This window comes from Providencia sp. AGC89 (assembly GCF_053543535.1).
In genome coordinates this window covers 461,373-519,043 of sequence record NZ_JBIXLP010000060.1, presented here as the reverse complement: position 1 = coordinate 519,043, position 57,671 = coordinate 461,373, and the positions used below count along the sequence as shown (strand labels likewise).

The 57,671-nt window shown below is 40.1% G+C and carries 50 protein-coding genes (2 of these 50 cut by a window edge); 37 read left to right on the top strand and 13 right to left on the bottom strand.

Annotated features, from left to right (window positions below; translation table 11 throughout):
* From ACIPUA_RS10775 to ACIPUA_RS10745, 7 genes are all read left to right on the top strand, one after another.
* Positions 1 to 558: the end of an amino acid permease gene (locus tag ACIPUA_RS10775; RefSeq protein ID WP_449059656.1), read on the top strand. The gene continues 834 nt to the left of window position 1, outside the view; the window shows 558 of its 1,392 coding nt (coding positions 835–1,392); its start codon lies beyond the left edge, outside the window; it ends in the stop codon at positions 556 to 558.
* A gap of 211 nt (positions 559 to 769) precedes the next feature.
* Positions 770 to 1,702, top strand: a complete 933-nt coding sequence (gene prmB / locus ACIPUA_RS10770) for a 50S ribosomal protein L3 N(5)-glutamine methyltransferase (RefSeq protein WP_042844532.1) — start codon at positions 770 to 772, stop codon at positions 1,700 to 1,702.
* A 113-nt stretch (positions 1,703 to 1,815) separates the two neighbouring features.
* Positions 1,816 to 2,904: a chorismate synthase gene (gene aroC / locus ACIPUA_RS10765; protein ID WP_042844529.1), complete on the top strand. Its 1,089-nt coding sequence runs from the start codon at positions 1,816 to 1,818 to the stop codon at positions 2,902 to 2,904.
* Positions 2,905 to 3,055: 151 nt separating this feature from the next.
* On the top strand, positions 3,056 to 3,859 hold the full coding sequence (locus ACIPUA_RS10760; protein WP_042844527.1) for a TSUP family transporter: 804 nt from the start codon (positions 3,056 to 3,058) through the stop codon (positions 3,857 to 3,859).
* 17 nt (positions 3,860 to 3,876) lie between these two features.
* A complete protein-coding gene (locus ACIPUA_RS10755) occupies positions 3,877 to 4,425 on the top strand; it encodes an elongation factor P hydroxylase (protein ID WP_042844526.1) in 549 nt (182 codons plus the stop codon).
* Positions 4,426 to 4,453: 28 nt separating this feature from the next.
* Positions 4,454 to 4,726: a YfcL family protein gene (locus ACIPUA_RS10750; RefSeq protein ID WP_042844523.1), complete on the top strand. Its 273-nt coding sequence runs from the start codon at positions 4,454 to 4,456 to the stop codon at positions 4,724 to 4,726.
* Between the two features lie 84 nt (positions 4,727 to 4,810).
* Positions 4,811 to 5,335 carry a GNAT family N-acetyltransferase gene (locus ACIPUA_RS10745; RefSeq protein ID WP_225832957.1) on the top strand — a complete coding sequence of 175 codons (525 nt, stop codon included), beginning with the start codon at positions 4,811 to 4,813 and terminating at the stop codon, positions 5,333 to 5,335.
* A 27-nt stretch (positions 5,336 to 5,362) separates the two neighbouring features.
* Here the strand turns inward: ACIPUA_RS10745 and mnmC are convergent, their stop codons facing one another.
* Positions 5,363 to 7,399 carry a bifunctional tRNA (5-methylaminomethyl-2-thiouridine)(34)-methyltransferase MnmD/FAD-dependent 5-carboxymethylaminomethyl-2-thiouridine(34) oxidoreductase MnmC gene (mnmC, locus tag ACIPUA_RS10740; RefSeq protein ID WP_449059655.1) on the bottom strand — a complete coding sequence of 679 codons (2,037 nt, stop codon included), beginning with the start codon at positions 7,397 to 7,399 and terminating at the stop codon, positions 5,363 to 5,365.
* A 203-nt stretch (positions 7,400 to 7,602) separates the two neighbouring features.
* On the opposite strand from mnmC, the gene fabB reads away from it, so the two are divergent.
* Both fabB and ACIPUA_RS10730 read left to right on the top strand, forming a co-directional pair.
* Entirely contained in the window at positions 7,603 to 8,817 is a 1,215-nt protein-coding gene (fabB, locus tag ACIPUA_RS10735) for a beta-ketoacyl-ACP synthase I (RefSeq protein WP_042844516.1), read from the top strand.
* 165 nt (positions 8,818 to 8,982) lie between these two features.
* On the top strand, positions 8,983 to 9,783 hold the full coding sequence (locus ACIPUA_RS10730; RefSeq protein ID WP_042844513.1) for a hypothetical protein: 801 nt from the start codon (positions 8,983 to 8,985) through the stop codon (positions 9,781 to 9,783).
* Between the two features lie 13 nt (positions 9,784 to 9,796).
* Here the strand turns inward: ACIPUA_RS10730 and ACIPUA_RS10725 are convergent, their stop codons facing one another.
* From ACIPUA_RS10725 to ACIPUA_RS10710, 4 genes are all read right to left on the bottom strand, one after another.
* On the bottom strand, positions 9,797 to 10,258 hold the full coding sequence (locus ACIPUA_RS10725; RefSeq protein WP_449059654.1) for a hypothetical protein: 462 nt from the start codon (positions 10,256 to 10,258) through the stop codon (positions 9,797 to 9,799).
* A gap of 509 nt (positions 10,259 to 10,767) precedes the next feature.
* Positions 10,768 to 12,273, bottom strand: a complete 1,506-nt coding sequence (locus ACIPUA_RS10720) for a tripartite tricarboxylate transporter permease (RefSeq protein ID WP_449059653.1) — start codon at positions 12,271 to 12,273, stop codon at positions 10,768 to 10,770.
* 11 nt (positions 12,274 to 12,284) lie between these two features.
* Positions 12,285 to 12,716, bottom strand: coding sequence for a tripartite tricarboxylate transporter TctB family protein (locus ACIPUA_RS10715; protein WP_042844505.1), 432 nt, complete (start codon positions 12,714 to 12,716; stop codon positions 12,285 to 12,287).
* Between the two features lie 11 nt (positions 12,717 to 12,727).
* Complete coding sequence (locus ACIPUA_RS10710) at positions 12,728 to 13,702, bottom strand: Bug family tripartite tricarboxylate transporter substrate binding protein (RefSeq protein ID WP_048607533.1); 975 nt, start codon at positions 13,700 to 13,702, stop codon at positions 12,728 to 12,730.
* A 311-nt stretch (positions 13,703 to 14,013) separates the two neighbouring features.
* Between ACIPUA_RS10710 and tctD the strand changes: the two genes are divergently transcribed.
* Complete coding sequence (gene tctD / locus ACIPUA_RS10705; protein ID WP_449059652.1) at positions 14,014 to 14,682, top strand: transcriptional regulator TctD; 669 nt, start codon at positions 14,014 to 14,016, stop codon at positions 14,680 to 14,682.
* On the top strand, positions 14,679 to 16,106 hold the full coding sequence (locus ACIPUA_RS10700; RefSeq protein ID WP_048607532.1) for a sensor histidine kinase: 1,428 nt from the start codon (positions 14,679 to 14,681) through the stop codon (positions 16,104 to 16,106). Before tctD ends, ACIPUA_RS10700 begins: the two co-directional genes overlap by 4 nt.
* Before the next feature lie 63 nt (positions 16,107 to 16,169).
* Here the strand turns inward: ACIPUA_RS10700 and ACIPUA_RS10695 are convergent, their stop codons facing one another.
* From ACIPUA_RS10695 to ACIPUA_RS10685, 3 genes are all read right to left on the bottom strand, one after another.
* The gene (locus ACIPUA_RS10695; protein ID WP_048607531.1) at positions 16,170 to 16,874 is read right to left on the bottom strand and encodes a hypothetical protein; all 705 of its coding nucleotides are present in this window, start codon (positions 16,872 to 16,874) and stop codon (positions 16,170 to 16,172) included.
* Between the two features lie 387 nt (positions 16,875 to 17,261).
* Positions 17,262 to 21,929, bottom strand: a complete 4,668-nt coding sequence (locus ACIPUA_RS10690) for a tetratricopeptide repeat protein (protein WP_449059651.1) — start codon at positions 21,927 to 21,929, stop codon at positions 17,262 to 17,264.
* 378 nt (positions 21,930 to 22,307) lie between these two features.
* Complete coding sequence (locus tag ACIPUA_RS10685; RefSeq protein WP_042844494.1) at positions 22,308 to 23,231, bottom strand: DMT family transporter; 924 nt, start codon at positions 23,229 to 23,231, stop codon at positions 22,308 to 22,310.
* Positions 23,232 to 23,332: 101 nt separating this feature from the next.
* On the opposite strand from ACIPUA_RS10685, the gene ACIPUA_RS10680 reads away from it, so the two are divergent.
* The 12 genes from ACIPUA_RS10680 (at position 23,333) to ACIPUA_RS10625 (ending at position 35,444) form a co-directional block, all read left to right on the top strand.
* Positions 23,333 to 24,136 (top strand): AraC family transcriptional regulator, encoded by an 804-nt coding sequence (locus ACIPUA_RS10680; protein WP_181468600.1) that lies wholly within the window; start codon positions 23,333 to 23,335, stop codon positions 24,134 to 24,136.
* Positions 24,137 to 24,232: 96 nt separating this feature from the next.
* Complete coding sequence (pdxB, locus tag ACIPUA_RS10675; protein ID WP_042844489.1) at positions 24,233 to 25,363, top strand: 4-phosphoerythronate dehydrogenase PdxB; 1,131 nt, start codon at positions 24,233 to 24,235, stop codon at positions 25,361 to 25,363.
* Between the two features lie 72 nt (positions 25,364 to 25,435).
* On the top strand, positions 25,436 to 26,446 hold the full coding sequence (locus ACIPUA_RS10670; protein WP_042844487.1) for an aspartate-semialdehyde dehydrogenase: 1,011 nt from the start codon (positions 25,436 to 25,438) through the stop codon (positions 26,444 to 26,446).
* On the top strand, positions 26,446 to 27,261 hold the full coding sequence (gene truA / locus ACIPUA_RS10665; protein ID WP_042844485.1) for a tRNA pseudouridine(38-40) synthase TruA: 816 nt from the start codon (positions 26,446 to 26,448) through the stop codon (positions 27,259 to 27,261). The genes ACIPUA_RS10670 and truA overlap by 1 nt, the downstream gene beginning before the upstream one ends.
* Before the next feature lie 66 nt (positions 27,262 to 27,327).
* The gene (locus tag ACIPUA_RS10660; RefSeq protein ID WP_042845356.1) at positions 27,328 to 28,014 is read left to right on the top strand and encodes a DedA family protein; all 687 of its coding nucleotides are present in this window, start codon (positions 27,328 to 27,330) and stop codon (positions 28,012 to 28,014) included.
* A 103-nt stretch (positions 28,015 to 28,117) separates the two neighbouring features.
* Positions 28,118 to 29,098 carry an acetyl-CoA carboxylase, carboxyltransferase subunit beta gene (gene accD / locus ACIPUA_RS10655; RefSeq protein WP_042844483.1) on the top strand — a complete coding sequence of 327 codons (981 nt, stop codon included), beginning with the start codon at positions 28,118 to 28,120 and terminating at the stop codon, positions 29,096 to 29,098.
* Positions 29,088 to 30,377: a bifunctional tetrahydrofolate synthase/dihydrofolate synthase gene (gene folC / locus ACIPUA_RS10650; protein ID WP_449059650.1), complete on the top strand. Its 1,290-nt coding sequence runs from the start codon at positions 29,088 to 29,090 to the stop codon at positions 30,375 to 30,377. Before accD ends, folC begins: the two co-directional genes overlap by 11 nt.
* A 5-nt stretch (positions 30,378 to 30,382) precedes the next feature.
* Positions 30,383 to 31,033, top strand: a complete 651-nt coding sequence (gene dedD / locus ACIPUA_RS10645) for a cell division protein DedD (protein ID WP_042844480.1) — start codon at positions 30,383 to 30,385, stop codon at positions 31,031 to 31,033.
* 180 nt (positions 31,034 to 31,213) lie between these two features.
* Positions 31,214 to 31,717, top strand: coding sequence for a colicin V production protein (cvpA, locus tag ACIPUA_RS10640; protein WP_449059649.1), 504 nt, complete (start codon positions 31,214 to 31,216; stop codon positions 31,715 to 31,717).
* Positions 31,718 to 31,731: 14 nt separating this feature from the next.
* Positions 31,732 to 33,249 carry an amidophosphoribosyltransferase gene (purF, locus tag ACIPUA_RS10635; protein ID WP_042844478.1) on the top strand — a complete coding sequence of 506 codons (1,518 nt, stop codon included), beginning with the start codon at positions 31,732 to 31,734 and terminating at the stop codon, positions 33,247 to 33,249.
* A gap of 643 nt (positions 33,250 to 33,892) precedes the next feature.
* Positions 33,893 to 34,717, top strand: a complete 825-nt coding sequence (locus tag ACIPUA_RS10630; RefSeq protein ID WP_048607526.1) for a YwqG family protein — start codon at positions 33,893 to 33,895, stop codon at positions 34,715 to 34,717.
* A 154-nt stretch (positions 34,718 to 34,871) separates the two neighbouring features.
* Entirely contained in the window at positions 34,872 to 35,444 is a 573-nt protein-coding gene (locus tag ACIPUA_RS10625; protein ID WP_042844474.1) for a UbiX family flavin prenyltransferase, read from the top strand.
* A 137-nt stretch (positions 35,445 to 35,581) separates the two neighbouring features.
* Here the strand turns inward: ACIPUA_RS10625 and ACIPUA_RS10620 are convergent, their stop codons facing one another.
* Positions 35,582 to 36,490 (bottom strand): TIGR01777 family oxidoreductase, encoded by a 909-nt coding sequence (locus ACIPUA_RS10620; protein WP_048607523.1) that lies wholly within the window; start codon positions 36,488 to 36,490, stop codon positions 35,582 to 35,584.
* Between the two features lie 322 nt (positions 36,491 to 36,812).
* Here ACIPUA_RS10620 and yfcD point away from each other — a divergent pair, with 322 nt between their 5' ends.
* The 5 genes from yfcD (at position 36,813) to ACIPUA_RS10595 (ending at position 42,090) form a co-directional block, all read left to right on the top strand.
* Positions 36,813 to 37,358 (top strand): NUDIX hydrolase YfcD, encoded by a 546-nt coding sequence (gene yfcD / locus ACIPUA_RS10615; protein WP_042844471.1) that lies wholly within the window; start codon positions 36,813 to 36,815, stop codon positions 37,356 to 37,358.
* Positions 37,359 to 37,595: 237 nt separating this feature from the next.
* The gene (locus tag ACIPUA_RS10610; RefSeq protein ID WP_042844467.1) at positions 37,596 to 38,831 is read left to right on the top strand and encodes a M24 family metallopeptidase; all 1,236 of its coding nucleotides are present in this window, start codon (positions 37,596 to 37,598) and stop codon (positions 38,829 to 38,831) included.
* Positions 38,832 to 38,850: 19 nt separating this feature from the next.
* Positions 38,851 to 39,048: a DUF3311 domain-containing protein gene (locus ACIPUA_RS10605; protein WP_048607520.1), complete on the top strand. Its 198-nt coding sequence runs from the start codon at positions 38,851 to 38,853 to the stop codon at positions 39,046 to 39,048.
* Complete coding sequence (locus ACIPUA_RS10600; RefSeq protein WP_449059648.1) at positions 39,045 to 40,490, top strand: sodium:solute symporter family protein; 1,446 nt, start codon at positions 39,045 to 39,047, stop codon at positions 40,488 to 40,490. The genes ACIPUA_RS10605 and ACIPUA_RS10600 overlap by 4 nt, the downstream gene beginning before the upstream one ends.
* Positions 40,491 to 40,731: 241 nt before the next feature.
* Entirely contained in the window at positions 40,732 to 42,090 is a 1,359-nt protein-coding gene (locus ACIPUA_RS10595; RefSeq protein WP_071548190.1) for a hypothetical protein, read from the top strand.
* A gap of 221 nt (positions 42,091 to 42,311) precedes the next feature.
* On the opposite strand, the gene pta is transcribed toward ACIPUA_RS10595, so the two are convergent.
* On the bottom strand, positions 42,312 to 44,456 hold the full coding sequence (pta, locus tag ACIPUA_RS10590; RefSeq protein WP_048607517.1) for a phosphate acetyltransferase: 2,145 nt from the start codon (positions 44,454 to 44,456) through the stop codon (positions 42,312 to 42,314).
* A gap of 72 nt (positions 44,457 to 44,528) precedes the next feature.
* On the bottom strand, positions 44,529 to 45,731 hold the full coding sequence (ackA, locus tag ACIPUA_RS10585; protein WP_042844458.1) for an acetate kinase: 1,203 nt from the start codon (positions 45,729 to 45,731) through the stop codon (positions 44,529 to 44,531).
* A gap of 595 nt (positions 45,732 to 46,326) precedes the next feature.
* Here ackA and yfbV point away from each other — a divergent pair.
* The 5 genes from yfbV (at position 46,327) to ACIPUA_RS10560 (ending at position 50,942) form a co-directional block, all read left to right on the top strand.
* A complete protein-coding gene (gene yfbV / locus ACIPUA_RS10580; protein ID WP_042844455.1) occupies positions 46,327 to 46,782 on the top strand; it encodes a terminus macrodomain insulation protein YfbV in 456 nt (151 codons plus the stop codon).
* A 139-nt stretch (positions 46,783 to 46,921) separates the two neighbouring features.
* Positions 46,922 to 47,416, top strand: a complete 495-nt coding sequence (locus ACIPUA_RS10575; protein WP_042845353.1) for a YfbU family protein — start codon at positions 46,922 to 46,924, stop codon at positions 47,414 to 47,416.
* Between the two features lie 358 nt (positions 47,417 to 47,774).
* Positions 47,775 to 48,449, top strand: a complete 675-nt coding sequence (locus tag ACIPUA_RS10570) for a sugar phosphatase (RefSeq protein WP_449059647.1) — start codon at positions 47,775 to 47,777, stop codon at positions 48,447 to 48,449.
* 88 nt (positions 48,450 to 48,537) lie between these two features.
* The gene (locus ACIPUA_RS10565; RefSeq protein ID WP_048607515.1) at positions 48,538 to 50,367 is read left to right on the top strand and encodes an SLC13 family permease; all 1,830 of its coding nucleotides are present in this window, start codon (positions 48,538 to 48,540) and stop codon (positions 50,365 to 50,367) included.
* A 155-nt stretch (positions 50,368 to 50,522) separates the two neighbouring features.
* Complete coding sequence (locus ACIPUA_RS10560; protein ID WP_048607514.1) at positions 50,523 to 50,942, top strand: hypothetical protein; 420 nt, start codon at positions 50,523 to 50,525, stop codon at positions 50,940 to 50,942.
* 95 nt (positions 50,943 to 51,037) lie between these two features.
* Here ACIPUA_RS10560 and yfbR read toward each other — a convergent pair whose 3' ends face one another.
* The gene (gene yfbR, locus ACIPUA_RS10555; RefSeq protein ID WP_042844450.1) at positions 51,038 to 51,619 is read right to left on the bottom strand and encodes a 5'-deoxynucleotidase; all 582 of its coding nucleotides are present in this window, start codon (positions 51,617 to 51,619) and stop codon (positions 51,038 to 51,040) included.
* Between the two features lie 401 nt (positions 51,620 to 52,020).
* A complete protein-coding gene (locus ACIPUA_RS10550) occupies positions 52,021 to 53,235 on the bottom strand; it encodes a pyridoxal phosphate-dependent aminotransferase (protein WP_042844448.1) in 1,215 nt (404 codons plus the stop codon).
* Positions 53,236 to 54,043: 808 nt separating this feature from the next.
* Here ACIPUA_RS10550 and ACIPUA_RS10545 point away from each other — a divergent pair.
* The 4 genes from ACIPUA_RS10545 to nuoC form a co-directional block, all read left to right on the top strand.
* Positions 54,044 to 54,967: a LysR family transcriptional regulator gene (locus ACIPUA_RS10545; RefSeq protein ID WP_042844447.1), complete on the top strand. Its 924-nt coding sequence runs from the start codon at positions 54,044 to 54,046 to the stop codon at positions 54,965 to 54,967.
* Between the two features lie 1,110 nt (positions 54,968 to 56,077).
* The gene (locus ACIPUA_RS10540; protein ID WP_004259806.1) at positions 56,078 to 56,521 is read left to right on the top strand and encodes an NADH-quinone oxidoreductase subunit A; all 444 of its coding nucleotides are present in this window, start codon (positions 56,078 to 56,080) and stop codon (positions 56,519 to 56,521) included.
* 18 nt (positions 56,522 to 56,539) lie between these two features.
* Positions 56,540 to 57,214 (top strand): NuoB/complex I 20 kDa subunit family protein, encoded by a 675-nt coding sequence (locus ACIPUA_RS10535; RefSeq protein WP_004912254.1) that lies wholly within the window; start codon positions 56,540 to 56,542, stop codon positions 57,212 to 57,214.
* A 74-nt stretch (positions 57,215 to 57,288) separates the two neighbouring features.
* Positions 57,289 to 57,671: the 5' end (the start) of an NADH-quinone oxidoreductase subunit C/D gene (gene nuoC / locus ACIPUA_RS10530; RefSeq protein WP_370661202.1), read on the top strand. 1,420 nt of this gene lie beyond the right edge of the window; only the first 383 of its 1,803 coding nucleotides appear in the window; the start codon lies at positions 57,289 to 57,291; the stop codon falls past the right edge of the window.

Below are 57,671 nucleotides of genomic sequence, written 5' to 3'. Positions count from 1 at the left end.
GGTATCCAATCTGCTGCCAATATCTTAAATATTGTGGTGATCACCGCAGCGATTTCTGCGATCAACAGTGATATTTTCGGCGCAGGGCGCATGATGTATGGTATGGCACATGAGGGACAAGCACCGAAAGCCTTTACCAAAGTGACAAAAAACGGTGTGCCTTGGATGACGGTATTAGTCATGGTGCTGGTGTTATTGGTCGGAGTTGTATTGAATTATGTTATTCCTGAGGATGTTTTTGTTATCATTGCATCAATAGCAACGTTTGCAACCATCTGGGTGTGGCTAATGATTTTACTAGCTCAGTTTGCGATGCGTAAAAAAATGACGCCAGAAGAAGTGAGTAAATTAAAATTCCCTGTTCCTATGTGGCCTGTGGCGCCTATTTTGGCGATAGCTTTCATGGTCTTTATTTTTGGTGTGCTCGGGTATTTTGAATCCACGCGTATTGCCTTATATGTAGGGGTTGTGTGGTTGGCACTTTTGGCTATTGCTTATGCGGTTTGGGTAAAGAAACCGGCTAAAGACGTTGAGAAGCTTGTGCAAAATGAAGGCTAGAGATATCACTTTTCTCATCTAAAAGACTAGGTTACTTAACGCCCTTTAATTAAAAAGGGCGTTTTTATTTTTAATTTATAGCGAAAATGGTGTGCTAGCTAAAGGTTGTTGGTGATTTTATTGCATTAATCTGCTGATTTGTCTTTCACTTCGTGGCAAACTTTAGTTATTCAAATATTCCCTTTCAAAAAACAGGCTGGAGAAACCCTTCTTGGAAAAGATCTTCGTTGATGAAGCTGTTGCAGAACTTCATACCATTCAGGATATTTTACGTTGGACGATGAGTCGTTTTAATGCTGCCAATGTGTATTATGGTCACGGTACAGATAATCCGTGGGATGAGGCGTTGCAATTAGTGTTACCGACACTTTATTTGCCTCTAGACCTACCAGATGAACTCCTGACATCTCGCCTGACACCAACAGAACGCCATCGGATTATTGAGCGTGTTCTGCGCCGTATTAATGAACGCATTCCTGTTGCCTATTTAACTAACCGTTCGTGGTTCTGTGGGCACGAATTTTATGTTGATGAGCGGGTATTGATCCCTCGTTCACCTATTGGGGAGCTTATCAATAACCATTTTGTTGGCCTATTAACTGATGAACCTCAAGCGATATTAGACTTATGTACGGGTAGTGGCTGTATTGCAATTGCTTGTGCATATGAATTCCCCGAAGCAGAAATTGATGCCGTTGATATTTCGGCGGATGTGCTCGCGGTCACTGAGCAAAATATCGCTAGCCATGGTTTGGAGCATCAGGTTGTGCCTATTCGCTCCGATTTATTCCGCGATATGCCTGAAGTTAAGTATGATTTGATTGTTACTAATCCACCTTATGTGGATGCAGAAGATATGGATGACCTTCCTGAAGAGTTTCGTGTAGAGCCGGAACTTGCCTTAGCAGCTGGCAGTGATGGGCTAAAGTTAGTGCGCCGTATTTTAGCTAATGCCCCACGGTTCTTAACGAAAGAAGGGGTATTAGTGTGTGAGGTTGGCAACAGTATGGTGCATTTAATTGAACAGTACCCTGATATTCCATTTATTTGGCTGGACTTTGAATACGGTGGTGACGGGGTGTTTATGTTAACGCGTGAACAGCTTGTTGAGCATCATGAGCATTTTGCGCTTTATATTGATTAATCAAGGGTTGCGTGATTTCTCATAATCATGTAATCAATAACAATTACATAACGATTAACAACAAACAACACACGTCTTGGTAATACAAGAGCGGCTTAGAATAGGAAACTTCGATGGCAGGAAATTCAATTGGGCAACTGTTTCGCGTAACGACCTTTGGTGAGTCACACGGGGTGGCATTAGGTTGTATTATCGATGGTGTTCCCCCTGGTTTAGCTCTAACAGAAGCTGATTTACAAAAAGATTTAGACCGGCGTCGTCCTGGGACATCTCGTTATACAACGGCACGTCGTGAACCTGACCAAGTGAAAATTTTATCAGGTGTATTTAATGGGGTAACGACGGGGACAAGTATTGGTTTATTGATTGAAAATACGGATCAACGTTCCCAAGATTATGGGGCAATTAAAGATGTTTTTCGACCCGGCCATGCGGATTACACCTATGAGCAAAAATATGGCCAACGCGATTACCGCGGTGGTGGTCGCTCGTCTGCAAGGGAAACGGCAATGCGCGTTGCTGCGGGGGCTATTGCTAAAAAGTATCTACAAGAAAAGCTAGGGGTTCAAATTCGTGGTTGTTTAACACAAATGGGCCCGATTGCATGTGAAATTAAAGATTGGTCCATCGTTGAGGAAAACCCGTTCTTTTGCCCTGATCCAAACCAGTTAGATTCACTTGATGAATTATTGCGTGGTTTAAAGAAAGAGGGGGATTCAATCGGCGCTAAAGTGACTGTGGTTGCTGAACATGTTCCTGCGGGGTTGGGGGAACCGGTATTCGACCGTTTAGATGCAGATTTAGCCCATGCTCTCATGAGTATTAATGCGGTTAAAGGCGTAGAAATTGGTGACGGTTTTGGTGTTATTGCGTTAAAAGGCAGTGAAAATCGCGATGAAATTACCCGTAATGGTTTTACCTCTAATCATGCTGGCGGTATTTTAGGCGGCATCAGCAGTAGCCAACCGATTGTTGCCCATATTGCGATGAAACCAACATCGAGCATCACGGTATCAGGTAAGACGTTGAACCGTTCTGGTGAAGAAGTTGAAATGATCACCAAAGGGCGTCATGACCCTTGTGTCGGTATCCGTGCTGTACCTATTGCAGAAGCGATGATGGCCATTGTTTTAATGGATCACTACTTACGCCATCGTGGGCAATGTGCTGATGTTACTCCTACGATGCAAGCATTTGATTAATTAGTAAAGGTTGATGCTATAACCCGTGAGCGGGGCGGTCTAGTCGCTTACGGGTGAGAAAGGTTTGGATGAAGCCTACTTAAAATACCTCATCTGGGTTGTGATATACTACATATCAACATCATGATATTTCTCATCTTTGGATTGTAAAATGGATTGGCTAACCGCCGTTGCGCCTGAAGTTTATGCGTTACTCTTCTTTGTTGCACTTTTCGCTGGTTTTATTGATTCAATAGCAGGGGGCGGGGGCTTGTTAACCATTCCAGCCCTGTTATCTGTCGGGATCACTCCTGTTGAAGCATTAGCAACCAACAAATTACAAGCCGTTGGTGGGTCATTCTCTTCAACCCTTTATTTTGTTAGACGTAAAGCGATAGATTTACGAGAGCAAATATTTCCGTTCATTATGACGATGATTGGTGCGATGTTAGGCGCCATCGTTATTCAAATGATTGATACTGCGTTTTTAAAGCAACTGCTACCGGTTCTTGTCATTTGTGTCGGTTTATACTTCTTATTAACGCCATCGATTGGGGTACAAGACCGTCAACAGCGTATTAGTATGCCTTTTTTTGGTGTTGCCATCGGTATGACGCTAGGTTTTTATGATGGTGCATTTGGGCCCGGTACGGGGTCATTTTTAGCATTGGGTTACGTGTTATTACTTGGTTATAACCTCGCTAAAGCAACGGCTCATGCTAAGTTACTGAACTTTGCTTCCAACTTTGGGTCTTTAGTCTTCTTTATTATCGGAGGTCATGTTCTTTGGGTACTCGGCTTTGTTATGCTTATTGGCCAAATGGTGGGTGCACGCTTAGGTGCACGGTTAGTATTGACCAAAGGACAAAAACTGATCAGGCCAATGATTGTGGTTATTTCGTTATTAATGAGTATTAAGTTACTCCATGATAGCCATGGCGATGTGATAAAAGCTTGGTTTCTCTCATTATTTTAAGATGATTTAAATTATTCATGAGTAAATATAACTATCAAGATCTAATTGATATTTTTGATAAATGTTTTGGTGAAAGTTATAACACCAAATTGGTAAAAGGGGATGATGAACCCATTTACTTACCTGCGGATGAGTCTGTTCCTTATCATCGTATTGTTTTTGCGCATGGTTTCTTTACTAGTGGGTTACATGAAATTTCACACTGGTGCATCGCAGGGGAAGCCAGACGCCAGCAAGTCGATTATGGCTACTGGTATTGCCCAGATGGACGAGATGAAAAAACGCAGAGTGAGTTTGAAGTGGTTGAAATTAAACCCCAAGCTTTAGATTGGTTATTCTGTGTTGCGGTTGGTATTCCATTTAATGTCAGTTGCGATAACTTGGAAGGGGATTTTGAGCCCGATCGTATTGCCTTTATGCGTAAAGTGCATGCACAAGTGATGGTTTATTTAGAAAATGGTATCCCTGAACGACCATTATGCTTTATTAATGCGTTACAATCGTTTTACAATACGCCACCTATTTGTGCAGAAGACTTCCCTTATCCGGAAGATATTTTTGCCTAATGAAAATACATTACAGTAAGGATTAAGCATGCTTGCGGATTTAGAAACACGCATACTGACAAAAATTGATGATATGGTTGAACACGCTAACGATGATGAATTGTTCGCTGGTGGTTATTTGCGTGGTCACTTAACCCTTGCTGTGGCAGAGCTGGAGGAAGAAAACCAAACTGGCTCTGACGCTTTATTCCAACGCGTTGAAGAAAGTATTCACACTGCAATCAAAGCGGGTGAATTGACACCACCGGACCAAGTGCTGGTCTTGGACATGTGGAAAAAATTACTGAATAACGCAATATAACCCATCGATTTATGATCACAAGCGGGGGAACCCGCTTTTGGTTCACACTTTAATACTATCACTTTCCTCATTTATAATATGTATATGACCCGCTTAGCTGTACCAGACGATGCCAAATATCTCCCCGCAGTGGAATTATCCGCAGGGCAAACATTCGCTAACCATGAAAAATACCGTTGGGTTGCTGAGGGGGAAGGGCAAACGGAACAAGAACACCTTGCTTTTATTCATCAGCAGCTTGAATGGGTTGCTGTCAATAACGATGGTGAAGTAGTGGGGTTTATCAATGCAGAAAAGCACAGAAATAGTTTACATATTTGTGAGTTATCTGTTTGCCAAAACTGGCAAGGTCAGGGAATTGGTCGGCAATTAATCAAACGGGTATTTGAAGCCACATTGTCTTTACAGCTACAGTTTGTGACATTGACAACCTTTCGTGACGTACCTTGGAATGCCCCTTATTATCAACGCTTAGGTTTTGATATCATTGATAATGACAAGCTAACCATTGAGTTGAAAGCGATTTTACAGAGTGAAGTTGATATGGGGTTTGCACGGGAAGATCGCTGTGCAATGGTTATCTCATTAAATGAACTTGCAGCTAGCTAATGAATGGCAGGCTGCAAGGTATTGGTTTCAATAAGGGGTTTTTACTTTACGCCCTAATAATAACTTTCTAACCCAAAAACGGTTCGGATGAAGCTCTGCGAGGGTTTCGTCATCCAAAGGTAGAGGTTCAGCAAAAATTTGTGCGGCGAGAAGTTCAGCACAAAGTGGGGCAGTTGATAAGCCTCGGGAGCCTAGGGCACCGAAAATAAATAAATTTGGGTGCATAGGTGCAGGGCAAATTGTCTGATTTTTGGCTATCTGAGAGGGTAAATCTTGGTAGACTTCCATATGTTTTTCAAAATCAGGCACATTCCCTAATAGCGGGAAGTGGTCACGGATAACACAACGCACCCCTTGGCGTGAATGTTTGTGTGAAATATCAATATCGGTAGGCCAAGTAACATCCGGCAGGTTATCAATCAGTTTTTGGCGGTTCCCCTGTTGTTCTTCTTCGCTATAGTTTAAATCCAGATGCTCCCTTTGGTAACTTGCACCTAAACAATGTTGCTGCCCAGAAGCATCTGCAGGGGTTAAATAACCTTCAAAACACAACACATTTTTTAATTGTTGTAGTGTTTCATTGGTTGGGATGTGGCTAACTTGCCCTCTAACAGGGGAAATAGGTAAATTAACAGTTTGCGAAAATTGGCGCAGTTTGTGCCCATTGGCAATAATAACGGTGGAATGAGTAGATATTAACGTCTGTTGGGGGGTGTTTATCAGCAACCGCCAGTTATCACCATCAGGCTTAAGTTCGTTAACATCGTGTTCAAAATGGAATGTGACACCCTGTTGGTGTAAATATTGTTGTAAGCTTTCACAGAGTTGAGCAGGGCACAACCAACCACCGGTAGCATAGTGAATTCCACCATGGTTGACATCAATACCACAAAGGTCACTCAGTTGCTGGCGGTTTCTACCAATAGCAAAATCGGTGGGCCAGTCGGTTTCTAGCATGCCCGCTATTTTATTAGCAACTTTATCGTTATAAGCTAATTGGCTGACTCCACACCATTGCCCGTCAAACTTAACCCCCTGTTTTGCCAATTGGTGATAAAAGCGTGAAGCAAAAGGAAAGGCACTAATAAAAAAACGCTCAAGTGGGTCATTATTACCTGTTAGTAATGGGTAAATTGCGCCTTGGCGGTTGCCTGAAGCATTTTGTGCGACTTGCGAGTCTTTACAGTATAAGGTGACTTTTGCGCCACGTTTTAGCAAGGTGTAAGCTGCGGTGAGGCTTGCAAGGCCACCACCAATGATTGCAATGTCTGTTGGGTTATTGGCTTTTTCTCTTGCAAACCAAGGTGTTAAGTTTTCAGTTTCTTTTTCTATCATTATGCCAGTTAGCATTTCACGTTTTTTACCAAAGCCTTTGACTTTTTGAAGAGTAAAACCTGCTTGCTGTAACCCTCTTTTGACAAAACCTGCGACGGTAAAGGTCGCAAATGTACCATTAATACGGGCTAGTTTAGCCATTGTAGCGAACAAGTGTTCGCTCCACATTTGTGGGTTTTTTGAGGGGGCAAAACCATCTAAAAACCATGCATCTATCTTATTGTTTAGATTGTTTTTTAGCTTAGATATTTGCTCATTAACATCACCAAACCATAAGTCCAGTACAACATCGCCATTTTGTAAGGTCAGACGGTGGTTTCCGGGTAATGCTTGAGGCCAGTTGTCACACAGTGATTGTGATAGGTCGTTAAGTTCAGGCCAGCATTGGTGAGCTGTGATTAAATCGGGCTTTGATAAGGGGTACTTTTCAAAGCTAATAAAGTGTAAACGCTGCAGTTTTGCGTGTGGATGCTCGGCTTTAAATTGGTTAAAGGATTGCCATAATGCTAAAAAATTCAACCCTGTACCAAAGCCTGTTTCGGCAATAACACAGGTTTTGAATGGGTGAGTATTGAAACGTTCAGGAAAAAGATTTCCTTGCAAAAAGACATGACGAGACTCTTCTAAGCCATCTTGGTTAGAAAAATAGATGTCTTCAAATTGTTCGGACATCGGTGTGCCTTCTTCATTCCAGCTAAGGCGAGCAGTTTGTACAGCACGTTTGTTCACGATAAAGCCTACTATGACCTAATAATCAGTAAATTTTAACGCTGTTATGAGTGTAAGGCTACCTTCATAAAAAAGTCTTATTACAGTCACAAAGAAAAAAAATACAAATATTTACCCTGATCGGACTTGTTCAGCGTACAAGTGTAAGCTAAAGTGACAACCTGTAATCCCGCAATCATATAATTATAGACATGAGGTAACGAATGAAGCGTGCAGTCATCACTGGTCTAGGTATTGTTTCCAGCCTTGGTAATAACCAGGAAGAAGTACTGGCTTCTCTGAAGGAAGGTCGTTCCGGGATCACTTTCTCAGAAGAATTCAAAGAGGCAGGGCTACGTAGCCATGTCTGGGGTAATGTCAAAAACTTAGAGCTGAAAGACCTGATTGACCGTAAAATCTTTCGTTTTATGAGTGATTGCTCTGCGTATGCTTATTTATCTATGGAACAAGCAATTGCTGATTCGGGTTTAGCAGAAGAACAAGTTTCAAATTTACGTACGGGTATTGTGGTCGGTTCTGGCGGCGGTTCTCCGCGTAACCAAGTTGCTGGCTCTGATGGTATGCGTGCGAAAGGTTTACGTGGTGTTGGTCCTTATATGGTGACCCGTGCAATGGCATCAGGTATTTCAGCTTGCTTAGCCACACCATTTAAAATTAAAGGTGTTAACTATTCAATTAGTTCAGCGTGCTCAACATCTGCACATTGTATTGGTCATGCAGTTGAATTGATCCAACTAGGCAAACAAGATGTAGTTTTTGCTGGTGGTGGTGAAGAGCTGAGCTGGGAAATGACCTGTGAATTCGATGCAATGGGCGCATTGTCAACTAAGTTCAATGAAACGCCAGACAAAGCATCAAGAACTTACGACCAAGACCGCGATGGTTTTGTTATTGCCGGCGGCGGCGGTATTGTAGTAGTTGAAGAACTCGAGCACGCTTTAGCGCGTGGTGCACATATCTATGCTGAAATTGTCGGTTATGGTGCAACATCTGATGGTGCAGACATGGTAGCACCTTCAGGTGAAGGCGCGGTACGTTGTATGCAAATGGCGATGCAGGGTGTCGATAAAATTGATTACATCAATACACACGGTACATCGACACCAGTCGGCGATACCAAAGAGCTGGAAGCTATCCAAGAAGTTTTTGGTAGTAATTCCCCTGCGATTTCTGCGACAAAAGCGATGAGTGGCCACTCATTAGGGGCGGCAGGTGTTCACGAAGCAATTTACAGTTTATTAATGCTAGAGCATGGCTTTATTGCACCAAGCATCAATGTCGAAAATTTAGATGAAAAAGCCCATGGTCTGAATATCGTCACGAAACCAACAGAACAAGTGTTGGATACAGTGATGTCAAACAGTTTCGGCTTTGGTGGTACTAATGCCACATTGGTGATGAGCAAATACAAAGCGTAATTTGTTTTAGGCTAAACAATTAGAAAAAAGCGAGAACTCTGGTTCTCGCTTTTTTTATAAATATAAAAAGGAGAATAGCTGTGTCATTTTATTAAATTATAGAAATGATTAACATGAGATACTCTAGCCAATTTCTGAAAACAAATAGCCTAGAGGTGTGTAAATATGAATGTTAAATCTTTTTTCTTAACGTTAAGTAATAGCTCGACTAAAATAAGTAAGGAGTATGAAAAAAACAACAGTGATGCAAATAAGAAACTTTTATTAAAGACAGTAATTTCAAAAGTGAAAAATGTTTATAAGAAATGTGCTTTGGATGTCGAGATAAAAGATAAGTTAAAAATCAATAAACAGATTAATATATTGAATGATGTGCTTAATATAGGGCCTGTTAAATCTAAAATAAGCGGTAATAATATTATTAACTCTATGGAAGTTAAGTCTCATAGTATGTCGGATAGTATAGCATTACATTATGACTCTTCAGATTGTCAATTGGAGAAAACAGATATAAATAATATTATTTTTAATTGGGAGGACAAAAAAACCTTCAAACCTAGCAGTATTAACGCAGACTTTTCTAACTCTACATTATCAGACATGAGAATTGCATCAAGTGAACAAACTCCACTAATTAGAGCGGATTTTTCTAATGCAACGCTTAATAATGTAGATATTAAGCTACCTATTAAATCAGATGTTAATTATAATTTCGATAAAGCAAAACTGAATAATACAAGGATTGAATTAGATATCCCTAGTGGGGAGTTAAGTCAACTTAATTTATTGGCGTTATTTGGTGATGATAATCACTATTCTAATAATGTATTCCAGTCAGTATTAACAATTAATGATAAAAAAATTAAAAATGATTTATTGAGTAAATTAAAAAAATCCTTTGATTCAAATATTAGATATTTTGACAATAAGCATGATATAAAAGATAAGTTTTTAAGCAGTATCTAAAAGGTATTGTTACTTAATCGCCACTAGCGCCATCACTTCCCCCTGAATCGGATGATGAGCAATCAGTACTGGAATTATCATTTGAACAAAAATGATTGCTAGCACGATAGGAATTGTCGCTAGTGGTACTTTCATACACTGGGGGGACATAACGGGTATTTGATGAGGATGACGTTCTGTGGGAAGCAATGTCTTGGTAGTTTTTTTTCACTTCAAATATTTGGCTTTTCCCTTTCGACCAACCAATAGTCACAAGCGTCGTATTTTTCTTGACGCTGATATGCAGCATTTTTCCACAAAAAATATGCATTTTACCCAGTGCTTTTATTTGGATATAACCGCTGTCTTTTTCTGTGATAGTCACGGGTTTCTGGCTATGGATGGTGTAACAGTCACCATGAATATCGATGGTGACTGTATACGCTAATGGTTTCGGCTGGATATTAAAAAGGACAAAAAGTAATCTATCGAACATTGTGTTTTATATCTTAATAAGTCAGGTGAGTACCATAATTGATTGGCATTATTTAATATATCATCATTGTCTGATTCAGTGGTTTATTAACAACTGAATAAATATACATCATTGTATTGAATGTTTTGTCCAAAATAGTGACATGATATTGACTTGATTTTTAGTCGAATAGAGGTAGTCATATGTGTGTAACCAGATTTCATGAGGCTATTTGGAAACAGGATTTTAAAATTTTAGGTAAGGCGTTATCTCGCTCTATCCACGATAAACTTTGTGGGAGGATGAGTAAAATACATAATATTGAAAAACCATTTCCACTGTATAAGTATGACCAAAAGAGAACAAATATAGTCCCTAATTTACAATCAAAATATGTCTATTATGGCGAAGGAGTCCATGATAACTCTGTGGTTTTGTTAAGTTACATAAAGCTCCCTATTTTTTAATAAAAAAATGCCCCAAAATCACATTGGGGCAAATTCTACAGAGATGGCTTAACAATTTGGAAATTATAACGTTGTAGCCTGTTTGCGTTTACGGAGTAATTTCACAATAGGCGGCAGGATTAAAACAACAACGGCGAGGATCAATAAGCTTTGTGAAATAGTACTGCTCCAAAGAATATCGAAATTACCATTGCTGATAGATAATGAACGGCGTAAGTTTTGTTCTAACATCTCACCTAATACAAAACCTAATATAAGTGGGGAAAGCGGGAAATTCATTTTCCGTAGAATAAACCCAAAAACACCTAACCCCATCATCAACAGCAAGTCAAAAGTAGTGCTATGAACTGCATATACACCAACAGCGGAAACACTGGCAATTGCGGGAACTAAAAACCACAAAGGGACAGTCAACATACGTGTGAATAGGCCAATTAATGGAATATTCATGATTAACAACACGACGTTAGCAATAAGTAATGCAGCAATTAGCCCCCAGACAATTTCCGGTTGTTCGGTAAACATTCCCGGTCCAGGGGTGATATTATAGAGCGTTAGCGCCCCCATCATCACCGCAGTTGTCCCTGAGCCTGGAACGCCAAGTGTTAACATAGGGATAAATGAGCCACATGCTGAGGCATTATTTGCGGCTTCAGGTGCAGCGACACCACGTACATCACCATTACCAAAATCGCCTTTTTCACCACTGATTTTCTTTTCAGTCATATAAGTGATAGCGCTGGCGATAGTGGCACCTGCACCGGGTAAAACTCCAACAAAGAAACCGACGAAAGACGAACGCAGTGCGGGCCCTGCGCAAGCTTTGGCTTCTTTGCGGTTAAATAGCATTCTACCCGTTTTGCGGATCAAACCTTGGCCTGTAGCGGTACCTTCAAGCATCAATAAAATTTCACTGACTGAAAATAAACCAATCACAACGACAATAAATTGCACTCCATCAGAAAGATGGACACTATCAAATGTAAAACGATATTCCCCTGAGTTGGCATCGACACCGACGGTGGCGAGTGACAAACCAATTAATGCGGCAAGTAATGATTTAATAGGGTTTTGGCTCATCATACTGCCCAAACAGGCAATAGCAAAAACCATTAAAGCGAAATATTCAGCAGACCCGAAAGCTAACGACCATTGAGCAAGCAAAGGTGCGAATAAAATAATACCCACAATGGCGATTGTTGAGCCAATGAATGAACTGACCGCTGAAATAGAAAGAGCAACACCGCCTTTTCCTTGTTTTGCCATCGGATAACCATCTAATGTGGTCATTATAGCCGCAGCATCACCCGGAACATTAAGTAGTATCGATGAGATCCGTCCTCCATATTCACAACCTAAATAAACAGTAGCGAGTAAAATTAAGGCAGATTCTGCTGGTAATTTGAGCGCAAATGCGAGTGGTAATAATATAGCGACCCCATTGATAGGACCAAGGCCGGGCAACATGCCAACTACGGTTCCGATAAAACAGCCAATTAAGGCAATCAAGATATTTTGAGGGACGAGCGCAACCTCAAAACCTTGCGATAGATACATCCAAGTTTCCATGAGCTTGCTCCTTAATTAAACAGGCTGCCAATAGGCAAAGTGACATCCAGCAATTTATCAAAGGCATAAAATAAGAAGATGCCAAGGATAGGGCCTGAAATAATGGCTGCCGTTGGTGTCGCACCAAATAGTAGGGCCATGCTGATAGTCAATAAACTGGTAGCAATAGGAAACCCTAACCACTCAAATGCCCATGCATAGATAACTAGTGCGATGACTAAGAGTATTAAGCGGCGCAATACATAAGGTTTCGGCCATTCAACAGCTTCTTGTTTGCCAAATAATAAGGCAAGGGCACAAATAGCCATTAAAGATAGTATGGCGACCGGAAAAGGGCGGGGGCCCAGTGGTTCGTATGAAAATTCACTTTGGATCCCCCAGCCGATATAGATCCCGATAGCACACAGTATTAGCCAGACTATGGCGAATATGCGTTGACTCATCGTTTTCTCCGTTATTTGGCTAAACCAAATGCACGGGCTTGCTCACGATACTGTTCGATTTCTTTTTTTACGTAGCTATCGAGTTCTTGCCCAGTTAAGTTATATTCAAACAAGCCACGAAGTTCACGTTGCTTTTTGAAATCTTCGGTTTGTTGGAGTTTTTGGAATGCCTCGACCCATTGGTTGTAGTCCTCATCGGACACTTTGGGCCCCATATAGAAACCACGAATAATTGGCCAAACAATGTCATAGCCTTGTTCTTTCGCCGTAGGGATTTCGGATAAGCCATCACCGAGGCGTTTATCGGCATAGACCGCTAGGATACGAATTTTGCCTTCATTGATATACGGGGTCATCTCGCTAATATCCCCTGATAACACCTGAATATGGTTTCCAAGTAGAGCTGTTAGGGTTTCACCACCACCTTCAAAAGCAACGTAACGCATTTTTCTTGGATCTATATCGATAGCTTTAGCGAGTAGTGCGGTTTTCATCCAGTCTTGACTGCCAATAGAACCACCGGCTCCAAACACGATGCTATTCGGGTCTTTTTTAAAGGTATCCATTAAATCATTAAGGGTTTTATAAGGGGAATCTGCACGTACAGCAATCATCCCATAGTCGCTGCCCACACTGGCTAGCCAACGGACATCATTCTCGTTATAGCGACCAAACTTACCTTGCGCTAGGTTGAGTAATGAGCCACCTGAGAAGGCAACAATCGTTCCTGGTTCAGCAGGGCGCTGCGCCACGATGGCATTATAGGCTACCGCACCAATGCCTCCGGGCATGTAAGTAACACGCATTGGTTTTTCAATTTCTTTAGTTTCAAGCATGGAAACTTGGACTAATTTACAGGTTAAGTCGAACCCCCCTCCAGGTTTGGCTGGGGCGATACATTCAGTACGCTCTGGTAGAGCACTTGCTTGGTTAACGCCAACTAAAAATATTGCTGTTGCTAAGGCCTTGATTGTATATTTTTTCATTTTTCTTTCCTTACTAAGACAATAATTAAAGAACTATGTTATTTACTTCTTGTTGTGTAGATGTTGCATCATTGTCTGACAAAGCTTTCATTTACCTTTCATTAACAAATATTATTATTTTTATGTGATATATATCAGATTGTTTTGTATTTCTGCTTTTTTGTTATGTTAATTTAATGTTAAATTTAAATTATTGATTCCATTTAACCGTAATAGTTGTGATGGATACAGTAAAAACGATGACAATTGCTTTTCAATCACGATAGGTAATGCCAACGTATACAGATAAGTAATTATAATGAGTATGCGGAATGAGAATTTTATTGGTTGAAGACCATGACGAGTTGTCATTGTGGTTACAAAAGGCATTATCGTCATCAGGGTTTGCGGTTGACATTGCCAGTGATGGCGCCATCGCAGATCAATTATTACAAACAGAACAATATGCCCTTGTTGTGCTTGATGTATCTCTTCCACGAATGAATGGGTTGGAAGTATTGGCGCAAATGCGAAAACGTCATCAAGAGATCCCTGTTTTGCTGTTGACGGCAAACTCGGATGTGGCTGACCGTGTCCAAGGCTTAAATGCAGGTGCGGATGATTATTTAACAAAACCTTTTGATATCGCTGAGTTAGAAGCTAGGATTCGTGCCTTACTAAGGCGTAGCCAAGGGCAAGTCAATGAACCGCAGCGTTTTGGTGCGCTGTGTTATCACGAAGAAGGTTATTTTTTACTTGGTCAAGAACCATTAGGGTTAACCCCAAGGGAATATGCGGTATTAAATACCTTGTTTCACCGACGAGGACGCCCAGTTTCAAAGATGCAATTATTTGAACAAGTGTTTTCTTTGTCCGATGAAGCCAGTTTACAAAGTATTGAATTATATGTTCACCGAGTGAGAAAAAAACTCGCAGGTTCGGATGTCAACATCAATACGTTACGCGGATTGGGATACCGATTAGAGCAGTGTAGTGTATGAAATTAGTCTCTCATCCACGCTCTCTCTTTCATCAGTTGCTGCTCTTTTTCGGTATCCCCCTCATTTTATTGGGGGGATTTTCGGTTTATACCCATTATTATAGTGCTAAGAACGCTGCAAATTTAGCTTATGATAGAACGCTACTCGCTTCTGCTCGTACTGTGGCAGAAAGGCTACAAGTGGTAAATGGGCATCTATCTGTTAGCGTACCTTATGTGGTATTGGATAGTTTCGAACTGAATAATAATGACCGAATTTTTTATCAAGTTATTTCCCCTGACGGTGAGACTATCTCCGGTTATGATGACTTACCGCCAATTCCCTCTTATTGGATGCGCTCACAGCACTATACTGCGCTAGTTTATTTTTATGATGCACAGTATAAGGGCTTACCTATTCGCATTGCAGCGTTTTATCAACCCATTAATGAAGGTGGCATCACTGGAATGGTTGAGATCCGTGTTGCAGAAACCGTTTATTCACGACAAGATCTCGCTAATCAATTATTAATCTCCGCGCTGATGAGCCAAGGTACGGTGGTGCTTTTAACCTTAGTTCTTGCCTATATTTTACTTAGTAAATTATTGGCGCCATTGAAAAAATTGTCCAACTTAATGTTAAGCCGTTCCGCTAATGATTTAACACCATTGCCAGATTTACTGCCATGGTCTGATTTATCGCCATTAATTGATGCATTGAACCGCTATATTTCCCGTTTAAAGCGGATGGTGAGGCGACAAGAGCGTTTCAGTGCGGATGCATCCCATCAATTGAAAACACCATTAACGGTGTTGAAAACACAGGTTTCAGTCGCGATTAACAGTCAAGATGCTAATCAGCGGCAACAGAGTTTACAAGCTATCGATAAAACCCTCGATAATACGATTATTCTCACTGATAGGCTTTTGCAACTATCTCGGTTAAAAGCGCATGAAAAAGAAGCCGTCACGCAGTACCGTGCTGTTAATCTAGTCGAAATTGTTCATCAAACCTGTTTTACGCGGCTGACTCATGCAGAAAGTCAATGTGTGGATTTGGGCTATGAAGGGCTCGATGTGGCTTGGATCAAAGGTGAACCCATTTTATTGGCAGAAATGTGCGCAAATCTAATCGATAACGCAATAAAATATACGCCAGCAAATGGCGTGGTGACAGTGCGTGTTGTAAATAGTGATGACAAGGCGCATTTTGTTCTGGAAGTCGAGGACTCAGGGCCAGGGATCCCAGATGCAAAGATTAACCGTTCTATGGAAGCGTTTACTCGTTTAAATAATGCCTTAGGGAAGGAAGGGGCTGGTTTAGGTTTGGCTTTGGTTAAAGATATTGCTAGTTACCATGGCTCTGAACCACAACTATTAAAAAGTAAATTACTCAATGGATTGTTAGTTCGAATCGCATTTAAAGCTAGCCAAGCACCACGGTAAGAGAAGCGCCCTTATTTGGGCGCTTTGGTGCCAAAGTTTAAACGTAGTAAAAACTGGATGTGTTTAGTCTCGCATTGGTATTAGTATATTTAGTTGTTTGTTATTTGAATAACCGTGTTTAAAATCACTAGCCATTGTGTTTTGTTTGAGACTTGCCATTGAGGATGATAATAATGATTCCGTATCTAACTGGTTTTTGTTATTGAAAGGTGTATTAGTCAACTTCTCATTATTTTCTTTTTCATTTAAGGATGCCTCGATTGATTTTATTTTTACATCTGTATTGTATATTTCGTCAAGTAAAGTCGATAAATCTTGTGAAATTAAATTGTTTTCTTTATTTTCTGAATGGTCGTAAAGGTATTTTGCAAGGTTGTTTTTTGAATTAGTTATTTTTTCTTCCCGTAAATAGATCTTATCAGTAGATTCTAATTTCTTTTTTTCGTTTAATTGATGGCGTTGTTTAGTAATCTCTAACAATGCATTTCCAATTGTTTTATAATAAGTTTTCTCGCTAACATTAGATATGGCAGATTTTAATGGAACATAATTATGAATGTTAGAAATAAAATCATTCTTCACTGCTGTTAAGTATTCTTTTTCTCGCCGCATCTCCGATATATTGATATTTTTTTTATCAGATTGTCGAGGAGTTAATAGATGGGGCTTATTAATTTCATTTTGTTCGTTTTTTGTGTTTTTAGTGATTGATTTTTCTCTGTTTACTATAGATGTGTTTGATGCATTATTTTTTAGATTTGAATTCACAATAAATACTCCATATTAATTAGGGGCTTTCTAACGTTTGTAATCCGTAATCAATAAAATATAAACCAACTAAACAAAGATAACTAATTTTTATTTAAAATGAGTTCTAAATAGTTATTATTGGAATAATTATATGACTAATTTTTTAATAATTAGATGATTTTAAGCGGAATTCTATATTTATCAGGAATATATTATTAGATATATTGATAAGCTTTTGTGTTTTATTGAAAATCAACTAGGAAAAGACTAAATGTTATATCCATAAATGGTAATCGGAACTAAACAATATAACCGACTGATATATTGAAGTGTCCAAATAATAACTGATAATAATAAAAAGGATTCGATAAAGGCGCTAAAGCAAATTAGCGCCGTTATCGTTAATTATTTATTAATGAGTTTAAAATCCCACTCTTTTAGTGCTTTAATTGAGTCCTCGTCTTGGTATTTAGCACCGAGTTCAAGGTAATCATGGGCTTTTTGCAGGTCTGCTTTGCTCTTTGTTCCGACCCAACCATTGTAATACATGTAGGCCAGCTTGTATTTTGCCATTCCATGATGAGTCCCTTGCTCTAGGTTTGTCATATCATAATATTTGGCTGCACCAACATAATCTTTTGGTACTCCTTGGCCAAAATACAGCATATCACCGGCTTGGTGCGCGGTATTACTGTCATTTTGTTGTGCGCCTAAGTCAAAGTAATAAAGCGCTTTAGGAAAGTCTTTCTCAATACCGCGCTCATTGTCTTTGCGGTAAAGGTTACCTAAAATATTATAAGCACGAGGATAGCCATTTTTACCTGCTAATTCATAGTAGTAGATCATCTTTTGCGTGTCTTGCGGTACTCTTTCACCCCGAGCATAAGCGATACCTAAGGAGAAAGCTGCCATTTTATCACCCGCTTCAGCCTTCACACGTTGTTCTTCAATTTGTTTAGCAAAGCGACCATATTTTTGGAATGTTTGCTCATCATTGAAACGTTGTTCAATCGCTTGTCGCTCCTGTGGTGATAACTGCTCTAATAATTCAATATTTTTAGGGTCTTTTTTCAGACGCAATGCCGTGTAATAGGCTTGTTTCGCATCCCCTTTTTCCACATAGGCTTTGTACAGGCTACTTAGCGCATGACTCTCATGATAGTTCAATGAAATTAGATACCATTCAATAGCCTTATCGATATCTTTTTTCATATCACATTCACCAGCTAAGTATGTATCCCCCATTTTTTTACTTAAACTTTCAGCTGAACGAATATAATTCCGCTCAGTATTCTTCTCGAAATTCTTCTTTTTTAGCCACTCTTTTAAGTAAGTGCTTGCCTTATCCAGATCGGCATTATCGCTATTACTGCAATATTCACCAGGGTAATTTATTTCATACAGTTTCTCAATGGCATCTAAGTCGCCTTTTTCATAAGCACGCTGTAAGTAACCCAAAGCTTTCGGCGCATCGGTTCTTGCGTAATAGCTATAAAGATTAAGCAATGCATCTGTACGGTTATTTTCTTCGCTTTGCAGCAATTCTAAATATTTTTTATCATCTTTAGGGCGGTTAAGGTTTTTCTTGTTATTACGAATACCTTTTTGATACAAATTGGCTAATGTATTGAATGCCATACTAGAAATTTCATCATCAGCTGATTTGATACCTTCTTGTAGGTATTGAATGGCTGAATTATAGTCCGTTGAACTGGTTAGAACGTCGCTGTCATACAGGTAGTCTTTGGCTAGTTGGACCTTGGAAAATAAGTCACCTTTTGCTGCACCTTCAAGGTAATTTTGGTGTTTTACTTGTTTATCGCTGGTGACTTGGTCAAGAGCTTGATAAGCGGCTAAATTGCCTGCTTCAATGCTCTTTTTATACCAAGTTTGGGCGGCTAATGCGCGACTGTAATCCTTATACCAATCTCCGAGTTTCATATAGGCTGAAGTATCACCATTTTGCGCAGGAACAACGATGGAGTTATAGGTTTCGATATAATTATCAACACGTTTAGGGTTTGAGTGTTTTTTTAAATAAACAATAGCTTGATCCCAGTCTGGTTCTTTCAACCAAGACATTTTGTCTTCGTTGAGTATCCCCATATACAGGGTTTTTGTATAAAGGCTAATTGCGTTATCATTTCCTTCATCGCTAGCAAGCTTTAAGTATTTTAAGGCTTCTAATTTGTCTTCTTTGATCCCTTTACCATAATAATAGGCTCGGCCTACTTTATATTTAGCCTCTGAACTTTCATTGAGCATTTTCATGCTGATGTCATAGTCATTCATATACTTAATGAACTCGTTCCCCCAACTTCCTGCTTTAATGTAATATTCACGGGCTTTTTGGCGATTTGGTGCAACAAGGCGACTACCGTTTAAATATTGATGTGCTAATTTGCGGGTGTAGTCTTTGCTACCGATAGCGGCTAATTGGTCGTAATAACCAAGAATCTTTGCTTTATTAGCATCAATGAGTGTGTCTTGGCTGTAATAATCCACTAATTCTTTTAAAGCGCTTTTATTATTCAACTTTGCACTAGCGGTCAAGTATTGTAGCCATTTTTTCTCATCGACTTTTTGCCCATAGTTACCGAATTTATAAGCATTGGCGAGGGTACGAATGGCATCAGAGTCATTATTTTTTGCCTTTTCCTGAATAGTAATAAACGAGGCTCTTGCTTTTTCAATTTCTCTTTTACGTGATTTTAAAAAACTGAAATCTGGGTCAGAGATTTTGTTGTAATATTCCATTGCGAGGTCATAGTCAGAATCTTCCCCATAATTACCTTTTTGGTAAATTTCCCCCAGCTCATATAAACAGCGGTTGCTGCCTAATGCTGCACACTTTTTATATTGTGGGACGAGGTCTTTCGGTGTTAACCCTGTGATTTTCTGAAAACGCTGCTTATAGTAGGGCTTGTCATTATAATAATTAACGCCATCCAAATTTTGAGCAATATATAAAGACGCGGTGGTATTGCCTAATTCTGCGGCTTTTATAATGGTATCGTAATAAGGTTTTAGCTCGGCATCACTTAGGGTATCAACTTGGGTCAACTGGGTAAGTTGCTTGATGCCATAAAAGTAAGTGATATCCGCATCAACCCCAATTTGTGGTTCGATACGCTTTAAGGCTTCAGTGTTATTTTCGGATAGGGCTAAATCGACTAATAAACGCTTAGCGTGTATGGTAGCCAAACCAAGTTTTAATAAAATGTCATTGGCGGTATTAAGGTCTTCTTTTGACAATCGTGACTTGCTATCAGGTGAAGCGAGTACGTCAACAACTAAGTTCACAGCACGTTTGTTTTCTTCTGGCTTATATTTTAATAATGAGGCTGCATAATGAATACGGCTGCTATCATTATTTTTACTGGATTCTTCATACAGTTCAAAGGCTAGATTGCTATTTTTCTCCGCATCTTCGCGTAATAAATAATCCGCATAGAAATGCGCTAATGTATAGTTTTTTCTTTCAATGACATCATTTTTGAGAATATCAATGATCGTTTTCTCGTCGACATAGTCTTTTATATCATATTGATAATAGAGTTGAACTAACAGGCGGTCAGCTGTCGACTTGTAGCTATTTTTACTTAAACCTTTTTTCAGTATCTCTACGGCTTCTGGCAAATTCTGCTTAGTACCAAACCCATTGATATAGTAACGAGCTAACTGCATTTGTGATTCATAATCGGGTGCAATTCGGTTAGCTTTTGCGAGTGTTTCAAAGGATTTTTCTGGTGAATAGAATGGGCTATTTTTATTGCGGTATACTTGGCTTACAACGATCAAAGCTTCTGGAGAATTAGGGTATTTCTCGATTAATATCGGAGTATATTTTTTTATAGTATCTACTAATTGTTTATTTGGAAAACGGTAACTGTAAATAGCTTTTTCGATAATAGTAATTAACGATTTTTGATGGCCTAAATCTGCGGCGTTAATTAAATATTTATTCGCTAATTCATCATCGCGTTTTACATCATAATTAAAGGTATTACCTGAATAGACCTGATAGGCTTGGTATAATGCATCGGGATATTGCCCCTCAGCGGCCTCTGTCAAATCTTTAATATTATCTCTATCTGCGAGGTAATTAAAATATAGCGCTTTGGGAGCCCGTTGTTGTATTAAAGGCCGCAAATACATTACAGCTTTATTTTTATTCTTACGGACATCTTCGCCTGTCATGTATTTTTGATATAAAATATACATAGCAGTTTCATCACCTTGACTGGCTCGGGTTTCAAGGTTAGCGATTATTTGTTGTTTTTCTTCTGGCGTTAGTGAGCCATAAATTGATAATGGCGCAGGTTCAAATCTCTCAGCATCGGCAATAAATTCGAAAGCTGATGCCATTGACATACTTTCATATTTTTTTGCAAAAATCTTATTTGGCGTAATACCATTGCCGCCTTCTTTATAAATAGATGCTAATAACATAGCCGGTAATGGGAAGTCTTTACTGACTAAGGGGGTTAAGATTTCGACTGCCTTTTTATTATCTTTATCAACCTTATGGGCAATATAACCGAGTGCAAATTTAGCTAGACGTGAATCTTGTTCCGCAGCCAGTGTAAAGTATTTCCGAGCTAGTTCGGTATTCTGCGGAATATCTTCATATTTAGCTTCCATATAAATACCGCCAACCATCACTTGAGCCTCAATTACACCGAGATCTGCAGCTTTAGTTAAAGAGGTTACGCCATATTTATCGTCAGGGGTATCCTCTATTTGTTGATCATAACGGTAAAAGCCCAGATTATAGAGCGCATTTTTATTGTTCTGTGCTGCAGATTTAACCAACCAACTTAGTGCGTTACTCTCATCAGGTTGAGTACCTATCCCATCTTTATACATTGTGGCTAATGCATAAGCGGATTGGGAGTCAACATCAGCTGTATTTTCAAATTGCTTAAAAGCGGCTTCGGTATCGCCTTGTTGATATAAATCGTAACCAGCTTGTGCGGAATTGGAATGGCCTAATGCATTGATAAAGTAAATGCCAACTGCAATAGCAATTACTATAAATATGCAAAGCCAAACTTTAAGTTGTTTAGTCATTGTTATTCCTTATTAAAGGTCATGTATGACATGACGTGTTCCATCAGTGCACATCGAGTCAATATTTGGTTTTGAGTGAAAATACTACTTAATGGGTAGAATGATTTTAGTTAAGTCTAATTGCTTAAGAAGAAGATTCAATCAGAATTTCCCTTTATTGCTTGCTCAGATTAGCTTTGCACAAGCTTATCAGCGAATGACAGACAAAGGGTGACTGAGACGTTTTAGAGCGTTACAAAATATAAATGACGAAAAACCGTGCAGGAATGTGGGAAGAAATATATTGAGGAAAATAGATAAAACATAGCCCCACAGAGTGGGGCATATGAGTCCACGACATTGCTTTTATTGCTTTAAGTTATAAGTTGTAGCGGCAGGTTACTGACAAGTATCTTCTTGCTGTGCCACTTTTTTATTACGGCTAAATACTTGCGTCAGTGGGGTACGTAATTGTTGCGCTAACATTACCCCTAATAATACAACACCTCCACCAATTAAATGATAGCTTTTTAATTCTTCGCCAAGAGCAAAAACGGCAATAATGGCGGTAAAGACCGGAGCAAGGTTCATAAAGATAGACGTGGTATTTGCCCCTAGCCGCATTACGCCTTGGATCCATAGCGCAGGCGCAATGATGGAGGCGGCGATCCCTGCAAATACGACTAGCCCAATATTGTGGCTGTTGAGTGACACATCATCAGCTAACAAAAAGTTAGGCAATAGCAGAATAACCCCAAAGAACACCTGTACATAGAGTGAATCCCAGCTAGATAATTGGATTGACCAACGCTTAGTTAATACACCGTAGAGGGCATAAGCTGCTGATGCTATTAGCATCATGATTTCGCCTTGGCCTAAGCCATGAGAAAATAATGAGATAGGGTTACCTTGGCTAACGAGCCACGACAGGCCCAATAATGATAGGGCGGAGCCCAATACAATACCAACAGTTGGGATAACACGTAATACGAAAATACTGATCACAACGGTTAATAATGGGATCAGTGAGTTCATTATCCCCATAAAGGTCGCACTGACACTATGGGCAGCGTAATAGGCTAAGCTTTGGTATAGCATCATACCCAGAGCCCCTAAAATGGCTAATTGCCACCAGTGTTTCATGACGACTTTGTGGTTTCGTAGCACCGAACGCAATACAAATGGGGTCATGACGATTAGCGCCAACGCCCAGCGGTAAAAAGAAATTGCTGCAGGGTCAATAGCCGTGGATGCTGCTTTGTTAACAATCGCATTGATAGACCATAATAAAACCGCAATTAGCGGAAAAAGAAGACTTTTCATTAAAACACTCTCCCGTATCGAATGCGAAGTAGTATACATCTGTCTGGTTTTTTATATATACTGATATTCAGACAATCGATAACGCTTTTCAGACAGGTATCATGGAAACTTCAAAATCAGATATTTGGCAAGTCAGTGAATGCAATATTATTGAGCCTGAACTTATTGCTTTTCGCCACGAGCAAACCGCCGCGCTGACGGAGTATAAATCCCATACACACCCATTTGGGCAAATGTTATATGTTGTTTGCGGTATTATGGAAATGGAAGTTGCGGGTAAGCACTATTTAGCGCCACCTGAGTTTTGTATTTGGATACCTGCAAATATTTCCCATGCTAGCTTTAATAAAGAAAGTGTCAAATTTCGTATTATCGATTTCTCACATCAATACAATCAAATATTAGCTCAACGACCGTGCGTGATTAAATTAAGCCCTATATTTCAATCCATTATGAGCGATATGTATCAAAGAGGCATTGTACAACCAGAAACTGAACAAGATCTACGGTTGGCTCATGTACTCATTGATCAGTTTTCATTGTCACCTTGCCAAGATACTTATTTGCCTAACACTAAAGATAAGTTTTTAGCGCCAATCTTACTGGAATTGCAAAATGACCCTGCGGATAATACGACCTTGGCTGGGTGGGCAAAACGTTTTTATACCTCAGAGCGTACATTGTCACGACGCTGCCAACAGGAACTCGGTATGTCATTTAGTGAATGGCGTCAGCGCTTGCGCTATCTTCATGCGGTAGCGGGTCTTGAATGTGGTAAAAGTGTACACGAAGTGGCACTTGATGTTGGATATAGCTCTGCGTCGGCATTTATTGCGATGTTCCAACAAATTTCAGGGGTAACCCCCGACCGTTTTCGAGCGAAAGAGTTTGTGACAGAAGATTAGTTTACATTGGAACGTTAACTCTCATAGGCATCTGGGGCAAAGCGTGGCAAAATATTGCGATGCAAAGCCGTATCGTCAATAGATTGGGACAAAACAGTGAAAATTTTAGTTGATGAAAACATGCCTTATGCTCAGGCATTATTTAGTGAACTGGGCGAAGTTAAAGCTGTACCGGGGCGTCCAATACCCGAACACGAATTAATAAACGCGGACGCATTAATGGTACGGTCGATCACCAAGGTGAATGAATCTCTATTGAAAAATACGCCGGTTAAATTCGTTGGAACGGCAACAGCAGGTTTTGACCATGTAGATACTGCATGGTTGGCAACGGCAAATATCGGTTTTTCTTCTGCACCCGGTTGTAATGCTATTGCGGTAGTGGAGTACGTTATTTCATCGTTATTATTCCTTGCGGAACGTGATAACTTTGATTTACGTGATAAAACAGTAGGGGTCATTGGTGTAGGGAATGTCGGTGGGCGTTTAGCTGAGCGGTTAAACGCTTGGGGCGTAAAAACCTTATTATGTGATCCTCCACGTGCCGCTATGGGCCAACAAGAAGATTTTGTGTCTTTTGAAACCGTATTAGCGCAGGCGGATGTGTTAACTTTCCATACGCCATTGAATCTTTCTGGGGAATATCAAACTTTTCATTTAATGAACCAAACCCACTTAGAAAACCTACGTGATGGCACCATTTTAATTAATGCTAGCCGGGGTGAGGTGGTTGATAACCAAGCATTATTAAAAACATTGCAACAGGGGAAACCGTTGAGTGTGGTGCTGGATGTTTGGGAGCCGGAACCTGACTTGTCTACTGAGCTATTAGCTTTGGTCGATATTGGTACACCGCATATAGCAGGTTACACCCTAGAAGGTAAAGCAAGGGGAACGACGCAAGTTTATGAAGCTTACTGTCAATTTATCGGTAAATCCGTGCAAATTTCCCTTTCATCATTGTTGCCAAAACCGGATATTAGCGAGTTAACCTTCAATGGTAAATTAACGCAAAGCCAACTCAAAAGATTAGCCCATCTTGTGTATGATGTACGCCGTGATGATGCCAAGCTGCGCAAGGTAGCAGGTATTAAAGGGGAATTTGATAAGCTGCGTAAAAACTATCAAGAACGTCGCGAATGGTCATCACTCAATGTGGCTTGTGATAACGCCGATGTTGTCGCACAGCTTAATGCATTAGGGTTCAGTGCTTATTTAGCAAATTAATTGGTATAATTTTTTATCATTAAACGATCTCATTAATGGGGTCGTTTAGTTTTTATTACTAGAGGAATAGCCATGACTGAAGGTTGGAATATTGCAGTATTAGGCGCAACTGGGGCTGTAGGTGAGGCCATTATCTCACTGCTAGAAGAAAGGGAATTTCCAGTTGGCGAACTGTATTTACTAGCCAGTGAGCGAAGTGCGGGGGAGAGCGTACGCTTTAGTGGCAAAAGTATTCAAGTTGAAGAGGTGAATGGTTTTGATTGGTCGCAAGCGCAAATTGCTTTTTTTGCGGCTAATGAAGCGGTTAGCATGCAATATGCAGAATTAGCGGCACAGGAAGGTTGTATTGTTATTGATACAAGTGGCGTATTTGCTCAAGAACCTGATGTGCCATTAGTGGTACCAAATGTGAATCCTCAAGTTTTAGCTGATTACCGCAATCGTAATATTATTTCTTTGGCAGATAGCTCCGTGAGTCAATTGGTCACAGCGATTAAACCGCTGGTGGACGCAGCAGGCTTAGGGCGAATTACCTTAACGAATATGTTATCCATGTCGAGTTATGGTAAAGCAGCCGTCGATGAACTTGCAGGGCAAAGTGCACGTTTATTAAATGGTATTCCTGCGGAAGAAGGGCGTTTTAGTAAGCAACTTGCTTTCAATATGTTGCCTTTATTGTCAGACATGGAGGGGAGTGTTGTTCAAGAACGCCGTCTTGTTGAACAAGTGCGCAAAGTACTCCAAGATGAAGGTTTACCTGTTGCTGTTAGTTTTATTCAGTCGCCTGTTTTTTATGGAAATGCTCAAGTTGTCTACTTGGAAACGTTACGCCCTTTGAGTGCAGAAGAAGCGAATGAAGAACTTGAACGTTTTGCGGATATTCAGGTCTCAGAAGAAGGGGATTATCCAACTCAGGTAACGGATGCTTCTGGCAATGACCAACTAAGTGTCGGCTGCGTTCGTAATGATTATGGCGTTCCTGAAATATTACAGTTTTGGTCGGTGGCGGATAATGTGCGCTTCGGTGGGGCACTGATGGCAGTAGAAACCGCTGAAAAATTAGCTCAGGAGCTATTCTACTGATGTCAGAACCAACAAAGTTGTATCGGGTTGCGTTAGGGGTCGAATACAACGGTAGTCGCTATTTTGGTTGGCAACGCCAACAAGAAGTGAAAAGTGTGCAAGGGTGCTTAGAAATCGCCTTGTCAAAGATTGCCGCAGAGCCGATCAACGTATTTTGCGCGGGTCGTACGGATGCAGGTGTTCATGCCACTGGGCAGGTGGTGCATTTTGAAACCTCAGCCAATCGCAAAGAAGCGGCTTGGACTATGGGGGCAAATACACATTTACCTGCGGATATTGCAGTTCGTTGGTGTAAACCTGTGAATGATGAGTTTCATGCACGGTTTAGTGCCACCGCTCGCCGCTACCGTTATGTGATTTTCAATCATCGCTATCGGCCTGCAATTTTATCTAATGGTGTAACTCATTTTCACTACCCATTAGATGAAAAAAGAATGCATCAAGCGGCTCAGTCACTTTTAGGTGAGCGTGATTTTACCTCATTCAGAGCAGTCCAGTGCCAATCAAAGTCTCCATGGCGTAATGTAATGCACGTGAATGTGAGTCGCCATGGTCATTATGTGGTGGTGGATATTAAAGCCAATGCCTTTGTTCACCACATGGTTAGGAATATTGTTGGTAGTCTGTTGGAGATAGGGTGTGGCAATCAAGGTGTTGATTGGATACAACATCTTCTTGAGCTAAAAGATCGCACCAAAGCAGCGGCAACGGCAAAAGCTGAAGGCTTGTATTTGGTGAGCGTCGATTACCCTGAACAATTTGCATTGCCGCAGAATGTTATGGGGCCTCTTTTTCTTGCAGATGAACTGATATAAAGCAAACTTTTTATTTGTCCCATCATTGTTGGGAATGGCATGGACGCTATCATTAATGAGGATTATATGGAATTCATCACTTTTATTATCGACTTTATTTTACACATAGATGTGCACCTTGCTGAACTCGTTAGAGACTACGGTACATGGGTATACGGGATCTTATTCCTGATCCTTTTTTGTGAAACAGGTCTAGTGGTCACACCATTTTTACCTGGGGATTCGTTATTATTTGTTGCGGGTGCAATTTCAGCATTAGACAGCAATGATTTAAATGTTCACTTAATGGTCGCATTAATGATTACTGCTGCGATTATTGGTGATGCAGTGAATTACACCATTGGACGTGTTTTTGGCGAAAGGTTATTTAAAAACCCGGACTCAAAAATTTTTCGTCGCGTATATTTAGAAAAAACCCATGAATTTTATGAAAAACATGGTGGTAAAGCGATTATACTGGCTCGTTTCGTGCCGATAGTAAGAACATTTGCGCCTTTCGTTGCAGGAATGGGGAAAATGTCTTATCGTCATTTTGCCTTTTATAATGTCGCAGGTGCATTTATATGGGTATTATTATTTACCTATGCAGGTTATTTATTCGGTGATTTACCGATTGTACAAAAGAATTTGAAATTATTGATAGTCGCGATTATCTTTGTTTCAATTTTGCCGGGTGTGGTTGAAATTATTCGCCATCGCCGTAAGGCCGCGAAAGAAAAGCGTGCTACAGCGCAAAAAATCGATAACCGTTAAGCGGTTTAAAAAGTTTTTATCTACAGTGAGATATCATTGTGGTTTAATGGCAAAAAATACCTACTGGTGATAACCAGAGTGAATCAGACAAAAAGGTCCATTAATGAGCTGGATTGAAAAAATATTAAAGAAAGGTAACTTGACCCAATCACACAAAGCCAATATCCCAGAAGGGGTTTGGACGAAATGCGATAGCTGTGGGCAGGTGTTATACGGTGCTGAATTAGAGCGTAACTTATCAGTGTGTCCTAAATGTGACCACCATATGCGTATTCATGCACGCCAACGTTTAGAAACCTTCCTTGATGAAGACTCAACGTCCGAATTAGGTAGTGAACTTGAGCCAAAAGACCTCCTCAAGTTTAAAGACTCAAAAAAATATAAAGACCGACTTTCAGCCGCACAGAAAGAAACGGGCGAAAAAGATGCCATTATTGTCATGAAAGGGACCCTAAAAGGGATGCCGGTTGTCGCTGCGGCATTTGAATTCGCCTTTATGGGTGGTTCAATGGCATCGGTTGTTGGTGCTCGTTTTGTCCGCGCAGTGGAACAGGCTTTGGAAGATAACTGTCCATTGGTGTGTTTTTCATCAAGTGGTGGCGCTCGTATGCAAGAAGCGTTGTTATCATTGATGCAAATGGCAAAAACCAGTGCAGCGTTGGCAAAAATGCAAGAACGCGGCTTACCGTATATTTCAGTACTAACTGACCCAACTATGGGTGGCGTTTCTGCTAGTCTTGCAATGTTAGGGGATATTAATGTTGCTGAGCCTAAAGCCCTGATTGGTTTTGCCGGCCCGCGTGTTATTGAACAAACGGTACGTGAAAAACTGCCACAAGGTTTTCAACGCAGTGAGTTTTTACTCGAAAAAGGCGCTATCGATATGATAGTCCGCCGCCCTGAAATGCGTGACCGCTTGGCTGAAGTCTTGGCAATGTTAACGAATAAGCCTAGTTTTACTGAGGCGCCAATTATTGTTGCAGAAAATGTAGAAGTTGACATTGATATTACTGATGAGACTGATGGCTTTGAGGTAGACGTACAAGAAAAGGAACCTGCAAAGCATAAAAAAGATGATGAGTAATTTAATCATTCCTAATGCCAAGTCTCCATTGGAGACTTGGCTTTCTTACCTCACCGACTTACATAGCCAAAATATTGATATGGGGTTGGAACGAGTCGGTCAAGTCGCTAAGCAAATGAACCTCACACAGCCTGCACCTCGAGTTATCACTGTCACTGGAACTAACGGTAAAGGGACAACGTGCCATACGTTAGAGTCTATTCTGATGGCATCAGGGCTCAAGGTTGGGGTCTATAGCTCACCACATCTTGTTCGTTATACAGAGCGTGTGCGTATTCAAGGCCAAGAACTTGCAGAGTCAGAGTTTTGCGCAGCGTTTGCGACCATTGAATCACAACGTGAAAACATTTCGCTTACCTACTTTGAATACGGTACCTTGGCTGCATTACAGTTATTTAAGCAAGCTGAACTGGATGTGGTTATTTTAGAAGTGGGGCTAGGCGGCCGCTTGGATGCAACAAATGTTGTGGATGCCGATATTGCAGCGATCACCAGTATTGCGTTAGATCATACAGACTGGCTTGGCGCTGATAGAGAACATATTGGCTATGAAAAAGCGGGTATTTTCCGTTCTGGTCACTATGGTGTAGTCGGTGAACCTGATATGCCTGCGTCTATTGCTCAAGTGGCGGATAAACTAGGTACGGTGCTTTTTCGTCGTGGTGCGGATTGGCAATATAGTGAACAAGCGGGAAGTTGGTCATGGAAAAGTGCTCAACATGAGTGGCATAATTTACCATTACCGAATGTCCCATTAGCGAATGCAGCAACCGCGCTTGGTGTTATTAGCTGCTTATTATTGATTGATGTTGATATCGCCCAAAAAGTTACAGAAAGCGCAATTCATCAAGGGTTAAAATCGGCTCAATTGCCAGGGCGTTTTCAGGTTATCGGTGAAAAACCATTGATGATTTTAGACGTGGCACATAACCCGCATGCTGCAGGCTATTTAGTCAGTAAATTAGCCGAACTTCCTGTTATGGAAGGGCGTCATATTCGTGCGGTTGTCGGTATGTTAGGTGACAAAGATATTAAAGGCACTCTTGATTGCCTGTCACAGCAAGTTACTGATTGGTATATTGCGCCATTAACTGAATTTAGAGGGGCTGATGTCGCTACGCTTAGCCAACATTTAGCGCAAGCGAATGAATTTGATTCCGTAGAAAAAGCATGGCAACAAGCTTGTCTCGATGCAAAAGAGCAAGATGTGGTTGTTGTGTGTGGGTCATTTCATACTGTCGCCCATGTTATGATGTTATTAGAAAACCAAAAAGGATAGTGCCGGTGGCTAGTAAATTTCAGAATCGTCTTGCTGGCGCCATTGTTCTTGTTGCTGTAGGGGTTATCGTTCTCCCTGCACTGCTTGATGGCGATAAGAAATATAATGAAAATGAATTTGCGGCCATTCCTATTATCCCTAAACCGGGTGATGAAGAAGATATTGAAGCGATAGCGCCTATCGCCAGTACGACATCAACAGCTTCTTCTGAAGGGGCTTCTGAAGCGATGCTGTCAGAAGCGATAACACAGCAGCAAAATGAACAAGTTGAAGCGGCAACATCGGCTGAAAATAATCCACCTGCTGTTGTTGAGCCAGTAAAACCAATCAAGCCAGAAGTTAAACCAGAGCCTAAGCCACAACCGAAAGTTGAACCAAAACCGGAGCCTAAACCCGAAGTGAAACCAGCTCCGCAAGGTAAAGCGTTTGTTGTGCAAGTTATTGCCTTAAACAATGCAGCTAAGGTAGAAGAAATTGTGGCAAAACTCAGGTTGTCTGGTTACCAAGTGTATACGGTTCCCGCTAAGCCAGTGAATAATAAACTCACACGTATTTACGTGGGGCCAGAAGCCTCTAGGCAAAGGCTAGAGGCCGCGTTACCAGAGCTAAATTCGATTACAGGGACTAAAGGGATAATTCAAACCTATAAACCTTAAAATTAAAGATCCAATAATCCCTAAAAGGTAAGGGGATTTAGTAACTTACTGCGGCGATTATGATTTTTTCTTTTCGCCGCTATTTTTTTAAATTTGATAGAAAAATGGTTACGCAAACGTTTTCGTTTTCTGTTAGAATGCACTTCGCTGATGTCGTGAGTGCGAATTTTGGAATGGAATATGGTCTGGATAGATTACGCAATTATCGCCATTATTGGCTTCTCGGCACTGGTTAGCTTGATCCGTGGTTTTGTACGTGAGGCATTATCACTAGTGACGTGGGTTTGTGCTTTTTTTGTTGCAAGTACCTTTTATCCTTATTTAGCCAGCTACTTTACGCGCTTTGAGGATATACTTGTTAGAAATGGCATTGCTATCGCTGCATTATTTATTGCCACCCTTATTGTGGGGGCAGTAGTGAACTATGTGATTAGCTCATTAGTACAAAAAACGGGGTTATCAGGCACAGATCGGGTTCTGGGGATCTGCTTCGGTGCGCTGCGTGGTGTGTTAATTGTTTCGGCCTTATTGTTTTTTCTCGATACATTTACACCACTTCCTCAAAGTGAGGATTGGCAGCGTTCGGAACTTATTCCGCAGTTCAGTCATATCATCAGGTGGTTTTTTGACTACCTGCAAAATGCGTCAAGTTTCCTACCGGAGAATATTTCTCCGTCTGGCTGATGAGGAAAGACTAAATGTGCGGTATTGTCGGTATCGCCGGTGTAACACCGGTAAACCAATCGATTTATGATGCTTTAACGGTGTTACAACACCGTGGGCAAGATGCAGCAGGTATTGCCACTATTGATGGCAAAAATAATATTCGTTTACGCAAAGCGAATGGTCTGGTTAAGGATGTGTTTGAAACACGTCACATGCTCAGGTTACAAGGCTGTATGGGGTTAGGGCATGTTCGTTACCCAACTGCAGGGAGTTCAAGTGCTTCTGAAGCTCAACCTTTCTACGTAAACTCACCTTTTGGTATCACCCTTGCTCATAATGGTAATCTGACAAATGCTCATGAACTCACTCGGAGTTTATTTGAAACAGCACGCCGCCATGTCAATACCACATCGGATTCTGAAATATTACTCAACGTATTAGCTTATGAGCTAGATAGGTTTGACCATTTCCCTCTTGAGCCAGATAACGTGTTTAGTGCTGTCTCAGCGATGCACAAAAAACTACGCGGCGCCTATGCTTGTGTGGCACTTATTATTGGCCATGGGATGTTAGCATTCCGTGACCCTCATGGTATTCGTCCCCTAGTATTAGGGCGTCGGGTCACAGAGAAGGGTGAGCACGAATATATGGTGGCTTCTGAAAGTGTCGCACTTGATACACTAGGTTTTGAGTTTTTACGGGATGTCGCCCCCGGTGAAGCGGTCTATGTCACTGAGAAAGGCCAATTATTTACCCGTCAATGCGCAGAAAACCCACAATTGACGCCATGTATTTTTGAATACGTTTATTTTGCTCGCCAAGATTCCTTTATTGATAAAGTCTCGGTCTACAATGCAAGGTTGCGCATGGGGCAAAAACTTGGCGCTAAAATTGCCCGTGAATGGGAAGATTTACACATCGATGTTGTGATCCCTATTCCTGAGACTTCGTGTGATATTGCTCTGGAAATAGCACATATCCTTGATAAACCGTATCGCCAAGGGTTTGTAAAAAACCGTTATGTGGGTCGGACGTTTATCATGCCTGGTCAACAAGAGCGTCGTAAATCGGTGCGCCGTAAATTGAATGCAAACCGAGCAGAGTTCCGTGACAAAAATGTCTTATTGATTGATGACTCAATAGTGCGTGGCACCACATCTGAGCAAATCGTTGAACTCGCGCGTGAAGCGGGAGCAAAAAATGTTTACTTTGCTTCAGCGGCACCGGAAGTGCGTTTTCCGAATGTCTATGGCATTGATATGCCAAATGCTAATGAGCTAATTGCTCATGGTAGGGAAGTGGATGAAATTCGTAAATTAATTGGTGCAGATGGGTTAATTTTCCAAGATTTAGCTGATTTGGTGGATGCGGTTCGTGAGGAAAATCCAGAAATTAATGAGTTCGAATGTTCTGTGTTTGATGGTATTTACGTCACCAAGGATATCGACCAAAGTTATTTAGATTATCTGGAAAACTTACGTAAAGATGACGAGCTAAAATTGAAAGATAAGAGTGAGGTTGAAGACCTCGAAATTTATAACGAAGGCTAAATTTTCGTCATAGTTTCGGTTACAGCGTTGTTGGCTTCATTCAGCTACCCAAGTCACATACTTTTGTATGCTCCTTGGGATAGCTTCATTTGCCGCCTAGCTGTAACCGAAACTATTTAGAAAATTAATCGTGATTCTATTTTTATCATTATTTAATTTTCTAACGTTGTTGACTTCATTCAGTTACCCAAGTTACCTACTTTTGTAGGCTCCTTGGGATAGCTTCATTTGCCGCCTAGCTGTAACCGAAACTATTTAGAAAATTAATCGTGATTCTATTTTTATCATTATTTAATTTTCTAACGTTGTTGACTTCATTCAGTTACCCAAATTACCTACTTTTGTAGGCTCCTTGGGATAGCTTCATTTTCCGCCTAGCTGTAACCGAAACTATTTAGAAAATTAATCGTGATGCTATTTTTATCATTATTTAATTTTCTAACGTTGTTAGCTTCATTCAGTTACCCAAGTTACCTACTTTTGTAGGCTCCTTGGGATAGCTTCATTTGCCGCCTAGCTGTAACCGAAACTATTTAGAAAATTATAACGTTAAATGAAGGCGTAAGTTACAGTTATATCTGATTTAAAATGCGAAAAATTCGAGTAAACTAGAGGGACATTAACTGCCTATCTGGAGCTATATATGGCTGATTTCAACTCCCTTCCTGATGTGATTAAACCTTTCGTAGATAAAATCAAAGCCACTAAAAAATCCCTTGTTGAAATGACCTTAACCCCCGTTGAAGAATATGTGTGGTGGGAAAGCCGTGTGGGCGGAATGCCTTATTTGCCGCTTGGTGAAAAATACCCAACAAATAGTGAAGGGACACCACTAAAACTGCTTGCGCAAATTAACTTTGCACAAATGCCTAAGTTAGAAAATTACCCAGAAAAAGGGCTGTTACAGTTTTTTATTGGTGGAGATGATTTGTATGGGGCTGATTTTGAAGATAAGCAAAAACAAGAGGATTTTAGAGTTATCTATTGGGAAAATATTATTGAAGATATTAGCCAGTTAACACAAGATTTTTCCTCAGTAATTGCCGCACATACTGATGACTATTACACGCCCATCGACCATCAATATAGTATTGAATACACACCTGCAGAACAATACATTAGTATCGATGATTTCCAGTTCGGGCAGAAAATCCTTGGGGTTGATAACCTCTATGATTATGAAGAACAGTTTGAAGGTGAAGACTTCTATGATGAATGGGTTGAACCTTACAGTGATTCATTTGAATCGGGTGCGCACTGTATTGGAGGCTACCCATTTTTTACTCAATCTGATCCAAGAGAATATGAAGAAAATATCCAGCAATACGAACTATTACTGCAAATAAATACGGATTATGAAATCGGTATTATGTGGGGAGATATGGGCGTCGGTAATTTCTTTATTCACCCAGATGATTTGAAAAAAAGAGATTTTAGTCGAGTAGTGTATAACTGGGACTGTGGCTGATCACCAAAATCCTTAATATCCTATAGGCTTTTGTCGTGTTGGCAGCGCTTTTCTAACCAAGTTGTATATTCTTGGGATGCCTTCATTTGCCGCCAAGCGACAACTGGAAGCCTTTGGTATATAATCGCAAAAAAATCGCGAATTGGGCTGCTAAATGAAAAAACTGATCATCGGGTTAACTGGGGCAAGTGGTGCTATTTATGGCATTAGGCTGCTTGAAGTATTAAAACCTGTCAAAGGGATAGAAACCCATTTGGTGATGAGTGCAGCCGCACGGCAAACATTGGCGTTAGAAACCAAGTTTAGCGTAAAAGAAGTACAACAATTAGCTGACCATTATTATGATAGCCGTGATATTGCAGCGGCAATTTCATCAGGTTCTTTTCGTACTGAAGGGATGGTCATAATGCCTTGCACAATGAAAACCCTTTCTGGGATTGTGCACAGCTATACTGATACTTTGGTGACCCGAGCTGCGGATGTTGTACTCAAAGAAGGGAAAAAACTCGTCCTAGGGGTACGGGAAACGCCATTACATGTCGGCCACCTGCGTTTAATGGTGCAAGCGGCTGAAATGGGAGCCGTGATCATGCCCCCCATGCCTGCATTTTACCATCAGCCTGAAACTATTTTAGATATTGTTGACCAAACCGTTAACCGCGTTATCGACCAGTTTGATATTACCCTTGAACACGATTTATTTCATCGTTGGCAAGGGGCTAAATAATTTAGTACGGTAGTTACGCTTGGTTATTAAGTATTCTTGAGCCAAACATAACACTAGGGTCAGTATTAAGGTTAAAATTTCCCATCGAAATAGGTAAAAACCATTTCGTCTAGAGATATGAGTAGCGTTAAGAAGGGTTACCTTTCTTTGGAAACCAATAAGTCTTCTAATGCAATTTTTAATTCGATAAATTCGAACTGAAACCCCGCTTCTTCTAAACGTTTAGGTATGGCTTGCTGCCCACCTAATACTAAAGCCGCGGATTCGCCTAAAATAGTTTTGATCACAAAAGCAGGCGTGCGGACAAAAGAAGGGCGGTTAAGTACATCCCCTAAAACAGCAGTGAATTGGTCATTATGCACAGGATAAGGTGCAGTCATATTGAAAGGGCCTGAAAGTGTTGGAGTAGTCAGCAAAAAGTAAATTGCATTGACCATATCGTTGATATGTATCCATGGCATGTATTGTTTGCCGTGACCGATTGGGCCACCAGCCCCCATTTTGAAAATGGGCAGAATTTTACCTAGAACCCCACCATTGGGGGATAATACGAGGCCTGTACGTAATAAACACACGCGTGTTTTGTCGGACGCGGCATTTTCAGCAAGGGCTTCCCAATGTTGCGCGAGTTGATGGGTAAATTCGTCGTGGGGTTGTTCATCTTCTGTGACGACAGATTGGCCTTGATCGCCATAGTAACCCACGGCTGAGCCCGATAAAAAGACGCAAGGCGGTGTTTCACTAGCAGCAATCAGTTCAGCGAGTCGCTGGGTGATTTTCCAACGGCTATCACAAAGGCGTTTTTTCTGCTCATCAGTCCAGCGTTTTTCAGCAATAGGTTCGCCAGCTAAGTTAATGACGGCATCAAAGTCATTGAGATGATTGACGTCATTTAACGTTGTCCAACATTCAACAGCCTTACAAAAATGGCTATACACTTTTTGTGGCGAACGGCTCAATACTGTGACCTGATGACCAAGGGAAATGAGTTTTTGAACAAGAGGCGTACCAATGAGCCCCGTACCACCAGTGATGAGTATATTCATTTTTTGCACCCCTTAAAGCCTCGCCAATGATGAATGTTTACATTATCAATTTTATCGCTGTAATTCAGTGATTGTATGGTTTTTATTTTCTAACTATAGCATTTATAAACTAAGTTTGTGTATTCCGGCGACACGAATGTAAAAATATTGTTACCAATACACATCTTCTCGTCCGATGATCTTTTTTGTGATAGCAACTCAATGCAAATTCAGCTAGGATCGAAAACCGAATGTTAGTTAAAGCATATCTTGTATTGCCTTTTATTGCGGCAATCAATCTATGGCATAAGCTGTTTCAGGCAATTTTGAAAAGGTTTACAGGATGGAACAACAAACCGAAGTCGTTGAGTGGGTAGATATTGTTGATGAAGATAATATCGTGATTGCTCAGGCAACCCGTAGCCAAATGCGAGCTGAGAACTTACGCCACCGTGCAACTTACATTGTGGTGCATGATGGCATGGGGAAAATATTGGTGCAACGACGTACTGAAATTAAAGATTTTCACCCTGGTTTTTTAGATGCAACGGCGGGTGGCGTTGTTACACAAGGTGAGAATATTCTTGATTCTGCTAAACGTGAAGCCGAAGAAGAGCTGGGTATAGCAGGCGTGCCTTTTGCCGAGCATGGCCATTTTTATTTTGAAGATGAGCACTGCCGTGTATGGGGTGGGTTATTCAGTTGTGTGAGCCATGGCCCTTTTGCATTGCAAGAATCAGAAGTGGCTGAAGTGAGTTGGTTAACGGCTAAAGAAATCAGTGCCCGTTGTGATGAATTTACCCCTGATTCTTTAAAAGCACTTTCTTTATGGTTAACTCGTAATAACGAGTCTGAAAAAGCCATTACTTGTGCTGAAAACTCTCAATAAATAAGTTTTAAATTTTAAAAGGGCTATTTTATTTAGCTCTTTTAATTATTTCTATCATATTCAAATCGTTAGCAAGGTATATTTCTGACTAGTATATAATTATTAGTTATATAAAACTTGCACGTTACACGATGTATTCATTTCAACTCTAGATATAATATGATTGAGCTTCGCATTTATCGCTTGCGATATTATGTAATTGCTTGATGTATAAAATAACGCTTCGAGAGAATAAAAATGACAATTCATAAAGCAGACCTCCTTTTGAAACACCAACACCTTGAGAATGTAACAAACAAAGCACGTGAAATTATGGAGCGTGAAGGTATTGAAGCTTTAATTGCAACGGTAGGGGATAATTTTTATCACTTAACCGGTTTTGCCAGCTTCTTTATGTATACCTTTAGGCAGACTGGCTCTGCAATTGCTGTTATTTTTCGTGACCCTTCAATTGAATCTTTGGTGATCATGAATGAATTTGAAGCCGCAAATTTATCGCTTCAAATGCCAAATGCTAAAATTAAAACATTCCCAATATGGGTCGATGTTGACGATCCTTATAATCCTGATAACGGTAAAGTGGTAAAAGCACGGCCGATAAATAGCCCGATAGAAACCATTTTTACGCTCTTAAAAGAGGCGTTATCTGAAGCTGATGTTTATGGTAAACCGGTTGCGATTGAACTAAACCAAATAACCCATATGGGAAAAACATGGTTAGATAAAGTTATCCCAAGCTTAAACTTAGTAGATTCATCCGCTTTATTTAATGAGTTGCGGATGATTAAAAGTGAGTGGGAAATTGCTCACCTAAGAAAATCTGCACAAATCACAGAGGCGGGGATCGCAGCAGCAAGCCAATTAATTAAAGTGGGATGCACCTCTGCGCAATTGACTGCGGCATTTAAAGCTAAAGTGATGGAATATCCAGAGACTAATTATAGTCGTTTTCACCTTATTTCAGTTGGCAGCGATTTCTCCCCGAAAATGTTACCCGATGACGTGCCAGCCAAAGAGGGTGATCTCATTAAATTTGATTGCGGGGTAGATGTTGCAGGCTATGGTGCTGACATAGCACGCACATTTGTCGTCGGTAAGCCGGATGAAAAAGTGAGCCGTATTTATCAAACTATTTTAAAAGGTCATCAATATATGCTAAGTCGCATAGCACCCGGCGTGGCATTAAGTGACGTTTTTAATGAGACGATGGCACTAATCCGTTCTTCAGGGTTACCGTATTATAACCGTGGGCACCTAGGTCATGGTGATGGGGTATTCGTTGGGTTAGAAGAAGCCCCTTTTGTGAGTGCAGCAACGACAGAAGTCTTTCGTGCTGGCATGGTAATGAGTTTAGAAACACCATATTACGGGATTGGTGTTGGCGGTATTATGATTGAGGATATGCTGCTAATTACTGAAGATGGTGTTGAGATGTTAAGCCATTTGCCTCGCGAATTGGTTTCATTAGGGTAAATGGAATAAGGAATTTTCTATGAAATGGTACCATTATTTAGTGATTTTCCCGATCCTAGCATTAACGGTGGGCATTTATTATGCTAACCAAGTAGAACCTTTTGTGATGGGGCTACCCTTTTTAATGTTTTGGATTGTTGTATGGGTGATTATTACCGCCTTAGTGATGTTACTGATAAATGTATTAGATAATAAAAATACTAAGGAAACATCATGAGCTCTGCGTTAATTATTATTACCATTTTTTTCCTTTTTAGTATCTATCTTGCTATTCGGGCTAAAAAAGGGAAAACGATGGATCACGAAGGTTGGTCTGTCGGTGGGCGTAGTTATGGCGCTCTATTGGTTTTTTTACTGAGTGCAGGGGAAATCTACACAACATTTACTTTCCTTGGTGGGAGTGGTTGGGCATATGGCAAAGGCCCTGCTATTTTATACACATTAGCCGTCAATGCATTTATGGGGATCTTTTTATATTGGGTACACCCGAGAGTTTGGCGTTTTGCAAAAGATAATGATGTTAGGACAATTTCTGAATTATTTGCTAAAAAATACCAAAGTGCAGGCTTAGGGCTACTGATTAGCTTAATTTCTATTGCTGCAATGGTGCCTTTATTCGTTTTACAACTTAAAGGATTAGGCATTATAGTTTCTCAAGCATCTTATGGTGCTATCCCCGCAGATATGGCGATTTGGATTGGTATTATTGCTGTCACCTTATTTGTAATGATTTCAGGTATTCATGGCTCAGCTTGGACATCGGCACTTAAAGATTTAATGATCTTAATTGTGGTTGTGTTTATTGGTATTTATATTCCATTACATTACTACGGTAGTTTTGGTGAGATGTTTAAAGCCATTGATACTGTAATGCCAAGCTTCTTAACTTTCTCAGATACAGGGCTCAATATTCCTTGGTATATTTCGACTGTATTTCTGTCAGTGGTTGCTTATTTTTGCTGGCCTCATTATATGGCGGCGGTATTTACTGCAAAAGATGAAAAATCTCTGAAGCGAAATAGTATTTTAATTCCAGCGTACAGTTTGATTATGTTATTTGCTTTTTTTGTGGGTTACGCATCAATTCTACAAATTCCGCATCTTGAAGGAGCCGCTGTAGATTTATCCCTGTTTGAAATATCGAAAGAAACGTTTTCACCTGTTGTCGTTGGGTTTATTGGCGCAGCAGGGATGTTGACCGCTTTAGTGCCGGGCTCAATGTTGTTACTCACAACGTCTAACATGCTTGCAGGTGTGGTGCAAAAAGCACTAGGGGTGAGTGAGGAAAAACAACAATCAGGGATGTATGCACGTTTTATGGTGCCACTTGTTGCATTAGTGAGTCTGTATTTTATATTCCACAGTAATGACACGCTGGTCGCAATCATGCTATTAGGGGTTAATATTGTGGCACAGTTCTTCCCTGCGCTGCTGATGAGCTTTAAACAACATAATCCAATGACCCCTGCGGGTGCAATTTGTGGGATTATGGCAGGGGTATTATTCCTTGCAGTGACGTATATTGAAAAAATTTCGTTAGCTCAATTGTTCCCATGGTTAGGGGAAGGCTTAAGCTATATGAATATTGGTATTGCTGCATTTATTCTGAATATTATTATTGCGTGTGCTGTGTCGGTATTTACGCGTAAAAAATTATAATTATTTTCATTGCTACAATTAAATGCCAGTTAAATAATTAACTGGCATTTAACATCTAAATTATTAATTGAGTTTTAATTTAAGTTTGGCATCAGTTTTAAACCTATTTTAAATAATGGTGCGATATTAAATTTGATGGTTTTATTTTGTTGTATAAACAAGGCTTAGCTTTATTATTAATTATGTCATCTGACAGTTTCTTATTTCCTTAATAGTAAACATTAATATAGAAGATATAATTATGCCAAATAATAAATCAGTTGAGTTATTAAAGAATCAGAAAGGAAAAGATAAGTGCCCACCTAATAAGCTAGCTTTATACACTAATATTAATTATAACAATTCAGAACTTGGCGATATTCTTCTTATCTCTCCCAACATTCAACTTGATCAACAAGAGTTAGCATCGTATGGGTTTGATGTTGGTCATCATGATGGGGTTTCTTGTGTTGTTAATAATATGGGTCAGTCAGCCACTCTCGTTGCTGGGCTTAATCTTGATGGGGAAATACTCAAAGTCCTTGCGATGACATCAATCCCTTCTCTTGTTGATTACGGTTGGAATGATGCGACCCGCTCAGTGGTTTCTGCTCCCGTTGAACTAGTGGAGCTTGTGATATCATCTCAAAATCCAGCTGAATTAAAATTAGGCCAACAAGAGCACTTTGAATTTAAAATAGAAAATAAAAGCGGTGTCGATGTCCCTGATGTAACGTTGGATATTACGTCTAAGAATAGTGGTGTAGTTGAAATTATTTCCTATCCTAATACGGTTAATCTCCCTGCAGGAGCCATAACGACAGTTGAGGTATTAGTCGATGGAAAGGGGCTGGGTAATACTGAGTTAAGCGTACGAATTAATACGCCAATCGGTTTTATTAATCAAAACAATAATACTTATAGTGTGACAGCAAAAGTGAATGGCGTTGTGAATTTAACACTGATGGTTGATAGGCAAGTTACTTTACTGAGGGGGATCACAAAGCGCATACCATTAAAGATCACTAATAAAAGTGAAATACCAGTTAATGGTGCTGTCATTGAAGCTGAATCAGAGAATGAATTACTTATGATAGTGAGTGACATTGACCCGATAGTCAATATTGATGCAAATGATTCGACAGTGATTGATATCCCACTCAATACAAGTGCATCACGAGTGGGAAGCACAAGGTTAATTTGCAGTATAACGCCTCCTGCCGGCTATGAAAATGAAGGCGACCATAATGTTAGTTCTAATATCATAGTCACTGCAGAAAAAGATTTAGAGGTCTTACAGAAATATCAGGCAAGTTGGGCTGGGGAAGGTGGTTATCTTTATAGTTATATGCTGACATTAATATCAGAAAATACACGGGTCACTTTATGGGAGTTATCCTTCCAATTACCTCCTGGAGCGAAAGTCTCCGAAAATTGGTATGAAAGCCAGAAAAATTGGTTAAATAAGAGGGAGTCTGGTGGGAATGTGATACTGAGTAATACTAGTGGGCATACAATTGACCCTGGTGTTGAACTCCCATTACAAATTCAGTTAGTTTATCCTAACCAAGCTGAAGCCTATGAATATATCTACAGCCTTCATCTTCGACAAATCAGATAAGGTGTTTCTCATTCAGTTGATACATGAGTATTGAGTGAGGGAATTTTCATTTGGTTGTTGTTTGTTATCTTGGTGAAAAACGGAATGTGTTGCACACATGTCATTATCAAGAATATATTTGCAAGCCGTATTGCGCTGCTATTAGAGATTAAATTTTTTTATAAAAAAGCCAGTCAGTTGAAAGTAACCTGACTGGCTTTTTAACATCAATTATTTATTGATTAGGCATTTTCGTTTTGTACTGCTTGGATAGCAGTTAACGCAACGGTATAAACGATGTCATCAACTAATGCACCACGAGACAAGTCATTGACTGGTTTACGCATACCTTGCAGCATTGGACCAATAGAGACTAAGTCAGCAGAACGTTGTACGGCTTTATACGTGGTATTACCGGTATTTAAGTCTGGGAAGATAAATACGGTCGCTTTACCTGCAACTGGTGAATTAGGCGCTTTGGATTTAGCAACATCAGCCATTACTGCGGCATCGTACTGCAATGGGCCATCAATCATCAAGTCTGGACGTTTTTCTTGTGCTAAACGTGTTGCTTCACGTACTTTCTCAACATCACTACCAGCACCTGAATCACCTGTAGAGTAAGAAATCATCGCAACGCGTGGGTCAATACCGAACGCTTTTGCAGAATCAGCAGATTGAATAGCGATTTCTGATAATTGCTCTGCAGTTGGGTCTGGGTTGATAGCACAGTCACCATAAACAAATACTTGTTCAGGTAATAGCATAAAGAAGACGGAAGAAACTAATGAACTGCCCGGTGCTGTTTTAATTAATTGCAGCGGTGGACGGATAGTGTTGGCAGTGGTATGGACCGCGCCTGAAACGAGGCCATCAACTTCACCTTTTTCAAGCATCAGTGTCCCTAGGACGACATTATCTTCGAGTTGTTCACGAGCAACAACTTCAGTCATACCCTTGTTCTTACGTAGCTCAACCAAACGAGCGACATATTCTTCACGTACTTTGACAGGGTCAACAATTTCAATTCCTGTACCTAACTCAATACCCTGCGCTGCAGCAACACGACGAATATCATCAGGGTTACCTAATAAAATACATGTTGCGATCCCGCGCTCTGCACAGATAGAAGCCGCTTTGACTGTACGTGGCTCATCACCTTCAGGAAGAACGATTCGTTTACCTGCTTTGCGCGCTAATTCCGTTAATTGGTAGCGGAATGCAGGTGGTGATAAGCGATTAGGGCGCTCAGAATCTGCAACCAGTGATTCAATCCAATCACTGCTAATATGACGAGCAACGTAGTTTTGAATTTTTTCAATGCGTTCATGGTCATCTGCGGGAACTTCTAAGCTAAAACTTTGCAGATTCAAGGATGTTTGCCATGTGTTGCTTTTTACCATGAAAACCGGCAGGCCCGTCTCAAACGCTTGTTCACACAGTTGACGGATTGGTGCATCGATATTGTAACCACCAGTGAGTAGTACAGCACCAATTTCAACACCATTCATCGCGGCAAGCGAAGCAGATACCAGTACATCAGGACGGTCTGCTGAGGTCACTAATAAAGAGCCTGGGCGGAAGTGCTCAAGCATGTGCGGGATACTGCGCGCACAGAACGTGACTGATTTAACGCGACGAGTTTTAATTTCACCTTCGTTAACAATTTCAGCGCCTAAGTGTTTTGCCATATCAATTGCACGAGTGGCAATTAAATCAAAATTCCATGGAATTGAAGCGAGCACAGGTAAATTTAATGACGCTAACTGTTTCGTATCAAGATTAGCAACAGTTGCTTTGGTGGAGTCATCAAAAATTTCAGACAAATCAGGACGCGTGCGACCTTGCTCATCAACAGGTGCATTTACCTTATTAATGATAACACCGATAATATTTTTATTACGTTGACCACCAAACTCATTACGGACAAGTTCTAAACGCTCTTGCATTTGTGTAATGTTACTATTACCAGTAGCAGTAACGAAAACAATTTCAGCACCCAATGTTTTTGCAATTTCATAGTTTAATGATTGAGCAAATGAGTGCTTACGGGTAGGAACAAGACCTTCAATAAGAATAACTTCTGCATTTTTTGTGTGCTCATGATAACGAGCAACAATTTCTTCCATTAAGACGTCTTTTTTCGACGAGGTTAGCAGCGATTCAACGTATTCCATGTTTAATGGTTCAACAATGGTAGTAATACTTGAATGCGAACGAAGTACTTCGGTAGTTTGGTCTTTATTGCCAGAGACGCGTGGCTGTGCGATAGGTTTGAAAACGCTTAATTGAACACCTTTTTGTTCCATTGAGCGAACGACACCTAGGCTAACGCTAGTTAAGCCAACGCTGGTGCCAGTAGGTATTAACATAATTGTACGGGACACGGGAACCTCTTTATTTCGGTTACTCTAATGACAAAACGATACCGCCAGCAGGTTGCTGGCGGTAGAAGTTGCTTATGCGGTTAAACGCGCAGTATCTTGGGCAATAACCAATTCTTCATTGGTTGCGATAACCAGCGCTGGGCGGCTTTGATCGGTAGTGATTAAACCTTCTTTACCGAAGCGTGCCGCTAAGTTGCGTTCGTGGTCATATTCGAAACCAAGGATTGCCAGTTTCTTCAAGGTGATTTCACGAACTTGTGCTGAGTTTTCACCAATACCACCTGTGAAGATGATAGCATCAAGGCGGCCTTCCATCAGTGCACTATATGCACCCACGTATTTCGCTAAACGATGGCAGAAAACATCCATTGCGCGAGTTGCGTCTTCTTGAGTGCCATAGTTGTCTTCAACATAACGGCAGTCGCTGGTCACGCCTGTTAAGCCAAGTAAACCTGATTCTTTAGTCAGCATTTTATTGATTTGTTCAACGCTCATACCTAAAGAATCATGTAAATGGAAAATGATTGCAGGGTCGATATCACCACTACGTGTTCCCATTACCAGACCTTCTAATGGCGTTAAGCCCATGGAGGTATCAACACATTTACCGTTAACAATCGCAGTCACAGAACCACCGTTGCCTAAGTGGCAAGTGATAACATTGAGCTCATCAACAGGCTTATTCAGTTTTTTTGCAGCTTCACGGGAAACATAGTAATGGCTTGTACCGTGCGCGCCATAACGGCGGATACTATGCTCTGAATAGAGTTCGTATGGCAATGCATACAGATAGGATTCTTGCGGCATGGTCTGGTGGAATGCGGTGTCAAAGACAGCAACATTTTTATTGACCAAGTGCGGGAATGATTTTCTTGCTTCTTCAATACCAATAAGGTGAGCAGGGTTGTGCAGTGGTGCGAATGGGATAGCCGCTTCAATACCGGCAATAACGTCATCAGTAATTAAAACCGAAGACGTGAATTTTTCACCACCGTGAACAATACGGTGACCGATAGAAGTGATCTGCTCTGACAACTCTGGTTTTTCAGCAAGAATGGTGTTAACAATGAAATCCAATGCTTCGCTATGCGCCGCACCAGCACCTAAAGGAGCTTCCTTTTTAGCACCGTCCATTTTCCACTTAATACGAGCTTCAGGGAGGTTGAAGCACTCCGCTAAACCGGATAAAAATTCATCTCCATTAGTCGGATCGATGATGGCGAATTTCAGTGAGGAGCTACCGCAGTTTAAAACCAGTACCAGCTTACTTGACATGGAAATACCTATCGTTAATTGTTGTTGTGAAGCCTTTCGAAAAACATGAAAAGACTCAGATTAAAAATATATTGCTAGAGCCTAGCGTATTTATGACCTGAAACATCATGATTGATATCATGTTAAAGGCGAAAAAGTTAAAGATCGTGAGACCTTTAGGGGTTGATAAAGCAGGCGCTATCCTTTTTTGCAAAGGCATATAAAAGTAAACCTCTGCACCTAGTGTTGAAATAACGACCAAAAACCCCAATATATATAACTGTTGTCTATCTTCAGTTTCGAAGATGGATAAAGCTACAAAGTAACAAATGCAACAGCAATTCTAAATGTGGCAGATTCTACTAAAATTATTTTATATTTTATACGTTTTTTTTAAAAATAGAGACTTTGATTGATTAAAATCATAAGTGACGTATAAAGTGGTGTTATAGCACAGGGTTACATTGCTATTAGAATAGCTGATATTTAGTAAAGTGACTTAACTTAAGGTAAATGTAATGAAATAATTTCGTTATCTTAAATGTGCTATCATTTTACCATGGTGCAATCTACAAATTATTGCCTCAGTTTTTCAGAAGTCGATAGGAAACGTTTCATGAGTACATTACAAAGTACACCGCCCGGTTTTTTTAAACGCTTTAGATTAGGTAACCGCTATCTGAAGACCTTTCCTATGGAGAAAAAACTGTCGCCAATTTTCCCCGAAATTCGTATCAACAAAGCAGTTCGCTTTGGTATTCGTTTTATGCCGCCCATTGCAATTTTTACATTAGCATGGCAAATCGCGTTAGGTGGGCAATTGGGGCCCGCCATTGCTACGGCTCTTTTTGCCTGTAGTTTGCCAATGCAAGGCCTATGGTGGTTAGGTAAACGTGCTGCGACGCCTCTACCATCTAGCTTGCTGAGCTGGTTTCATGAGATCCGTGATAAATTTACTGAAGCAGGAATTGCCATGGCACCGATTGAGCAGCAACCTGATTATATGGCGTTAGCTGACTTGCTAAAGCGCGCATTTAACCAATTAGATCGTTCCTTTATGGAAGATATTTAAGAGATGATTTCTATTAAAAGGTAGATTTAACAATAAGTAATGTAAAAAGGGTGTTTAGATCAATAAAAGTTGTGTTTTCACTGTCTATGATTAATGTTGAATGCGAAGATAAGCCATACTTTTTAGTGGGAGAACCATGATGGAAATGACTAACGCACAACGCTTGATCTTATCGAATCAATATAAAATGATGACCATGCTTGACCCTGATAATGCAGAACGTTATCGTCGTCTACAAACCATTATTGAACGTGGTTATGGGTTACAAATGCGTGAGTTAGACAGAGACTTCGGCCATTTAAGTGAAGACACCTGCCGTACTGTTATTGATATCATGGAAATGTACCATGCACTGCAAGTTTCTTATAGCAACATGGCTAACAAGGAAGAGATTGATGGCCGCCGTGTGCAGTTTTTGGGCTTTGATGCCGCAACAGAAGCACGTTATTTGAGCTACGTCCGCTTTATGGTAAATACAGAAGGGCGTTATACCCACTTCGACAGCGGGACGCATGGGTTTAACTCGCAAACGCCAATGTGGGATAAATATGTACGGATGTTAGCGATTTGGCATGCTTGTCCACGCCAGTATCATCTTTCAGCGGTAGAGATTTCCCAGATCTTCAATGCTTAGTGCTCGTCGTATTTTGCGCTGTAGCGTTGTTGACTGCGTTCGGCTACTCGTCTCTGGTCGCTTAGCTACAGCACAAACTTCTTAGAGTAAATTTGTTCGTCATACTTCTACTTGGCGTCAAGGCGAATAATTTAGAGCAAATGAAATTAATAAGTATAAAAATTTCAAACTCAAACTCAAACTCAAACTCAAACTCAAACTTAAATTAACATTTCTTTTCTGTTTTAACTCTCCAGTGCACTCAAATCTAAGTCATTAACGCAAATCTTGATTATTTTTGTTATTGAGGTTGCGCATTGGCGTCTATTTAGCGTTAACTAAGAGATAGAATCGATTCAAGAACAAGAAAGGGGTAGACGTGAAATTAAAGGCAAAAGGGTTTCTATTTGATTTAGATGGCACATTAGCAGATTCGCTCGCAGTGGTTGAGCGTTGTTGGTGTAAGTTTGGTGAGCGTATCGGTAAAAGTGCTGAGGAAATTATTAGCTATATTCATGGGAAGCCAGCATTAACCAGTTTACGTCATTTTTTACCCGATGCGACTGAAGAAGAGGTCATGGATTATTTCCGCTGGTTAGAGAAAATGGAAAGTGAAGATATGGAAGGGGTGGTTGCCTTGCCGGGGGCTGTAGCGCTATTAACGCGTTTAAATGAAATAGGTGCACCTTGGGCAATCGTGACTTCAGGAACAGTGCCAATCGCTCATGGTCGTCAGCAAGCAGCGGGTCTACCGGAACCAAAACACTGGATAACCTTTGAAAAGGTAACTAAAGGTAAGCCAGATCCAGAGCCATTTTTATTAGGTGCAAATGTACTTTCTTTATCGCCAAAATCCTGTATTGCTTTCGAAGATGCTACGGCAGGCATTCATTCTGCACTTAGTGCTGGCTGCCAAGTCGTTGCAGTCCATGCGCCAGAAGAAATGGCCCGTCGTGATGAAATTAATGTAATCATCAATTCATTGGCACAAATTTCAGTTATGGGCCCCGACAATAATGGGGATTATGAACTTTTAGTGTCTAATTCGGATTAATGATGATCTAATCAAAGAAATTCTCCGTAAAACATGGTTAACTAAAGAAAAACTTTAGCAATGTATTTTTTCGTCGAAAGGGGATATTTTGAACGGAGAATTGCTGTGGGTATTAACCTTACTGTTGATCGCGATAGTTTTATTTACCACAAATAAAATCCGTATGGATGTGGTTGCGCTATTAGTGATTGTCGCTTTTGTTCTGAGTGATACTTTAACACTTGAGCAAGCAACGGCAGGGTTTGCTGACCCTAACGTACTATTGATTGCGGCTTTATTCGTTATAGGTGACGGTCTTGTCCGAACTGGCATCGCATATCAAATGGGGGATTGGCTTGTTCGCGTAGCAGGAAGCAGCGAAAGCAAGATGCTGGTTTTTTTAATGCTCACCGTTGCGGGGCTGGGTGCATTTATGAGTTCAACAGGGGTGGTTGCTATCTTCATTCCAGTCGTTCTCAGTGTTTCTGCCCGGATGAAAACTTCCCCAAGCCGTCTGATGATGCCACTTGGTTTTGCAGGGCTAATGAGCGGCATGATGACATTGGTTGCAACGCCTCCGAATATGGTTGTTAACAGTGAATTGGTTCGTGAGGGGATTGAAGGCTTTAAGTTTTTCTCAATTACACCTATCGGTATTCTGATTTTATTGGCGGGTATAGCCTATATGTGGGTTACACGTCGCTGGTTAGGAAGCAACGAGCCAGACAAACTCCCTGAACGCTATCAGCGTAGTTTTCGTGATTTAATTCGTGATTATAAATTGACTGGTAGAGCACGCCGCCTCGCTATTCGCAAAGGCTCGCCATTAATAGGCCATACCCTTGATGAATTACACCTACGTTCTCGCTATGAAGCAAACGTAGTGGGCATTGAGCGCTGGCGTAAATTCCGTCGTGTTATGGTCAGTGCGACAGGGGGGACGGAACTGCGCGAACGTGATGTTTTATTGGTTGATATTTCGGTCAGTGATGATGAGTTGCGGCAGTTTTGCAGTGAGCAATTACTCGAACCAATGATTTTACGTGGTGATTACTTTTCTGACCAATCCCGCGATGTGGGAATGGCTGAAGTTTCCATGAACCCTGATTCAGAACTGCTTGGTAAAACGTTAAGGGACATTAAATTTCGTACTCGTTATGGGCTTAACGTCGTCGGGATCCGTCGTGATGGTAAAGCATTGGATGGAAAGTTGGTTGATGAACCACTAAGACTTGGCGATATCTTGCTGGTAATTGGTGATTGGAAGTTAATCCGTATTTTATCCACTAAACCACGTAATTTTATTGTATTAAACCTTGCTGCGGAAGTAGAAGCAGTTGCGCCAGCGTCATCACAAGCTCCCCATGCGCTATTTTGCCTAGCCCTAATGGTGGCAATGATGGTGACTAATGAAATTCCAAACTTTATCGCTGCGCTGATTGCGTGTTTGTTAATGGGTAAATTCCGTTGTATTGATATGGAAAGTGCTTATAAGTCTATCCATTGGCCAAGTATTATTTTAATCGTAGGGATGATGCCGTTTGCTATAGCTTTACAGGAAACAGGGGGGATTGCCCTTGCGGTTGACGCGTTGATGAAAGTTGCAGGGGGGTTAGGCCCTCATGTGATGCTGTTATGTCTCTTTATCTTATGCGCTACTATTGGTTTGTTTATCTCAAATACTGCAACTGCGGTGTTAATGGCCCCTATTGCGATTGCTGCCGCACGTCAAATGGAAGTTTCACCGTTGCCATTTGCTATGGTGATTGGGATTGCGGCTTCAGCTGCCTTTATGACGCCAGTTTCATCTCCTGTTAATACATTAGTTCTTGGCCCCGGCGGATATAAATTTGCTGACTTTTTGAAAATGGGAGTGCCATTTACTATTATTGTTATGTTAATTAGTGTGGCAGTTATTCCGATACTATTTCCTTTTTAAGCTCATAGAAAATAATTTTAGCAAAAAGCTCTAATCTATATTAGAGCTTTTTGCTATTAAAATTAATGATATTTTTAATATTTAATATATTTTAAAAGAAATTTTTTTGTTGATATTCTCTGTAATTCAATACATTTCAATTATAGGTGAATAAAATGAGTCAAAATGAATCATGGGGAGATGATAAATTCAATTATGGTTATTGTGACTTTGAAAATTATTGGGGGGAGACATTGTCACATGTTGAACTAACTCACTTCGTTGCAGGTTATTTTGATGTGACTAAAAAACTTGCTACGTCAATAAAACTATATGATATTCCAGATAAATCTGAGCTAAAAAAAGTATTTACCATATTATTTGAACGAAATAAAATAGATTCATATGATTTTTGGTCAATAAAATTTGTGACGAAGAAAGGGGAAGTATATAAAACTAAAGAGCCTTTACGTTGTACTATCTCTATTGATGACTCTGAATATGTAATACTAGGTATTAATGGGGATAAAAAAACATTTTATATTGCATTTTCTACTATGATAGGTTGCAATAAAAAGCTAGTGAAGGTTGAATAACCTTTTTTATAGAATAAACTCGAATCTAATTTGCTATTATTAGATTGGTAAATCAACAGCTATATAAGTAGATATAAAATACTACTACTTATATATTAATTGCTGATTTCATCTAAAGATAAAGTAAAACTGGGTACGAAGGTTTTCATAAAATATTCCATCTCTGGGCTATTTCGTTCAGCTAACATTTTCTCTAGACGCCTTTTGGCTAATTTAAACTCACTATTCCCTGCGGACAGCTCTTCTAGACATTTTAAATAGGCACATAATGTATCTGCTTGTTTTACGATAAAATGCTCTTCTTCCGATTGTAAATCTTCAATAATTAATTCTTTAAAGTCGTCTTGTAATTCTTCAGGTAGCATGTCGATAAGCTTTTGTTGCGCAAATTTCTCTATTTTTTTATATTCATGGGCTATTTGTTGATTATGATACTTGATAGGAGTAGGGAGGTCACCGGTAATGACTTCACTGGCATCATGGTACATGGCAAGTAGTGCGATTTTCTCTGCGTTTACATTACCTGCAAACTTACGGTTTTTAATGATGGCAAGTGCGTGAGCGACCATAGCAACCTGTAAACTATGCTCAGAGACATTTTCAGTACGTACATTGCGCATAAGTGGCCAGCGGTGGATCAGTTTCATTCTAGCGAGATGGGCAAAAAAGTAGCTCATAATTCCTCTTCATATTGTTTGTAGGCCATAGAAATTATATCGAAAATAGAAGTAAAGTGATATCAGTTTATTGTTTTTTTAATTAGTTATTTCTAAAATATAAAATAAATAACATTCAATTATCAGTCGCAATCCGAATATCTATTTTGGAACTTTTTAATTAATATATTAATTATATTGAATTATAATATTAAAAAAATATAATGGACTTTTAAATAAGAAATAAAGGGGCAATATGAAATACTTTCCATTTATATTATTGGGGTTTTTCCTTGTGGCAATCTATTTTATTTCTATTATTTGATTATCAAAATAATACAGTCAATAAAAGATGATGAAATGTAAAATTTAACAAGCCTCCAAATAGGAGGCTTTATTTTTGGAATAACTAAAATACCATATTACTGGCGATAACCTTCTAAGAAACGGCCAAATTTATTAATCGCCATTTCTAAATCATCTGCATAGGGTAGAGTGACAATTCTAAAATGATCAGGTTCAGGCCAGTTAAATGCGGTGCCTTGAACTAATAGCACTTTTTCTTGTAATAACAAGTCTAAGATCATTTTTTGGTCGTCATGAATATTAAAGCGTTTAATATCAATTTTTGGGAACATATACAGCGCCCCCTGAGGTTTAACACAAGAAACCCCTGGAATTTGGTTAATCAGTTCCCAAGCGCGTTCGCGCTGTTCATATAGGCGACCACCTGGCTGAATAAATTCGCTAATGCTTTGATAACCACCGAGAGCCGTTTGAATGGCATGTTGCATAGGGACGTTGGCGCATAAACGCATTGAGGCTAACATTTCTAACCCTTCAATATAGCCTTTAGCATGCTTTTTAGGACCATTTAGTACCATCCAACCTTGACGGAAACCAGCAACGCGGTAGGTTTTTGATAAACCATTAAACGTGATGGTTAATAAATCCGGTGCTAATGCTGCGATTGAATGGTGGACTGCACCATCATATAGAATTTTATCGTAAATCTCGTCCGCATAAATGATGAGATTATGTTGTCGAGCAATTTCGACGATTTCCATCAACAGGTCTTTGCTATATACAGCACCTGTTGGGTTATTTGGGTTGATAACAACGATACCACGGGTTCTTGGTGTAATTTTTTTGCGGATATCTTCGATATCTGGCATCCACCCTTGTTGTTCATCACACATATAATGAACGGCTTTCCCACCAGAGAGGGAGACGGCGGCGGTCCACAGAGGGTAGTCAGGTGCAGGGACAAGCATTTCATCCCCATTATTAAGTAACGCTTGCATTGCTTGCACAATGAGCTCTGATACCCCATTACCAATATAGACATCTTCAACGGTCATTTCATGAATACCGCGAGCTTGGTAATGTTGAACGATAGCTTTACGGGCAGAATAGAGCCCTTTTGAATCACAGTAACCTTGTGAACTAGGCAAATTGCGTAGAACATCAACGAGAATTTCATCAGGCGCTTCAAAGCCAAATGGTGCCGGGTTACCAATATTCAGTTTGAGAACTTTGTTCCCTTCTTCTTCTAAGCGCTTAGCTTCTTTTAACACAGGCCCGCGAATGTCATAGCATACATTATCGAGTTTATTAGATTTGGTTAGATTATTCATTGTTCTCTCATTACCCTAACGGGGTTACTTTGGTAGGGACCGGCATTATTACCTTACTGTACTCTTCTGTCAGAAGCTTTTGAAGATGCTAGGTAATCTTTGGTGTAAAAGGTTGATTTGAGCATAAATGTAATACTTGGGCTCTGAATATATTCATTAAGTTAGCCTTACAGTCTAATTGTATGTTTTAAGTTGGAGTTTAATTTCGATAATCTTTAGGGTTTTAGTATAGAAATGGTAAAAATGAGGAAATCCTAGCTCTTAAAAGAAAAATTGTATCGAAATGTAATATTGATAATGGAATCATGAATACTGTCATAATTTATACGCTATAACGGCCTTTTTTTGTAATTTTTAGTGGGGTTTTGTTAGTAATATTGATTGTTTCGGCTGGTTTTTTTTAACTTAAAGTGCTTCATTTTATTGTAATTTATTGATTTTTAATGACATTAAAAAATAGTGAAATGATTTTTATAATGTGCTTACATTAAAATAATTGTGATTACATTAAATATGTTACTATTTAGGTGTACTAAACGAAGGGATTTTAATTAGCTTTTAAGAAGTATATTCCTTTTTTTAAATACATTTTTGATTTTTTGGAAGTATTCTATTTATCTCAGCTATTATTGTCGCTAATAAGCGCTATATTTGTGTTAAATAGGTAAAATAAAGAAAAGTAGAAGAGAAGTTATTGCAGATCTATGGATTAGAAATGCACTCACTTAGTAGTCGCACAAAACTCGCTGATTCTCATGGAGGAGAGCAGAAACACCAGGTTACATAATATTATATAAGAGAATGAACGATGATAAATTCCAATCGTCCCATTATGAACTTAGATCTTGATTTGCTACGAACTTTCGTTGCTGTCGCTGATCTAAATACATTTGCAGCCGCAGCGGCTGCGGTGTGTAGAACGCAGTCTGCGGTAAGCCAGCAGATGCAACGTTTAGAGCAATTAGTCGGTCGTGAGCTTTTCGCTCGTCATGGGCGGAATAAACTGCTTACAGCACATGGATTGCAATTACTCGGTTACGCGAGGCAAATTCTTCGTGCAAATGATGATGCAACTGCATCATTGACTTATAACGATGCAGAAGGTGAACTTCGTATCGGAGCATCAGACGACACTGTTGATATTTTGCTGCCATTTTTACTTAACCGGATAGCATCAGTATACCCACGAGTTGCTGTTGAAGTTCGCATCAAGCGAGCGCAATTTATTGAGTCAATGTTAGATAATCACGAAGTGGATTTAGCATTAACGACAACAAGGATTAGTCATCATCCTAAGACGGCATTAAGGACAGTACCTGTGTTATGGCACAGTGCTCCTGATTTCCAATTGCGCCCTAATGAGCCAATACCGTTAGTTGTTATGGATGAAACTAACCCTTATCGTAAACTGTGTACTAATGCGTTAGATGAAGCAGGGTTGCCATGGCATGTAGCCTATGAGGCTGCTTCTTTACCAGCTGTTCGTGCTGCTGTGAATGCAGAGGTTGGGGTAACTGCCAGACCAATGGAAATGCAAAATGCGGATTTACGTATTTTAAATGAATCAGATGGGTTACCTCGTTTACCTGATATTCAGTATTGGTTGTATAAAAATGCAGATGAACAGAAAGATTTTGTTTTAACGGTGTTTAGTGCCATCGAAAACAAAAAAATACCTTATGTTGCATCGTCAGCGAGTGAATTGGCTGATAGCAATGATGGGGAGAATTAAGTTAATCGTTTCGTCTAATTTAGCTTAATCATAATATATAATTTATTTATTTGTTTCGACGGTACTTCCAACCTGCTTGGAAGTACCGTTTTTTATATCATTTTATTAACTTACAAGTGATTCACTTGTTTGTGATCAATGCGTTAGTGCTTATAGACAGATATTATTTTAACGGCGCATCAGGTGGAAAGGGCACAACTTACACAATCAAATTACAACGTGATAAAAAGTGGCAAGATAATCCTATTTGTGACTTGTTGCTGCTGAGCACAAACAAAATAATGCTTACTGACTGAAACGATTATTTCACGTTACCGTGTTTAATGTTCAATATTGGGAAACGGTATCAAGTAATCCTATTGAGTCAGTGTTTAAATAGTCAAAATGCTTTTTATCGTTATCAAGTTCAAATTTATCATTTTATTTCCGATTTTAGCTTATAAAAAAGTCAATTAACCACTTAATAAGTATGGTTAAATATTGAAGAGCATGAAATAATTGTGATGTAGCTGGCATAACCTGAATTTCATTAGTTAGTTAATGATTTGTTATGTTATTAACAATTTTTTTTAGCAGAATTGGTAAAATAGCGCTGGTATGTCAGTTAGTTACTTAAATTAAACAATAAAAATGCGTTAAGGCTTCTTAAAGTTAAATTGAATGTGATGTAAACAAATTGAGTACTTTTTCAATAAAACTGTGCGTTAGATCAAATAAAAAGAGCAATTTTTCATCTGTTAAGACAGGTTTTTCCTGAGATAATGGTGTAGTAAAAACGAATAATCAGTTAAACTAGTTTGCGTCTTTACTTGTGTATCATTACACTGACACGTTTTAGCAGATTATGAGTACTTTTTGTTATTTTAGTGTTTTTAGTCTGTGAGGTTTTTGTAACAAATACGGGTTATTTTACCTAATTTGGGTAAAGTAAATTGTAATGAGAGAGGACAAACCAAACGCGGTCAACAGACTGATTTAAGTTTGGTGATCTTTTAGTTGGTGATCAATGTTTGGTCTTTCTTCTCGATTAACTGGGCAATTGTGGTGCAATACTGCCGTGTTGTAAAAAAGAGCAGTTTACGCACCATAAGTAATGAGTAAGCAACGAGTATGTCTACATCAATCCTAGCGTTAGCCCATAACTGGGCGTTTGCGATATTCCTTATCGGCACTATCGGTCTGTGTGCTTTCATGCTGGTCGCAGGTCACTTCTTGGGTAGCCGCGCCAAAGCCAGAACAAAACATGTCCCTTACGAATCAGGTATTGATTCGGTCGGTAGTGCACGTCTTCGTATGTCAGCTAAGTTTTACTTAGTCGCCATGTTCTTCGTTATCTTCGATGTTGAAGCCATGTTCCTATTTGCATGGTCAGTCGCCATCCGCGAAGCTGGCTGGGTAGGCTTTATCGAAGCCGCTATCTTTATTTTGGTATTGTTGGCGGGATTGTTTTATTTAGTTCGCGTTGGAGCATTGGATTGGACACCAGTCCGTTCTCGCGGAAAAGTAAAGCATCCTAGTGAAGTTATTAAAATCAGCAATCGTCATCCGCAGTAAAAAGCGAGGCATTATACAATGGATTATACGCTCACCCGCATAGATCCGAACGGTGAGAACGACCGTTACCCACTGCAAACTCAGGAGATCGTAACTGATCCACTGGAGCAGCAAGTTGAAAACAGTGTGTACATGGGGAAACTTTCTCATGCACTTCACGATGTTGTTAACTGGGGGCGCAAAAACTCTCTATGGCCCTATAACTTTGGCCTTTCATGTTGCTATGTAGAAATGGTGACTTCGTTCACGGCTGTTCATGACGTAGCCCGCTTTGGTGCGGAAGTACTACGTGCTTCTCCTCGCCAAGCCGACTTCATGGTCGTTGCAGGCACATGTTTCACTAAAATGGCGCCTGTTATTCAACGTCTGTATGACCAAATGCTTGAACCAAAATGGGTTATTTCCATGGGTTCATGTGCTAACTCTGGTGGTATGTATGACATTTATTCTGTTGTACAAGGCGTCGATAAATTTATCCCTGTAGATGTGTATATCCCAGGTTGCCCACCGCGCCCAGAAGCCTATATGCAGGCTCTGCTTCTGTTGCAAGAATCTATCGGTAAAGAGCGTCGTCCGCTGTCTTGGGTCGTTGGTGACCAAGGGGTTTACCGTGCCAACATGCAATCAGAAAGAGAAAGAAAGCACGGTGAACGTATTGCAGTGACGAACCTGCGTACACCAGACGAAATTTAAGGCTTAAAGCCATACAGCGTAACAGAGCAATGTTGTTGCGAAATAATAAACCTGATCAAGCGTTATGGTGAAGAATGATGACAGATCAGATAGCGCAAGCGAGTAGTACCCAGCCAGGATGGCAGACACAGGAACATTTAAATGACCCTGTGCTTCTGGAACTGCGCAATCAATTTGGGCCGGATGCCTTTTCTGTTCAAGCAACCCGCACTGGTATGCCAGTGGTTTGGGTTCGTCGTGAACAATTACTGGAAGTTGTAGATTTTCTAAAGAAACTACCAAAACCGTATGTCATGCTATTTGACTTACACGGGGTAGATGAACGCCAAAGAATCCACCGTCAAGGCCTGCCTGAAGCAGACTTTAGTGTTTTCTATCACATTATTTCTATTGACCGTAACCGCGATATTATGTTGAAAGTCGCTCTTAATGAGAAAGACCTCAACGTACCTTCTAT

What these genes read in the sequence shown, in the direction of transcription:
- ACIPUA_RS10750 (WP_042844523.1), top strand. Translation starts at nt 4,454, where the DNA reads ATGCTTGCGGATTTAGAAACACGCATACTGACAAAAATTGATGATATG.
- ACIPUA_RS10575 (WP_042845353.1), top strand. Translation starts at nt 46,922, where the DNA reads ATGGAAATGACTAACGCACAACGCTTGATCTTATCGAATCAATATAAA.
- ACIPUA_RS10730 (WP_042844513.1), top strand. Translation starts at nt 8,983, where the DNA reads ATGAATGTTAAATCTTTTTTCTTAACGTTAAGTAATAGCTCGACTAAA.
- ACIPUA_RS10720 (WP_449059653.1), bottom strand. Translation starts at nt 12,273, where the DNA reads ATGGAAACTTGGATGTATCTATCGCAAGGTTTTGAGGTTGCGCTCGTC.
- truA (WP_042844485.1), top strand. Translation starts at nt 26,446, where the DNA reads ATGTCAGAACCAACAAAGTTGTATCGGGTTGCGTTAGGGGTCGAATAC.
- ACIPUA_RS10620 (WP_048607523.1), bottom strand. Translation starts at nt 36,490, where the DNA reads ATGAATATACTCATCACTGGTGGTACGGGGCTCATTGGTACGCCTCTT.
- ACIPUA_RS10610 (WP_042844467.1), top strand. Translation starts at nt 37,596, where the DNA reads ATGACAATTCATAAAGCAGACCTCCTTTTGAAACACCAACACCTTGAG.
- ACIPUA_RS10625 (WP_042844474.1), top strand. Translation starts at nt 34,872, where the DNA reads ATGAAAAAACTGATCATCGGGTTAACTGGGGCAAGTGGTGCTATTTAT.
- tctD (WP_449059652.1), top strand. Translation starts at nt 14,014, where the DNA reads ATGAGAATTTTATTGGTTGAAGACCATGACGAGTTGTCATTGTGGTTA.
- ACIPUA_RS10535 (WP_004912254.1), top strand. Translation starts at nt 56,540, where the DNA reads ATGGATTATACGCTCACCCGCATAGATCCGAACGGTGAGAACGACCGT.
- ACIPUA_RS10745 (WP_225832957.1), top strand. Translation starts at nt 4,811, where the DNA reads ATGACCCGCTTAGCTGTACCAGACGATGCCAAATATCTCCCCGCAGTG.
- ACIPUA_RS10605 (WP_048607520.1), top strand. Translation starts at nt 38,851, where the DNA reads ATGAAATGGTACCATTATTTAGTGATTTTCCCGATCCTAGCATTAACG.
- ACIPUA_RS10690 (WP_449059651.1), bottom strand. Translation starts at nt 21,929, where the DNA reads ATGACTAAACAACTTAAAGTTTGGCTTTGCATATTTATAGTAATTGCT.
- aroC (WP_042844529.1), top strand. Translation starts at nt 1,816, where the DNA reads ATGGCAGGAAATTCAATTGGGCAACTGTTTCGCGTAACGACCTTTGGT.
- ACIPUA_RS10685 (WP_042844494.1), bottom strand. Translation starts at nt 23,231, where the DNA reads ATGAAAAGTCTTCTTTTTCCGCTAATTGCGGTTTTATTATGGTCTATC.
- fabB (WP_042844516.1), top strand. Translation starts at nt 7,603, where the DNA reads ATGAAGCGTGCAGTCATCACTGGTCTAGGTATTGTTTCCAGCCTTGGT.
- ACIPUA_RS10630 (WP_048607526.1), top strand. Translation starts at nt 33,893, where the DNA reads ATGGCTGATTTCAACTCCCTTCCTGATGTGATTAAACCTTTCGTAGAT.
- purF (WP_042844478.1), top strand. Translation starts at nt 31,732, where the DNA reads ATGTGCGGTATTGTCGGTATCGCCGGTGTAACACCGGTAAACCAATCG.
- ACIPUA_RS10545 (WP_042844447.1), top strand. Translation starts at nt 54,044, where the DNA reads ATGATAAATTCCAATCGTCCCATTATGAACTTAGATCTTGATTTGCTA.
- ACIPUA_RS10700 (WP_048607532.1), top strand. Translation starts at nt 14,679, where the DNA reads ATGAAATTAGTCTCTCATCCACGCTCTCTCTTTCATCAGTTGCTGCTC.
- yfbV (WP_042844455.1), top strand. Translation starts at nt 46,327, where the DNA reads ATGAGTACATTACAAAGTACACCGCCCGGTTTTTTTAAACGCTTTAGA.
- ACIPUA_RS10560 (WP_048607514.1), top strand. Translation starts at nt 50,523, where the DNA reads ATGAGTCAAAATGAATCATGGGGAGATGATAAATTCAATTATGGTTAT.
- yfcD (WP_042844471.1), top strand. Translation starts at nt 36,813, where the DNA reads ATGGAACAACAAACCGAAGTCGTTGAGTGGGTAGATATTGTTGATGAA.
- ACIPUA_RS10660 (WP_042845356.1), top strand. Translation starts at nt 27,328, where the DNA reads ATGGAATTCATCACTTTTATTATCGACTTTATTTTACACATAGATGTG.
- accD (WP_042844483.1), top strand. Translation starts at nt 28,118, where the DNA reads ATGAGCTGGATTGAAAAAATATTAAAGAAAGGTAACTTGACCCAATCA.
- ACIPUA_RS10540 (WP_004259806.1), top strand. Translation starts at nt 56,078, where the DNA reads ATGTCTACATCAATCCTAGCGTTAGCCCATAACTGGGCGTTTGCGATA.
- ackA (WP_042844458.1), bottom strand. Translation starts at nt 45,731, where the DNA reads ATGTCAAGTAAGCTGGTACTGGTTTTAAACTGCGGTAGCTCCTCACTG.
- folC (WP_449059650.1), top strand. Translation starts at nt 29,088, where the DNA reads ATGATGAGTAATTTAATCATTCCTAATGCCAAGTCTCCATTGGAGACT.
- yfbR (WP_042844450.1), bottom strand. Translation starts at nt 51,619, where the DNA reads ATGAGCTACTTTTTTGCCCATCTCGCTAGAATGAAACTGATCCACCGC.
- ACIPUA_RS10680 (WP_181468600.1), top strand. Translation starts at nt 23,333, where the DNA reads ATGGAAACTTCAAAATCAGATATTTGGCAAGTCAGTGAATGCAATATT.
- ACIPUA_RS10600 (WP_449059648.1), top strand. Translation starts at nt 39,045, where the DNA reads ATGAGCTCTGCGTTAATTATTATTACCATTTTTTTCCTTTTTAGTATC.
- ACIPUA_RS10595 (WP_071548190.1), top strand. Translation starts at nt 40,732, where the DNA reads ATGCCAAATAATAAATCAGTTGAGTTATTAAAGAATCAGAAAGGAAAA.
- ACIPUA_RS10710 (WP_048607533.1), bottom strand. Translation starts at nt 13,702, where the DNA reads ATGAAAAAATATACAATCAAGGCCTTAGCAACAGCAATATTTTTAGTT.
- ACIPUA_RS10715 (WP_042844505.1), bottom strand. Translation starts at nt 12,716, where the DNA reads ATGAGTCAACGCATATTCGCCATAGTCTGGCTAATACTGTGTGCTATC.
- ACIPUA_RS10725 (WP_449059654.1), bottom strand. Translation starts at nt 10,258, where the DNA reads ATGTTCGATAGATTACTTTTTGTCCTTTTTAATATCCAGCCGAAACCA.
- cvpA (WP_449059649.1), top strand. Translation starts at nt 31,214, where the DNA reads ATGGTCTGGATAGATTACGCAATTATCGCCATTATTGGCTTCTCGGCA.
- ACIPUA_RS10760 (WP_042844527.1), top strand. Translation starts at nt 3,056, where the DNA reads ATGGATTGGCTAACCGCCGTTGCGCCTGAAGTTTATGCGTTACTCTTC.
- ACIPUA_RS10550 (WP_042844448.1), bottom strand. Translation starts at nt 53,235, where the DNA reads ATGAATAATCTAACCAAATCTAATAAACTCGATAATGTATGCTATGAC.
- ACIPUA_RS10755 (WP_042844526.1), top strand. Translation starts at nt 3,877, where the DNA reads ATGAGTAAATATAACTATCAAGATCTAATTGATATTTTTGATAAATGT.
- ACIPUA_RS10670 (WP_042844487.1), top strand. Translation starts at nt 25,436, where the DNA reads ATGACTGAAGGTTGGAATATTGCAGTATTAGGCGCAACTGGGGCTGTA.